This is a genomic window from Clostridia bacterium (genome assembly GCA_026414765.1).
In the GTDB taxonomy this organism is placed as follows: Bacteria; Bacillota; Clostridia; order Acetivibrionales; family DSM-27016; genus SKW86.
Genome location: JAOAIJ010000033.1, coordinates 1 through 49,954 on the forward strand (window position 1 = coordinate 1; position 49,954 = coordinate 49,954).

Consider the following 49,954-nt stretch of genomic DNA (forward strand, 5'->3'; position numbering starts at 1 on the left):
AAGTCATACCATTAAACGGGACTTTTGCTTACGAAACGGTATTTTAGTTTTCAAAACGGGACTTTCGCTTACAAAATGAGAAACTCGTTTTCAAAACGGGATTCTTGTTCTACAAACGGGAAGTTCGCGTTACAATTCACCTTTATAAAAGAATACTAACATAAAAATTATCGATATGCAATATATATTTAAAATAAAACATAAAATATTTTATTTTAAAAATAAATAATCATGGGTTTTTTAGTGTGGATAATATGGCAATAGGATGATAAAATGGTAATAATCAGGTACTTTGGAATTATAGTTTCTGGCATATATTACATTAATCATCGAAAAAATTACTAAAATTATTGAGACTGGTACAGCAAACTGTTTTATAATTTTGAGGCACGCGGAATGAGAGGAGCTGGATTTTTGGATAAGGAAATTATTAAAAAGGATTTTGATAAAATAGCAAAACTTGAAGAAAGCAAATGGAACCATAATCATCATTACCATGAATATCTTTTACGTCATTTACCACCCGGGTGTAAAACTGTTCTTGATATAGGATGTGGGTCAGGGGAGTTTACAAGAGCACTTGCAGGTAGGGCTGATGAAGTTGTTGGGATAGATTTTTCTACAGAAATGATAAGCAAGGCTAGAAGCCTTTCAAGAGAATATAAAAATATTACATATATAAATGGTGATGTATTGGAATATAACTTTACCGGGAATAAGTTTGATTCAATAGTTTCTATAGCAACAGTGCACCATCTGCCGTTGAAGTGGGTACTGGAAACATCCAGGAATGTATTGAATACAGGAGGGACACTGATAATTCTTGACTTGTACAAACAGGTGTCTATACCGGAATTTTTACTCTCTGGGTTGGCAATTCCTTTTAATCTTTTGTTTATGTTGACTAAAAGAGGTAGTATAAGGGTATCGGAAGAGGAAAGAAAAGCATGGGAAGAACATGGGAAACACGAAGATTATATGTCAATAGAGGAGATTAGAAACACCTGTAAAGAAATAATGCCTGACGCTGTTGTTAAAAGACATCTTTTTTGGCGATATTCACTTATATGGAAGAATGGAGAGAGAAAAGTATAAGACTAATGTTGAAAAGGAGTAATGAAGATGCAAGGTGAAAGGTTGGAAAAGCAAATCAAATTTATTATCGAGATTGATAAGCTGAAACAAATTTATAGAAAAACAAAATTAATGGATGGTTCCAGAAGGGAAAATGATGCGGAACACTCATGGCATCTGGCCGTTATGGCAATACTGCTTTCAGAACATTCAAATGATAATGGAATTGATATACTGCGAGTAATAAAAATGGTTCTAGTACACGACCTTGTTGAAATTGATGCAGGGGATACATACTGTTATGACGAAAAAGGCAATATTGGGAAATATGAAAGGGAATGCAGCGCAGCAGACAGACTATTCGGTATGCTACCTGAAGATCAGACAAAGGAATTCCGTGATCTATGGGAGGAGTTTGAGAAGGGCCACACACCTGAGTCCAGATTTGCCAATGCACTTGATCGTTTCCAGCCTATGCTTCACAACTATATCACCAAAGGTGAGATATGGAGAGAAAACGGCATAACCAGTGAAAAAGTATTAATAAGAAATGAACCTGTTAGAAGGGGATCACCGATACTTTGGGAATATGCGGTAAAATTCATAAATGAGTCGATTGAAAAAGGATATCTGAAGAAATAATGCTCGCTCAGCGGGCTTTTTTCTTATTAGAATTCATTATTTGCAAATGAGATAAACAAACTGTAAAATAGATAATATTAAACTTGTATGTCCTGTGTTACATTATTTATTATGATTATCTACAATGAGTATATATAGGTGATTAAATGCTAGAAGATAACATGCGGTCTAAAGAAAAAGTCTGGATCAATCATGGCATAGGGGAAGAGGAAATCGGAAGAATTGCAAGGGAGTCAGGCATATCGGATTTCCTAGCTAAAATACTGTTAAGCCGTGGAATGGACAATGCTGATAAAATAAAAAAATTCATTAAGCCATCAATATCCGACATATATGACCCTTTCCTGCTGGAGGATATGGAAATAGCTGTTAAAAGGATAAAGCGTGCAATCAGTGACAATGAAAAAACTGTAGTATATGGTGATTATGACGTAGATGGAATAACCAGTACGTCGGTGTTGATAAACTTTCTTTCAAGATTTTTTCCGAATGTTGATTATTATATCCCTGATAGGATACATGAGGGTTATGGGCTTTCTTTCGGAGCAATTGATAAAATCAGGCAGACAGGGGCAAGTCTTATTATATCTGTAGATTGTGGAATTACTGCTATTGAAGAAGTCAAATATATAAATGAATGTGGAATTGACATAATCATAACCGACCATCACGAATGCAAAGATGTTTTACCTGACGCATATGCTGTCATAAGTCCCTGCAGGCCTGATACCGCCTACCCTTATAAGGAGCTTGCCGGGGTGGGAGTGGTATATAAACTGGTTACTGCATTGTGTATGGAGATGGGGCTTGGTGAAACATACAATGAATATCTGGATTTAGTTACACTTGGTACTATAGCAGACGTTGTGCCTTTGTTGGATGAAAACAGGGCTATAGTAAAGTATGGTTTGCCTTATGTGGAAAAAACTCACAATATAGGTCTTAGAGTGCTTATGGAGAACTGTGGGCTGAAGGACAAGGTCATTACTTCTTGGGTGGTAAGCTTTGTATTGGCACCAAGGATAAATGCTGCGGGAAGGGTGGGAAATGCAGGAAGGGCAGTACAGCTGCTTACAACTTCAGATAGGGATAAAGCCTTGGAAATAGTAACACAACTAAGTGAAGATAACAGATTCAGGCAGGAAACAGAACAGGAAATATTTCAGCAGGCTGTCAACATAATCGAAAATAAACCAGATATGATTAAAGACAAGGTTCTGGTGATAGAAGGACAAGGCTGGCACCAGGGTGTAATCGGGATTGTGGCTTCCAGAATCACAGAGAGGTATTACAGGCCGTGTATTCTGATTTCCTATCAAGATGGTATGGGCAAGGGTTCCGGCAGAAGCGTAGAAGGCTTTGACCTTTTTAAAGCACTTAACCATTGCGGGGACTTGCTGGACAAGTATGGGGGGCATGAGCTTGCAGCAGGTCTGTCATTGGCTATGGATAAGGCTGCTTTATTCAAAGAAAGAATCAACAGCTATGCCGAATCTGTATTGGGTGGGCAGGATTTGCTGCCAAAGATTAAGATTGATGTGCATATAAATAAGGATGATATATCTATGTCAAATATTAAGGAGCTTGAAATGCTGGCTCCATTTGGGGCAGCTAATCCGGGACCGGTGTTTGAATACGACTGCCTCAGGATTAATGATATCAGAAATGTAGGTGACGGAAAACATATTAAGCTGCTGCTGGAGGATAATGGTCTGTATGTCGATGCCATAGGATTCGGTATGGGTTGCATGCTGGACTGCTATAACAAAAGTGAATTTATTGATGTGGCTTGCACGTTGGAAATCAATTCTTGGAATTCAATTGAGAAGATACAACTGAACCTCAAGGATATGAGACACAACCGCGAAATGGTTATGGAAGATGTCTTTTTTTATAGTTTGGATAAATGTTTGAAGCGTGATTTTTTGTATAACCTATTAAACCATAAGCATGTCAAATATACAAAGAATGAAGTCTTTGATGAAGATATAATGATACATGAGATTTTGACAGAGGCTGAAAGTGGAAAAAGAATCGCAGTACTTGTAAATTCTTTGGATGGTGCAAAGAATATTGAAAAAAAACTGAGAAAATACACAACAGGTATTAAAAAACCTTATATAATCTGCTATACTAGTTTTAAGCATATTGATGGGCAAAAAGACAATCATAAATATGGAGAGAATATTTTTGTAGTAATAAATCCGAATACTGATGAGATAGAATTGTCTGCATTAGACAGAGTAATATTTTATGGAGACTGGATAAATCCGCTGTATCTAAACAGCTTGCTGAATAAAGCTGAAAGAAGTAAGATTCTTTTCATTGAAAGCAAGAAGGACAAAGTCATAGAATACGGTAATATTGTTCCGGACAGGAAAGATCTTGTTGCAGTATATCAGTATATTAAAGCAAACTGCAAAGACAGGACAATGGAAGATAATATTTTTAAGCTGGCAAAAAAAATTTCCGGCAGTTATAAGATAAATATGAACTATTTCAAACTGAAAAAATGTATAGAAATATTCGAAGAATTAATGCTTCTAAAAAAAACATACATCAATGAAAGTAACATAGTGGTTGAAGTTAAAGAAACAGGCAGGGAAAAGACCAATATTGAAAAATCATTACTATATAGGAGTTTGCAGGCTTTAAAAGTAATCTGAAAAAGCATAAGAGCATTAGCTGAAATTCATATAAAATTAACTTTTTCAATTACATTATTTAGGGGGGACTAAGAATGAATTTAAAATCTAAACTAAGGCACGTAGTGGATTTTCCTAAGGAAGGTATCGATTTTGTTGATATTACGACTGTACTTCAAGATGCTGAAGCATTTAAACAATCCTTGGATGAAATGGCAAAAAGGATAGAAGGTTTTGGGGACTTCGATATTATAATAGGTCCTGAGTCAAGAGGCTTTGTTTTTGGCTCGCCTCTGGCATATATGCTGGGTAAGGGCTTTGTTCCGATCAGGAAAAAAGGTAAGCTGCCATACAAGACTATAAGGGTTGAATATCAGCTGGAGTATGGGACTGATGTGCTGGAAATGCATGAAGATGCTGTTAAGCCCGGACAAAGAGTAGTTATAGTTGATGACTTGCTGGCAACGGGTGGAACTACTGAAGCCAATATAAAACTGGTAGAAAAGCTTGGGGGAGTTGTAGCTGGTCTGGTGTTCTTCATAGAACTTGATTTTCTAAAAGGAAGAGACAGACTAAAAGGTTTTAATATAGAATCAATTGTAAATTTCTAATTACCATAATAAGTCTTGATAGAGACAGGTTGAGGCCAGACCTAGGGAAAGCATTCCATGTCAGCCTTAACCTTAATTATATCCGCAGAGATATTTGCATAGATTTTGGAGGAAAACTGATGCCAGATGGTTATAGCCGGCTGATTGAAAAAATAAAAAAATATAATCCAAACTGCGATTTTACTTTGGTAGAAAAAGCCTATAACGTCTCAAAAAAGGCTCATGACGGGCAGCAGAGGGTTTCGGGAGACCCCTATATAATACATCCGATAGAGGTTGCATGTATTTTAGCAGAACTTGAGCTGGACTGTACGTCTATAGTCGCGGCTATTTTACATGATACTATAGAGGATACGACGTGTACATGTGAACAGCTGAAGGAGGGCTTCGGTGAAGAGATAGCTACTCTCGTAGACGGCGTAACCAAACTGGGACAAATTCCATATACCACTAAGGAAGAGCAGCAGGTGGAAAATTTGCGTAAAATGTTTCTGGCTATGGCAAAGGATATCAGGGTAATAATGATAAAGCTTGCCGACAGACTGCACAATATGCGTACTCTTAAGTATATGGCACCGGATAAGCAGGTTGAAAAGGCAAAGGAAACACTGGAGATTTATGCTCCTCTTGCACATAGACTTGGTATATCGAAAATAAAATGGGAACTTGAGGATATATGTTTAAGATATATCGATCCTAAAGGTTATTATGACCTTGTTGACAAGATCGCAAAAAAGAGGAAGGAAAGAGAAGCGTATATCAGTCAAATAATGGAGACGCTTAAGATCAAGACACGGGAACTAAAAATTGAAGAACCTCATATAGATGGACGACCTAAGCATTTTTACAGCATATACAAAAAAATGAATGATCAGAATAAGACACTGGAGCAAATATATGACTTGTTTGCAGTGAGGGTGATAGTAAATTCCGTAAAGGATTGCTACGCTGTTCTCGGTCTTGTACACGAGCTATTCAAGCCTATGCCCGGAAGGTTTAAGGACTATATTGCCATGCCGAAACCGAATTTGTATCAGTCTCTACACACAACTCTTATCGGTCCTGAAGGATTGCCTTTTGAAGTACAGATAAGAACCTGGGATATGCACAGGATTGCAGAAGTCGGTATTGCTGCACATTGGAAGTATAAAGAAGGACATTCGGGAAGTAGTGACGCTGATAATAAATTATCCTGGCTGAGACAACTACTTGAGTGGCAGAAAGACATGCGGGATGCAAAAGAGTTTATGGAAACTCTCAAGATAGATCTTTTTACCGATGAGGTTTTTGTTTTTACTCCCAAAGGTGATGTCCAAAGTTTGCCTGTGGGCTCCACGCCAATTGATTTTGCATATTCCATACACAGTGCGATTGGCAATAAAATGATGGGAGCAAAAATAAACGGCAGGATGGTTCAGCTTGATTACGAGTTAAAGAATGGAGATATTATAGAAATACTTACATCGCCAAATGTACATGGACCGAGTCGTGACTGGCTTAAGAAAGTTAAGAGTTCTCAGGCAAGAAACAAGATAAATCAATGGTTTAAAAAAGAAAACAGAGAAGAGAATACTACAAGGGGTAAGGAAATTGTTGAAAAAGAACTCAAAAAACAAGGATTTACCTATAACCAGTTATTTAAAACTGAGTGGGTAGAAACAGTTCTGAAAAAATATAATTTCAATACCCTTGACGATATGTATGCCGGTGTAGGTTATGGTGCGCTTACTGCGAATAAAATCATTACAAGGCTCAAGGAAGAGTATAGAAAAACCCTTAAGCCGGAAGAACTGGAAGAGATGGCACTCGAGCAGCTGACACAGCAAAGAGGGGAAAAGGACAGAAAGAAAAAGACGATTCCGGAAAGCGGTATTGTAGTAAAAGGTATAGATAACTGTCTTGTGAGGCTTTCAAGGTGCTGCAATCCTGTTCCAGGAGACCAGATAGTAGGATATATTACCAGAGGCAGGGGGGTTTCTGTCCATAGGAAAGACTGTACCAATGTTAATGACAATATAGATGGTGATAACCGTTTGATTGAGGTAAGCTGGTATTCGGCCAACAACAACATTGCGTATAAAGTTGACATAACAATTATGGCCAATGACAGGACTGCATTACTGATGGAGGTAACAAACGTCATCGGGGAATCAAAAATACCGCTGAAAGCAATAAATGCAAGGACTACAAAGGAACAGATAGCTGTTATGAATCTTACTCTTGAGATTACTGATACGGAACAGCTGGAGAAGATAATTAAGAAGCTGAAGAAAATAGATAGTGTATTTGAAGTAACAAGAAATAAACAATAAAGTATACGGATCAGGAGTGAATTGTTTGAGAGCTGTAGTACAGAGAGTCACCCACTCTAAAGTCACCGTTGACGGATATGTGACAGGAGAGATAAATAACGGACTTGCTGTCTTGCTGGGTGTGGGACAGCAGGATACGGAAAAGGATATCCAATACCTGGCAGAGAAAATTGTTAACTTAAGGATATTTGAGGATGAAAATGGTAAAATGAATCTATCGCTTCTGGATACCGGCGGGTCACTTATGATAGTATCACAGTTTACTTTATACGGAGACTGCAGGAAAGGAAAGAGACCCGGATACGATAAAGCTGCAAGGCCGGAAGTGGCGGAGGAAATCTACAATAGATTTGTTGATTACTGCAGGAATATGGAAATAAGGGTAGAAACGGGAAAGTTTCAGGCAATGATGATGGTGGAGATACATAATAACGGCCCTGTTACTTTACTGCTAGACAGCAAGAAAGAGTTCTGAAGTTCTTCAATGTACGACAAGTAAATTGATTAACCGGTACAACATGTGAATAGATTTTCATAACAAGATGGTGGAGGAACTTATGGTTATTAAATGTTTACCGACCGGGATGTTCGGTTCAAATTGCTATATTATTGGTGACAAGGGTGAATGTGCCTTGATAGATGCAGGTGTGGAAAGCTCTGAGGTGCAAACGGCTGTAGCAGAACTTGGTTTAAAAATCAAGTACATAATACTGACACACGTACACATAGATCATATATGTTTTGCCGATAAGATAAAGGAGAGTACTGATGCCGGGCTGTTAGCTCACCAGGATGATGCTCCCGCATTAACAGATCCTGTTTTTAACGGATCTGCAATGTTTGGCAGAGCAAAATCCTTCGGTAATGCAGACATGCTTTTAAAAGATGGGGACATAATAGAAATAGGCAGCCTGCAGCTTGAGGTTATACATACTCCGGGCCATACACCGGGAGGCATATGCATAAAAGCAGGAAACTGCTTGTTTACAGGAGATACTTTGTTTAAAACCTCCATAGGAAGGACAGATTTCAGAAACGGTAGTATGGAAGATATAATGAAGTCCATTAAGGACAAGCTTATGAAGCTTGGGGATGAAATCATAGTTTATCCCGGTCATGGTGAAGCAACCAGTATAGGGTTTGAAAGAAAATATAATCCGTTTTTAAGAATTTGATTGAGGGAGAAATGATATACGTTAAGCTTGAAGGACACAACTACAGATATGAAATAGAAAACATAATAAGAATTTTTTACAACAATGAAGATATAACATTTGTAGAACAAACATTGCAACCTCCGGAAAACAACGGGGGGATTTTTCTGTTCAGTGGTATTGTTAGGAAAGAAATGCACGAAGTATTAAAAAGTTATATATATGCAGGTAGTGATTATAAAGCTGCTGAGATGAGTGTGACTGAATGTATCGGAGCAGTTCCGGATCTGAGTCCGGAAAAAGCAATAAAAAAAGGGCTTCAACGTCAGTTGTTTATCCTGTTACAGGAAAAAACCAGGATGGTGCCGCCGTGGGGAATGCTTACAGGGATAAGACCGGCTAAGCTGGTCCACGAGATGCTGGAAAGGAATCTGGATAACGCTTCGATAATGAAAAGACTTCAGCAGTATTATATGGTATCCCCGGAAAAATCTGCGTTATTGTACAGTGTGACACAAGCAGAAAAGAGTATACTTGAAAAATCAAGAAAAAACAGTATAGGTATTTACATAGGTATGCCATTTTGTCCTTCAAGATGCCTCTATTGCTCTTTTACGTCAAACCCTATAAGCAGATACAAAAAAAGTGTAGAGGCATATATTGACGCTCTGAAGGTGGAAATTGACGGTGTAAGCAAAATAATCAAGGATAGGGATTTTGAAATTGAAAGTGTTTATTTTGGTGGAGGTACTCCTACATCGATTGACAGTAATTCTCTTAAATTATTATTGGAGTATATCGATAACAGCTTCGATCTGAGTAATATTAGAGAATACACAATCGAGGCAGGTCGTCCTGATTCGATAAACAGTGAGAAACTTGAAATCATAAAAAACAGTAGAGCAGACAGGATAAGTATTAACCCGCAGACGATGAATGATGAAACCTTGAGATCGATAGGACGGAACCATACGGCTGAAGACATTGTCAGTGCTTTCAACCTGGCACGGAATATAGGGTTCTGCAATATAAATATGGATATTATCATAGGTTTACCCGGTGAAAATGAAAAGATGTTTGAAAACACGCTTGAGAGGTTGGAAATACTAGGACCGGAAAGTCTTACGGTCCATACGATGGCTGTCAAGAGGGCATCCAGGTTAAAGGAAGAAAATCGTCAGTATAGTTTGACAAATGGCAATGTAGCTGCTGAGATGGTTGGAATGGCACAGAAATACTCTGAGAGAATGGGGATGCATCCATATTATCTGTACAGACAGAAGAATATGCTGGGGAATCTTGAAAATGTAGGTTATTGCAAGCCAGGATACGAAAGCCTTTATAATGTTCAGATAATGGAGGAAAAGCAGACTATAATCGCTTTAGGCGCCGGAGCAATAACAAAAGTTGTTTATAGTAATGAAAACAGGCTTGAACGGGCCTTTAATGTAAAAAGTGTAGAGGAATATGTAAACAGGGTGGATGAGATGCTTGAAAGGAAGAGAACACTTCTGTATTAATAAATAACTCCAGCTGGCAAAGGATACCGATATAAGTATTTTGTATCAAAGGAGATGTGTGGAATAATTATGAATATTGAACATGTTGCATTGTGGACCAATGATCTCGAAAGAAGCAAAATCTTCTATGAAACTTATTTCAAAGGGAAAGCAGGAGAAAAGTATATCTCAAAAAGAGAGTCTTTTGAATCTTATTTTATAACCTTTGATTCAGGTTCCAGATTAGAGTTAATGAAGATGCCGGGGATTTCTGACAACAGAGAAACAAAAATTGTAACCGGATATGTTCATATAGCTTTTTCTGTCGGCTCCCGCGAGAAGGTAGATTATCTGACAACTGTCATGAAACAGGATGGATATATGGTAGTAAGCGATCCTCGCACGACCGGGGATGGGTATTATGAGAGTTGCGTTCTGGATCCAGATGGCAATAGAGTGGAAATCACTGAATAAAAGAGAGAAATCTTTTATACTGTTCAAAACTTTATATTGACAATATTATAGGGCATAATTAAAATATATATAATTGATTAATTTGTGAAATTACATTGAAAGGGAAAAGTAACCAATACTGCCTGCAGGGAGAAAGTACCGTGACTGGAAGTGCTTTCAGGATAAGGCTGGTGAAAGAACACCCTGGAGTTGACCAAATAAAAGTTGGTCCGCATATCCGGCGTTATTGGAACTAAAGTGGGTCATGCTGCTATAGCTGACCTATTAGGGTGGCACCACGGGAGCTCAAGCTTCTCGTCCCTTGCGGGGATGAGAAGCTTTTTCTATTTTATTTGAAATGGAGGAAAAGTTTTGGGCAAAAACATTACTACACCATCGATACTTCCCGGTTTTATGGAATTATTACCGGCAGACCAGATATTATTCAATAAAATGCTTGATACCATAAGGAATACATATGAGAGATATGGTTTTATTCCTATAGATACGCCTACTATTGAGAAGTCTGAAATCCTTTTGGCTAAAAGCGGAGGAGAAACGGAAAAGCAAATCTATCGTTTTAATAAAGGCGATAATGACTTGTCCCTCAGATTCGACCTTACAGTACCACTAGCCAGGTATGTGGCGCAGCATTTTAATGAGCTTACATTTCCTTTCAGGCGGTATCACATTGGTAAGGTTTTTAGGGGTGAAAGACCTCAGAAGGGGCGCTTCAGGGAGTTTTACCAATGCGATATAGACATAATAGGTAGTGACAGCTTAAGTTTAATAAACGAAGCCGAAATATTGAGTGTTATTTACTCTACATTTAAGGCACTGGGTTTTGATGATTTTACTATCAGGATAAATAACAGAAAAGTACTAAACGGATTTTTTGAGTTTTTGGATGTTGCCGACAAGGCTGAAGTGCTTAGAGTAATCGATAAAATTGATAAAATCGGTGACGAAAAAACTATTAAGGAGCTTCAGGATATAGGATTAAGCATTGAAAAGATAGAGAGAATCATGTATTTCATAAAGCTAAAAGGCTCTGATAAAGAAATCATAGACAGCCTTAAAGTGATGAATATTCAAAATGAACTGTTTTTATCGGGCATAGAAGAACTTGAAAAGGTAAGTGAATATATAAGATACTTCAATATACCCGACAAAAACCATTCGATAGACCTTACGATTGCAAGAGGTTTGGATTACTATACAGGAACAGTATATGAGACAATACTTGATAACTACTCTTCCATAGGAAGTGTATGTTCAGGCGGAAGATATGATAGCCTTGCCCAGAGTTATACTGATAAGAAGCTTCCGGGCGTAGGGATTTCAATAGGGCTTACAAGGCTTTTTTATCAACTCAGGGAGGCCGGTATAGTAGAAAACAGCAAAAAGGCCACCCCTACGATGCTACTGATAATACCCATGCAGGATACAATGAACTATGCTCTGGAATTCTCTGCAAAAGTCAGGGAAGCAGGAGTATCCGCGGAAGTTTACTTTAATGAAGGGAAGATCGGTAAAAAATTCACTTATGCAGATAAGCTGGGAATTCCATATGTTGTTGTTATAGGGGAAGATGAGGTCCAAAGTGGTATCTATAAGCTGAAAAACATGAAGACAGGTGTACAGGATGAAATGGCTATAAATGAAATAATAACCGAACTAAAAGGCTAGGACTGGTATAGTCTATTCATGGAAGCAAATGTGAGATTAGATTGACTAAATTCTGATTATTAATAATATTTATGTGGAGGAGAAAAAATGAGCGAATCAATTTACGGTTTAAAAAGAACCCATAAATGCTCTGAACTGGGTATTGAAAACGTTGGACAGCAGGTTACTGTAATGGGGTGGTCTCACAAAAGAAGAGATTTGGGCGGAGTTATATTTGTGGACTTAAGAGATAGAAGCGGTGTTTTGCAGGTGGTTTTCAATACCGCCTCAGGACAGGACTTGTTTGAGAAAGCAGAAACTATCAGAAATGAATACGTTATTGCAGTGATCGGCGAGGTTGTAAGAAGATCACCTGAAACTGTAAATACAAAGATAAAGACCGGTGAAATAGAGGTAGTAGCCAAAGAATTGAGAATTCTCAGTAAGGCGGAAACTCCTCCGGTTTATATTGAAGAAGACACAGATGTCAATGAAAATGTAAGACTTAAATACAGGTATTTAGATTTAAGAAGGCCGGATATGCAGAGAAACCTTATTCTGAGACATAGAGTCGCAAAAATCGCAAGAGATTACTACGATGAAAACGGTTTCCTTGAAATAGAGACTCCAATGCTTACAAAGAGTACTCCGGAAGGGGCGAGGGAATATATTGTTCCAAGTAGGATTCAGCCGGGCAAATTCTATACCCTGCCACAATCTCCACAGTTGTTCAAGCAGTTGTTGATGGTATCCGGATTTGATAGGTATTTCCAGATAGTGAAGTGCTTCAGGGATGAGGATTTAAGAGCTGACAGACAACCTGAATTCACACAGATAGATATTGAAATGTCTTTTGTAAATGTTGAAGATGTTCTTACAGTAAATGAAGGGTTTGTAAAGAAAGCATTCAAAGAGGCTCTTGGAATAGATCTCGAAACACCGTTTGTCAGAATGCCATACCAGGAGGCAATGGACAGATTTGGATCCGATAAGCCTGACATAAGGTTTGGACTTGAGCTTGTAAACATCTCTGATCTTGTAGAAAATTGTGGCTTTAAAGTGTTTGCTGATGCAGTGAAGAATGGCGGAAGTGTAAGAGCAGTAAATGCAAAAGGCTGCGGGGCCAAATTCTCAAGACGTGAGATCGACAGTCTGGTTGAATTTGTAAAGATATATAAAGCAAAGGGAATGGCATGGATAGTTGTTGAAGAAAATGAACTAAAATCTGCAATAACAAAGTTTCTGTCAGAGGATGAAACTAAAGCGATATTGGACAGGGTAAAGGCAGAACCTGGAGACCTGATATGCTTCATAGCCGATAAAAATTCAGTTGTTTATGATGCTCTCGGACAGTTAAGGCTTGAGCTTGCTAAAAGGCTTGAACTGCTTGACAGGAATGAATATAAATTCCTGTGGGTGACGGAATTCCCTCTTTTCGAATATGATGAAGAAGAAAACCGTTGGGCTGCAAAGCACCATCCGTTTACTTCACCAATGGATGAAGACCTGCAATATCTTGATTCTGATCCTGGAAAAGTACGTGCGAAAGCTTATGATATAGTACTCAACGGTGTTGAAATCGGTGGAGGAAGTATCAGAATACACAGCCAGGAATTGCAGGCCAAAATGTTTAAAATGCTCGGCCTGACAGAACAGCAGACTCAAGACAGATTCGGATTCCTGCTTGAAGCGTTCAAATACGGTACGCCGCCGCATGGGGGAATGGCATACGGACTTGACAGGCTGATAATGCTTATGGCTGGAAGAAGCAGCATCAGAGATGTGATAGCGTTCCCAAAAGTACAGAACGCTTCTGATCCGATGTCGAATGCACCTGACATAATAGAAGCTAAACAATTGAAAGAACTTCATATAAAAACTGATGCCTAAAAACTATTTTAGGCTTATTACAAGAGAGTTGATAAAACTCCGTAAATATAATCCATATCATTAAATGCTGAAGCCTAGAGGGGGAGACCATAGTGTTTACCCCTTTTTGTTTTATTCTTTTAGTCTATCCCCTTGTTTATTTTTTTAGATAGTGCTATAATCTTGAAATCAAATCAATAAAACTGGAAGAAAAACAGGGGGTATTTTACTGTGAAGAATCCTGTTATTAAGGAAACACTGAGTTGGGTGATCCATATTGCCATAGCGGTAGCTATTGGCTTGATAATAGTTAATTTTGTTATCCAAAGGACTATCGTTGACGGCCAATCCATGGAGCCGACACTTCAAAATGCAGATAACCTGTGGGTTGAAAAGCTCACTCCTAAATTCGGTAAACTGAAATATGGTGATATAGTGACCATAGACGTTCCGGAAAAGGTTGGGGAAGAAAGAAGTCCGCTCATAAAGAGGGTGATAGGTGTCGAGGGGGATAGTATAGAAATAAGGAATGGTAAGGTTTATTTGAACAACAAGGAACTAAATGAGAATTACATCGGGGATAATATTACTGCACCTGATTATGAGAAGATTACAGTACCAAAGGACTGTGTTTATGTACTGGGGGATAACAGAGAGAACAGCAGGGATAGTAGGGAAATAGGACCCGTTGAAATAAAGAAAATCTCTGGAAAAGCTATATTCAGATTTTTACCGTTGAATAAATTTGGTCCGATTAAGAGTAAATAAATTTTAAGATTTGAATTTATTTAAAGCGGAGTGAAGATGAGCATTAACACACTCCGTTTTTATATTTCTTTTAAACACGGAAAGTGTGTATTGAAAATACTCTTAATAAATAAAAAATAGTACAATTCATAAAAATGCGCAAGAATAATTTGCAGTCTTTATAATTGTACAAAACTGTGGTAATATAGTAGTGCAAAATAGGCAAAGAGTGTAGTTAATTGTCAATACTGCTTTATGGGTTGGTTTGAGGTAAAATGTATTTTAAGGGGGGCGTAATATAACCCGCGAAATCTGAAAGTAGGATTCCAAATTCTGTTCAGAAGATACCGGGTTGTGTTTATTATGAATAAACTATTGCATTTAGGTCTTGATGTAGGTTCAACTACGGTTAAGCTCGTTGTTCTGGATAAGGATGACAATGTTATATACAGCAGATATCAGAGACATTTTTCCGATATCAGAAAAACCATATTCAACATTGTCAGCGAAGCATATGAGAGCTTTAAGGATGAAAAAATTACAGTCACACTTACCGGCTCCGGGGGTATATCCGTATCCCAGTGGCTTAATTTGCCTTTCATCCAGGAAGTAATCGCAGGAACCAAATCGATTGAAAAGTTTATACCTCATACGGATGTAGTAATAGAACTTGGTGGCGAGGATGCAAAGATAACCTATTTTGACAATGGCATAGAACAAAGAATGAACGGTACATGCGCTGGAGGGACCGGCGCTTTTATAGATCAGATGGCTGCACTGCTGCAGACGGATGCATCAGGCTTGAACGAGCTTGCAAAGGGATATAAGATGATTTACCCTATAGCTGCAAGATGCGGAGTTTTTGCCAAAACCGATATTCAGCCTCTCCTAAATGAAGGTGCTGCAAAAGAGGATATAGCAGCTTCTGTTTTCCAGTCTGTTGTAAACCAGACAATAAGCGGCCTTGCATGTGGCAAGCCTATCAGGGGAAATGTTGCATTTTTAGGTGGTCCTCTGAATTATTTGTCAGAGCTCAGGAAACGCTTTATTGAGACACTTAATCTAAAAGAAGAACAGATAGTTTTTCCGGAGAATTCACAGTTGTTTGTAGCTATCGGAGCGGCACTGGAGTCAAAAAACCAATTACCGATAGCCTTCAAGGCGCTTAATGCCAGCTTGCCTGTCCTAAATAGTGTTACAGCTCATGAAGTTGAAAGATTACGGCCCTTATTTCTTGATTCAAGTGAATTAGAGGAATTCCGAAAAAGACATGATAAAGATGTAGCGGTAAGAAAGGATATAGGAAGTTTTGAGGGAGACTGCTTCTTAGGTATAGATGCAGGATCGACTACAACAAAAGTAGCATTGATCGACAAAGATGGTGCGCTCCTTTACTCATATTATGGAAGTAATGAAGGAAGTCCTTTAAACTCTACTATCAAAGTATTGAAAGAGCTTTACAGCTTACTTCCTACAAAAGCCAGAATAGTAAATTCAACTGTTACAGGCTATGGGGAAAGTTTGCTGAAAACTGCATTGTACATTGATATTGGGGAAATTGAGACAATTGCTCATTACAAAGCTGCCGATTTTTTCCTTCCCGGAGTTGATTTTATTCTGGATATCGGCGGGCAGGATATGAAGTGTCTAAAGGTAAGAAATGGTGTCATAGACAGCATAATGCTAAATGAAGCATGCTCTTCGGGATGTGGTTCTTTTATAGAGACCTTTGCACATTCCTTGAATTTGTCTGCTGCAGAGTTTGCAAAAGAGGCTTTACTTGCGGAAAACCCAGTAGACTTGGGTTCAAGGTGTACTGTGTTTATGAATTCGAGAGTAAAGCAGGCTCAAAAGGAAGGCGCAACAGTTGGGGATATTTCTGCAGGCCTTTCATATTCTGTAATCAAAAATGCCCTGTTTAAAGTAATAAAGATACGGAACCCCAAGGAGCTTGGAGAAAAGATAATAGTTCAAGGGGGGACTTTTTATAATGATGCAGTTTTGAGAAGTTTTGAGCTTATTTCCGAAAGGGAAGCTATAAGGCCGGATATTGCGGGTCTTATGGGAGCTTTCGGTGCAGCAATAATTGCAAAAGAAAGATACACTATGGGCTATCAGAGTACTCTGCTAAAGGCTGGTCAGCTTGACAGTTTCAGCTACGAAACAGGCATGAGAAGGTGTGAACACTGTGGCAACAGCTGTCTACTTACAATAAATAAATTTAAGGATGACAGATCTTTTGTATCTGGTAACAGATGTGAGAGAGGTGCAGGAATGGAAAAAAGAAAAGACCACATTCCGAACCTTTATGACTATAAATACAGGAGATTATTCGGGTATATTACTCTGAGCAGGGAAGAGGCCGTAAGAGGAACAGTAGGTATACCCAGGGTACTTAATCTATATGAAAACTATCCGTTTTGGTTTACATTTTTTAACGAGTTGAAGTTCAGGGTAGAGATTTCGCCAAGATCTTCAAAGAAGATATATGAACTGGGTATAGAGACTATGCCTTCGGAATCCGTATGTTATCCGGCAAAACTTGTACATGGTCACATAATGAGTCTGGTCAACAAGGGTGTCGATTTCATATTCTATCCCTGTATACCATATGAGAAGAAAGAAATGGCAGAGGCTGATAATCATTACAATTGTCCTATTGTTACGTCTTATTCGGAGGTTATTAAGAACAATATGGATATTTTGAATGAGAAAAATATTAAGTTTATGAATCCATTTCTACCTTACGATGATAAAAAGAGACTGACTGAAAGACTTTTCGAGGAGTTTAAAGATTTTGGAATATCTAAGAAGGAAATAGTCGAAGCAGTTGATAAAGCTTGGAAAGAAGATATCAGATTCAAGGAAGATGTGAGGAAAAAAGGGGAAGAAGTTTTAAAATATCTCGGTGAGACCGGGAAAAAAGGTGTTGTACTTGCGAGTAGACCTTATCATGTTGACCCGGAAATAAATCATGGGATACCTAATATAATTACAGGTCTTGGTATGGCAGTACTTACTGAAGATTCGATAGCACATCTGGGTATGATAGAAAGGCCTGTAAGGGTAGTCGACCAGTGGATGTATCACTCAAGGCTTTATGCTGCGGCAAGCTTTGTAAAAGAACAGGATAATCTGGAACTCATCCAGCTTAATTCATTTGGGTGTGGATTGGATGCTGTAACAACGGATCAGGTTCAGGAAATACTGAATAGTTATGAAAAAATTTACACTGTTTTGAAAATTGACGAGGGCAATAATCTTGGTGCTGCCAGGATACGTATGCGTTCGCTGAAAGCGGCAATGGAAGAGCGGGATAATAACGGCTTTAAACCCGAGAAAATAAGTTGCACACAGGAAAAGGTTATTTTTACCGAGGAAATGAAATATAAGCATACTATACTAGCACCTGAAATGTCTCCAATACACTTCCAATTTGTTCAGGAAGCCTTTAAGGCATCAGGCTACAAAATGGAGGTATTGCCGTCGGTAGATAAAAAAGCAGTAGATGAAGGCTTGAAATATGTAAATAATGATGCATGCTATCCTTCCATTATTGTTATTGGACAGCTCATCGAAGCACTAAAATCAGGTAAATACGATTTAAAAAACACTTCGGTAATGATTTCACAGACTGGAGGAGGGTGCAGGGCTACAAACTATATAGGCTTTTTAAGGAAAGCGTTAATAGATGCGGGTTTCTCTAGTATACCGGTAATATCACTGAACGCTGTCGGTATGGAAAAGAATCCGGGATTTAAGCTCAGTACAGGTTTGATTAATAAAAGTATGATTGCACTTGTATATGGTGATTTGCTGATGAGAGTGCTGTACCGTGTGAGGCCTTATGAAAAAGTACCTGGCTCGGCAAACAAACTTTATGAGTACTGGGTAGAAAAATGCAAGAAGTCTGTCACAAGTGGAAATCATAACCTTTTTAAAAAGAATATAAAGAAAATAGTCCAGGATTTTGACAACTTAGAAATAAGCAATATAAGAAAACCCAAGGTGGGTTTGGTTGGGGAGATACTTGTAAAATTCCATCCGACTGCAAATAACAGTGTTGTAGACATAATAGAAAGGGAAGGTGCAGAGGCGGTCATGCCCGACCTGACTGATTTCCTTCTCTACTGTGCTTATGATGCAAACTTTAAATATAAGCAGCTTTCCGGCAGCTGGAGAAAACTCGTTATTAATAATGCTGCAATTTCAGGAATAGAATACTACAGAAGAGCTATGAAAAAGGCTTTGAAGAAGAGTAAGCGCTTTGAGCCGCCATGCAGCATATATGAGTTGGCGGAGGGAGCTTCAGAGATACTTTCCCTGGGCAATCAGACTGGCGAAGGTTGGTTTTTAACGGCTGAAATGATTGAATTGATAAAAAGCGGAGCAAAGAACATCGTTTGTATGCAGCCTTTTGCATGTTTACCGAACCACGTTACCGGAAAAGGTATGATAAAGGAGCTAAGAAGGCAGTATCCTGATTCAAATATTGTTGCAGTAGATTATGATCCTGGAGCCAGTGAAGTTAACCAATTGAACAGAATAAAACTTATGCTTTCCGTTGCGTTCAAAAACCTGTTCAAGGATGGAACTGGCTATGAAGGAAAGGAAGAATATGAGAGTAATAAAGTAGCTGAAAAGAATGAGAAAAGTATAAATGTCAGTTTCTAAATAGAATAAAAAAGAAATCACTTCACAGTGATTTCTTTTTTATCTGCCTGGTTTTTTTGCTTCAGACATATATTTCATTTTACCCTTTTTCCCTTTGGTTTTTGGACGAGCATCATATTTTTTGATAGACCTGTGCATCATGAAACCCAAGCCAACAAAGGTTAGTAACGTTACAATAATAATAATTACATTCGAACTACCCATAAAAATCTCCCTGTCATACATATCGTTTGATTTCAAAACTCTACCATGTTTCCACAAGGAAATATTATATAGGTTACTTCAGTTTAAATCAATAACATTTTTTTCTGTCCGGTTTTACAATATTTCCAAAAGATTATCAAAGCTATAGGTATACATATACGGATCACTTTTTTCCACCTTACTGAATTCTAAACCTGTAAGCAGGTTTTCGTGCCCGCAGCACTCGCAAAGAAAAGTCAGACCGCTAAGCTTGTAAACTTCTTCTGCAGGCAGGTTGAGGATAACAGAGGAACAGTTAAAGCAACTCAAGGTTTTAAAACTATACATAAAAAACCTCCTTTGAAATTGTAGCTTGATAAATACAGTTTATGGCGTGTACTACCAGGATTATGCTTTGAGTTTGTTCCTATAAATCTGTTCTAAGTCGAAATTAATATGAAACCTAAGAAAAAAGATAACTAACAGAAATACTAATTCAAAATATGAAAATTCTCGATAGAGAATCTAATGATAAAAAAGTGAATAAATATATTCTATAATAAAAAGTCATATACTTAAAGTGGTCGACAAAAAAAGACATAAATCGACAAAAAAATCATTTATATTTTCTTTTAGATTAAATCCGCTAATCTCACCCGAGGCATTCTGTTTAAAATGTCTGCTAGATTTAAATTGTCATAATAAATGATCAAAAAGAATATTTATTAAAAAGACCATAATTTAAGCATGTTTAGTATTTTGGTTGGGATTAGGGATTATACCTGTAATAGCCACGACTTTATACAAAACTTGTGCTTTATACACACCGGAGGAAAAGATGGACAAAAAGTACAAAAAAAACAAAAGCAGTTTCATATTTGGAATACTTAAGATTGTTTTTTTTATTATACTATCGGTATCAGCAATAATTGTTGGTATATTCAGCGGTGATGTCATTTCAAAATCCGATATTAAAATAGTAGAAGGCATAGATGTAGAGAACTTCAAGCTTACTCTTAACAAATCAATACCACTCATAGATACAATTTACAATAGCGGAAATACAAGTATTTCTATTTCTAATGAAATAAGAGGGATGATAAAGGCTATATTTGAACTTGACTTGAGCAATCCAATAACTATTTTGAATGCGCAGTCTCCCTTTTTATATAAATACTATAATAATGAATATCAGGCTTTGCTCAAACAGAAGGAGAAGGATATTGAAAGAGCTGATATTGAAAATGAGGGAAAAGATGAGACGGGTATTCCGGAAAACATTAGTGAAGATGAAAATATACCTGAGTATTTGGAAGATGAAAGCAGCATAACTTATGAGGGCGAAGACGAAAACAAAGAAGACAAAGTGATATCAGGTGAAAAAATTGCAATACATAATGAATCGAAAATGAAAATAGATATGAAACTAATAAGCAGTCTGCTAAAGGAGCGCTTGAAAATAAGTTTTAACAGGAAAGGACCCCAAATACTCATATACCATACGCATACAACTGAGGGATATTTAAAAAATCCCAAGGATGTAAACAAAAAAGGAATATCAAACAGAACCAGCGATACACGGTATAATGTTGTAAGAGTCGGCCAGGCTTTATATGAATCATTGCACAAGAAATATGATTTTAATGTAATACACAACGGCACAGTAAATGACTATGATTTTAACAGTGCATACAACACGGCATATAAAACTGTAAACAATATTTTAAGGGGTAATAAATCCATAAGGATTGTTTTTGACATACACCGGGATGGATTGAATGCAGAAAGGCCGAAGTTGCGCGTAACTTCCAGGATTAATGGAAAAACTGTTGCTAAAGTCATGTTTGTAGTAGGAACATCGAGCAGATTGAAACACCCGGAATGGAAGGAGAATTTTAAATTAGCACTCAAGATTCAGGAAAAGCTCAATACTTATTACCCTGGATTGGCAAGGCCTATTAACGTAAGCAGCAACAGGTATAACCAGCATGTTACCAATGGCGCCCTTATTATTGAAATAGGCGGAGACGGAAATACTGTTGAGGAATGTGTAGAAAGTACCAAATATCTATCAAGAGCAATCAGTGAGGTTTTAAGAAAGGATTAGAAGACAAGATTTAGCTCAAATTTACGAAGTTAGCCGGACAGAATAATTTACTATAAAGCTGTTAGTTACTCATTTCTATGGAGATAATAAATCATAGCATACTTATGTGCTGTGATTTATTTATTTGGGGTGTTATTGAGATGAATAGGGTAGAAAGGTTCAAAGTCGAAAGAAAATTCAGATTGAAGTGCACGCTGCTGATAGTGCTATTTCTCATATTGATACTGACCGGTATATGTGTTTCTGACTATTCAATAAATACACTTATGAAAAATGAAAAGAAAATATCGTTAATAACCGTGAAGCAAGAGGGGAGCTTCAATATGTCTGTAAGCATTATGAATATTGCTATACACCTGGATACTTCGTACTTTAGTAAGGACTTGAAAAAAATAAAAGAAAAGCTGAAGGAAATTCGTTAGGTGCCGCACTTCACCTTCTTAATCATATTGCAGCTCATGCCGTGCCATGTTATAATGTTATAGATTATGTTGAGGTGTAGCAAATCCCCAATAATCCTGATTTTCTAAAATAATACTTAAATATTACAAATATATTTAGTAAAGTAAGAGGTATGAATTGATGTCAAGCGAAAGACAAAAAAAAATACGTAATTTCTGTATAATTGCACATATTGACCATGGTAAGTCCACTCTGGCAGACAGGCTCCTTGAAAGAACCGGTGTATTGACTGAAAGGGAGATGGAAGAACAGGTGCTTGATAACATGGACATTGAGCGTGAACGTGGTATCACAATAAAATCCCAGCCTGTCCGAATGGTATACAAGTCGAATGACGGAGAAGAGTATATTTATAATCTTATAGATACTCCGGGACATGTTGACTTTAACTATGAGGTATCCCGAAGCATAGCTGCATGTGAGGGGGCAATACTGGTAGTGGATGCTGCTCAGGGTATTGAGGCTCAGACGTTGGCAAATGTATATCTCGCTTTGGAACATGATCTCGAGATTATGCCTGTAATTAACAAAATCGATTTGCCAAGTGCTCAGCCCGATCATGTAAAGAAGGAAATTGAGGATGTCATAGGTCTGGATGCAAGTGATGCGCCTGCTATCTCTGCAAAAAACGGAATAAACATAGAGGAAGTACTTGAAAAGGTAATAAATAAGGTGCCATGCCCAAACGGTGATGAGAACGCACCACTAAAAGCTTTAATATTTGATTCCTACTATGACAGCTATAAGGGTGTAATTGTTTATATCAGAGTAAAAGAGGGCAGTGTCAGGGTAGGCGACAACATAAAAATGATGTATACAGGTAAGGAATTTATTGTTACCGAAATAGGATACTTCAGACCCGGAACCCTTTCTCCCAGTGGAGAGCTTAAAGCCGGTGAAGTAGGTTATATTGCTGCCAGTATAAAAAACGTAAGGGATACCAGGGTAGGGGATACTGTCACTATCGCTGATAACCCTGCAAAAGAGCCACTGCCTGGATATAAGAAAGTAAACTCTATGGTTTTCTGTGGTATATACCCGGCAGATGGTGCGAAGTATGGGGATCTTAGAGATGCTCTGGAAAAGCTTCAGCTGAATGATGCGTCACTGACTTTTGAACCTGAGTCTTCTGTTGCTCTTGGTTTTGGTTTCAGATGCGGTTTTCTCGGATTACTTCATATGGAAATAATACAGGAACGTCTGGAGCGGGAATACAATCTTGACCTTGTGACAACTGCTCCCAGTGTTATTTATAAAATCACCAGAACTGATGGTGAAGTCCTGAATATAGATAACCCTACAAATCTGCCTCCACTGACAGAAGTTGAAATGATGGAGGAGCCTGTGGTAAAAGCTACCATTATGTCACCGACAGAGTATGTGGGGAATATAATGGAACTTTCACAAGAACGCCGTGGGATATACAAGGATATGTCCTATATAGATGAGGGAAGGGTAATTTTGACATATGAAATGCCTCTTAATGAAATTATCTATGATTTCTTTGATGCTCTCAAATCAAGGACGAAAGGGTATGCATCCTTAGATTATGAACTTTTAGGATATAAGGAATCCGACCTGGTAAAGTTGGATATTCTTCTGAATAATGAGATAGTTGATGCTCTTTCATTCATAGTCCATAAGGATAAAGCTTATACAAGAGGAAGGAAAATGGCTGAAAAGCTTAAAGAGTCAATACCGAGGCAGATGTTCGAAATACCTATACAAGCATGTATCGGTGGAAAGATAATCGCGAGGGAGACAGTAAAAGCATTTAGAAAAGACGTGCTTGCAAAGTGTTATGGAGGAGACATTACCAGAAAGAAGAAGCTTCTTGAGAAGCAAAAAGAAGGTAAAAAGCGTATGCGCCAGGTCGGAAGTGTAGAGGTTCCGCAGGAAGCATTCATGAGTGTTTTAAAACTTGATACGTAACTGATACAATTAACATAAAAATACAGGAACGATTCCTAATGTATTAATAAAAACTCGGATGTTTTTGAAGTATAAATGAGGACATAGATAAGGTTTTGCATAAATCTGTCTATGTTCTCTTTATATAAGTCTCTTTTAGATATATTTTAAATTTGGAGATAGCTATGAAGAATGTGATTGGTTTATATATTCATATACCATTTTGTATGTCTAAGTGCCATTATTGCGATTTTAACTCCTTTTCGGGAATGGAGGGAAGTATCCCTGGTTATTTTGACGCATTGAAAAAAGAGATTTGCTTATATGAGGATATGCTGAAGGATTATGAAATAAAGACCGTTTTTATTGGTGGAGGTACACCTTCTTATGTACATGAATCGTATATTGTGGAAGTAATGAACTTATGCAATGAAAAACTTAACATATGTGAAAATGGAGAAATAAGTATAGAGTCCAATCCTGGAACACTTGATCCCCACAAGCTATCCGCTTATCGGAAAGCAGGGGTTAACAGGCTTAGTATAGGCCTTCAGGCGCGTCAGGATCACATTCTGAAAAGAATAGGAAGAATCCACTGCTCCGGAGATTTTGACATTAGTTTTTATAATGCAAGGGAAGCAGGTTTCAAAAATATAAATACAGATCTGATATTTGGATTACCCGGACAGAAGTTGAGTGACTGGAAAGAGACTATAGAATCGATAGTTGGGCTGGGAGTTGAGCATGTATCATGTTACAGCCTTAAAATTGAAGAAGGCACCGTGTTTGGAAATATGCTTGATATTGGGGAAATAAGCTATATCGATGATGAACTGGACAGAGAGATGTACTCTAGGGCTGTGGAATATCTTACGTCAAACGGATACAGGCATTATGAAATATCAAACTTTGCAAAGCCGGGGTTTGAATGCAGACACAATCTTGTATACTGGAATGCAGAACCTTATATTGGAGTAGGTGCTGGTGCACATTCTTATTTTCAGGGTAAACGGACAAACAACATCAATTCAGTAGAAGAGTACGTAAAAAGTATCGGAAAGGGTGAAATCCCTGGTGAAAATACTGGATATATTAATAAGGATGACGAGATTTCAGAGTATATGATACTTGGGCTAAGGCTCATAGAAGGTGTCAGCGCAAAGAAGTTTTTTAAAAGATTTGATACGGATATATTCGATAAATACGGAAAACGCTTAGATAAGCTGGTTAAGGATGGACTTCTGGATGTTGAGGAGGATAAAATCAGACTTACAACAAAAGGACTGGACCTTGCAAACAGGGTATTCGTTGAATTTATATAAACGGCGGAAGAGTGTATGCGCTGGCATTTCCTCAAATTGACTTACTTGTATATTTGACTTTCAAAATACAAATAATATCCATAAAAACTACTTGACAAAAAAAATATCAGATGGTATTTTTAAATTAGAATTAGCACTCGTTAATAGTGAGTGCTAACAAAGGGGTGTAAAAGATGTTTTTAGATGATAGGAAAATGAGCATACTTAAGGCTATTATCGACGACTACATCGACACTGCAGAGCCTATCGGATCAAGAACCATTGCAAGGAAACACGAGCTAGGATTGAGTTCGGCCACCATAAGGAATGAAATGGCTGACTTAGAAGAAATGGGCTATCTTGCTCAGCCGCATACTTCCGCAGGAAGGATTCCGTCCGATAAAGGATATAGGTTATATGTCGACCAATTGATGAAAGCAAGAGAATTAAGTTCTGAAGAAATCGATAACATAAGAAGAGCTATGGAAGTAAAAATCAATGAGCTGAATCAATTGATGAAGCAAGCTTCCAGTGTTATGTCGAAGATAACCAAGTATACTTCGATGGCAATAACTCCCCAGATGAAAACGAGTATTCTGAAAGCAATTCAGGTTGTACCCATTGAGACAGGAAAAGCACTTGTTATTGTTGTAACCAATACGGGAGTAGTAAGAAACGGATTGATAAAGGTAGCGGACAATATTTCACCTGACTTCCTTATCAAGGTATCCAACATACTCAATAATAAACTTGCAGGACTTACTATAGAGCAGATTAACCTGCCTATTATAAAGGAAATTGAATACGAAATGGGGACATATAAGGAAATACTTATACCTATTTTGGATAGTGTAGCAGATTGCATAACCCAGATAGATGAACTGGAAGTATACCTTGACGGAGCTACCAACATTTTCAATTATCCCGAATTCAGGGATGTAATGAAAGCCAGAGAGTTTCTGAACGTACTGGATGAGAAAGAAATTCTATGCAGGCTGCTGAAAAGCAACAACTTCAACAATAAAGGAATAACAATACAGATAGGTACTGAAAACGATCTGCAGGAAATAAAGGAATGCAGCCTTGTAACAACGACGTACAGTCTGGGGGATCTGATTATCGGTTCCATAGGAATAATAGGGCCTACAAGAATGGAATACGGCAGAGTGATTTCTGCAATGAATTATATCAGGGAAAAGATAAATCAGGAGATTAACAGATTGGTTTGTGGAGATTTAAATGATGTATAGATACTTTTAGTTATCAACTTTATACAGGAGGGTGAAGGACAGCGTAATGAAAAATCAGAACAAAAAAGAAGATAAGGCTAATAACCTTAATGAGCAGACGACAAATCCGGAAAATGTAAGTATGGATAATAATGTATGTGAAGAAAATAACGGTAATAGTGAAGAATGTACCTTTAATGAAAATCAGGATTTTGCAGCAATGAAGATACAACTTAAAGAAAAAACAAAGAAGTGTGAAGAATATATGGGTATGGCCCAAAGGATGGCTGCAGAATTTGATAATTACAAAAAAAGGACTGCTAAGGAAAAGGAGGCGTTGTATTCAGATACTGTAGGGGAGGTTATTTCAGCATTACTGCCTGTAGTAGATAATTTTGAAAGAGCTATTCTTGCAGCGGGTAAGGAAGATGATCCGAATAAAGCTGACGTGATGGCATTAAAAAATGGGATAGACATGGTATTCAGGCAGATGAAAGATGTTATGAAAAATCTGGGTGTTGAAGAGATTAAGTGTGTCGGTGAGCAGTTTGATCCTCAGCTGCATAACGCTGTTATGCATGTGGAAGATGAGACCCAAGGCGAAAATGTAGTAGTGGAAGAATTTCAAAAAGGCTATATGATAAAGGAAAAAGTTATAAGACATAGTATGGTGAAAGTAGCAAACTAGAAGAAAAATTGCCTATAGTTGATGGTTAAGTATTATAAGTTTGCATACTCGCTTACTGCATACCGTTTTCTATAAGCATAAACTATAAAATCTAATGAACAGAGTAAAATGTAGGAGGTATATAAAAGATGGCAAAGGTAATTGGTATAGATTTAGGTACAACTAACTCTTGTGTAGCGGTAATGGAAGGTGGAGAACCTGTAGTAATACCTAATGCGGAAGGAAATAGAACAACTCCGTCTGTAGTTGCATTTTCGAAAACGGGTGAAAGGCTTGTAGGTCAGGTCGCAAAAAGACAGGCAATTACAAACCCTGAAAGAACAGTAATATCAATCAAAAGAGACATGGGTACTGACAGAAAAGTAAAAATTGACGATAAGCAGTTTACTCCACAGGAGATTTCTGCAATGATATTACAGAAACTAAAAGCTGACGCGGAAGCTTATCTCGGTGAAACTGTAACACAGGCTGTAATAACAGTACCTGCTTACTTCAGTGATTCACAAAGACAAGCTACAAAGGATGCAGGTAAAATTGCAGGACTCGAAGTGCTCAGAATAGTGAATGAACCTACAGCTGCTGCACTTGCATACGGCCTTGACAAAGAAACTGATCAGAAGATAATGGTTTATGACCTGGGTGGAGGAACGTTTGACGTTTCAATTCTTGAAATAGGTGACGGTGTATTTGAGGTTCTCGCAACAAATGGTAATAACAGACTTGGTGGAGACGATTTTGACGAAAGAGTAATGGAGTACCTGGTAGACACATTTAAGAAAGAAAACGGAATAGATCTGAAAAATGACAAGATGGCCATGCAGAGGTTGAAGGAAGCTGCAGAAAAGGCTAAGATTGAGCTTTCGGGAGTAACAACTACAAATGTAAACCTTCCTTTTATAACAGCCGATGCAACAGGCCCAAAACATCTTGATGTTACATTGACAAAAGCTAAATTTGATGAGTTGACTGCAGACCTTGTAGAAAAAACTATGGGACCTACCAGACAGGCAATGCAGGATGCAGGACTGACTCCTGAAAAAATAGATAAGATACTCCTGGTTGGTGGTTCTACTAGAATACCTGCTGTACAGGAAGCAGTAAAAAAATATCTTGGAAAAGAACCTTTCAAAGGAATAAACCCTGATGAGTGTGTTGCTATAGGTGCTGCAATCCAGGCAGGGGTACTTACCGGAGAAGTTAAGGATTTATTGCTGCTGGATGTTACTCCGCTGTCACTTGGAATCGAGACTCTTGGAGGAGTATTTACGAAACTTATTGAGAGAAATACTACAATACCTTCAAAGAAGAGCCAGATTTTCTCGACTGCGGCTGATGGACAAACAAGCGTTGAGATTCATGTGCTGCAGGGCGAAAGAGAAATGGCTGCTTACAACAAAACTCTTGGAAGATTCCAGCTTACAGGCATACCACCGGCACCAAGGGGTGTTCCACAGATAGAAGTTACCTTTGACATAGATGCAAACGGTATCGCGCACGTATCTGCAAAAGATCTGGGAACAGGAAATGAGCAGAAAGTAACTATTACAGCATCAACAAATCTTTCAGATTCAGAAATAGATAAAGCTGTCAAAGAAGCAGAAAAATTTGCAGCTGATGATAAGAAAAGAAAAGAAGAGATAGAAATAAGAAATAATGCAGATTCAATGGTTTATCAGTCAGAAAAAACTATTAAGGATTTGGGTGACAAATTAGGTGCTGATGATAAGACAAAGATTGAATCTGAAGTTAACAATGTAAAAGAAGCCCTGAAAGGAACTGATACAGAAGTTATTAAAAAGGCTACAGAAGCTTTGACACAAGCGTTCTATGACATATCTGCAAAGATATACCAGCAGAATCCGGGTGCACACGGTAACCCAGGAGCAGGATTTGATCCTAATGCCGGAGCTAACCCTGGAGCAGGATTCAACCCGGGAGCAGGCGCAGGTGGAGCTGAAAATGTTTATGATGCTGATTATAAGGTTGTAGACGACGATAAGAAATAACTAAAAACGTGACACATCGGACTACGCACGATGCAGACAGTACAATGTTTTAAGGCTTATTGAAGTGCTTACTAAATAGCCAATAGCAGGCCAAAGTCATGTAAATGGCTTTGGCTTGTTTGATGGTTATAATGTACTATGGGGTTAACAATATAAGAATATAGTAGTATAATGTATAATGGTGTGTCAGAAAGCATTGTTTTTTAGAGATTTCTGACGAGGTTTTAATTATTTTATGAGGGCATTCCAATGATTTGATATATGGTATATGTTTACGGTGTGTTCCTCAATACTAAAGGAGTTGATTGGATGGCAAACAAAAGGGATTATTATGAAGTCCTTGGTGTTGAAAAAAATGCATCCGATAGTGATATAAAGAAGGCTTATAGAAAGCTTGCCAAGCAGTATCATCCTGATGTCAATCCTGATGATAAAGTGGCTGAAGCAAAATTCAAAGAAGTTAATGAAGCCTATCAGATTTTAAGCGACTCACAAAAAAGAGCTCAGTATGACCAGTTCGGACACGCAGGTACCGATCCAAACGGCTTCGGAGGATACGGCGGTGGATTCGGTGATTTTGACTTCGGTGGTATAGGCGATATATTTGAGACTTTCTTTGGGGGTTCAGGCTTCGGAGGTAGATCTGCCAAAAATAAAAATGGTCCTCAAAAGGGTGCAGATTTAAAATATGGAATGGAGATTGCTTTTGAAGAAGCTGCTTTTGGAGTAGAAAGAGAAATCACTATCAATAGGATGGAAAACTGTACGTCTTGCTCAGGTTCAGGCTCGAAGCCAGGGACCTCACCGACTACCTGTAAGCATTGTAATGGAACGGGCCAGGTTCAATACAAACAAAGTACACCTTTTGGACAGTTTGTAAACATAAAGGCATGTGATGTTTGCCGTGGTGAAGGAAAGGTAATAACTGATCCATGTAATACATGTAATGGTAAGGGTAAGATCAGGAAAAGTGTAAAAATAAAGATTAATGTTCCTGCCGGAATAGATGACGGGCAAACCATATCACTTAGAGGAGAAGGCGAACCGGGATCAAAAGGCGGTCCTTCGGGAGATCTGTTCATAACAATAAGGGTTAAGGCGCACTCATTGTTCCAACGTCAGGGAAACGACGTTGTATGCGATATTCCTATCACCTTCGTCCAAGCAGCACTGGGAGCAGAGCTTGAAGTACCTACTCTTGACGGCAAAGTAAAATATTCAATACCTGAGGGGACACAGACAGGGTCTGTATTCCGTCTGAGGAGTAAGGGAATTCCTTTTCTCAGAGGAAATGGCCGAGGCGACCAGTATGTAAAAGTTAATGTTGAAGTTCCAAAGAAACTTAACGAAAGACAGAAAGAAATATTAAAGGAGTTTGCTGAAATAAGTGGTGATGATCACCATGAGCAAAGGAAAAGCTTTTTTAATAAAATGAAAGATGCGTTAGGAATGTAGGCGCTTTTAGCGTGAGTAATAAGCCATGGGCTATGGGAGATATGACATAACTCATGGCAAAATTTTATTTATAGGTTAAGTTTGGCATTACATTAGTGAGAATCTTAATTTTACATGCTCACATAATCCTGTGCCTGTAGCCGACAAACTGATGTTTGATGGAGGAAACAAATGAAGTGGCTTGAAATTAGAATAATAACTACTGAAGAAGCAAGCGATGCAATTTCGGAAATGCTGACCTCAATTGGAGCAGGTGGTGTTGCAATAGAAGACCCAAATGAAATCAGAAGAGAAATATCAAAACCAAACTCTCTTGATTATGCAGATGAGGAATTTATGAACAGTCTTGGGGTAGATGTAATTATTAAATCATATTTTCCGGGAAATCTGAATATAACGGAGTTGGTTGAGCTTATTAAGGAGAAAATAAGTTTCATATCCGCTTTTCTAGAGACAGGGCATGGTTATGACGGGTATACAGAAGTGGATGATGAAGACTGGTCTACTGCATGGAAAAAGTATTACAAACCGGTACACATATCTGAAAGTGTTGTAATAAAACCTTCTTGGGAAAGCTATACTGCAAAGGAAGGAGAAATAACAGTTGAGCTGGATCCCGGTATGGCCTTTGGTACGGGAACACATGAAACAACAATGATGTGCGCGCAGCTTCTCGAAGAGTACATAAAACAAGGTGATAAGGTACTTGATATAGGCTGTGGTACGGGCATACTTGCAATAATTGCATCCAAGCTTGGAGCTGAGGGGATAACTGCAGTGGATATAGATGAAGTTGCAGTCAAGGTGACAAAGGAAAACTGTCAGCTTAACGATGTATACAATGTAAATGTATTTAGGGGTGTTTTGGATGACATCGAGAGACAAAAGGCGGATATTGTAGTAGCAAATATAATAGCAAATGTTATAATTGACATTTCAAAAACAATACCGTATTATGTAAAGGCAAATGCCTATTTTATTACTTCAGGTATAATCAGAGAAAGAAAACAGGAAGTAATGGACAGTTATTTACAACTAGGTTTTAGCTGCGAAAAGACTCTGGAAATCGGTGAATGGGTGGCGATGGTGTTCAAATGCCAAAATTCTTTATAGAAAAAGAGAATATCTCCGGTAACTATATATACATATACGGAGATGATGTTAATCATATAAGGCGAGTATTAAGGCTAAAATGCGGTGATAATATAATAGTATGTGATGGAAATGGGTACGATTATGATGTTAGGATCGAGTGTTTTGAACAGGAAGCTGTAAAAACGAGTATCGTAAGTACTAGTGCCAATATTTCCGAACCCCCGGTGGATGTTACCCTTTTTCAGGGTATACCCAAATCAGACAAAATGGACTTTATTATTCAAAAAAGTGTGGAATTGGGAGTAAACCGAATTATTCCGGTTAGCACAGAAAGAACCGTAGTTAGAATCGACAGTAAAAAGGATGCAGAAAGTAAAGTATCGAGATGGCAAAGGATAGCACTGGAAGCAGCTAAACAATGCAATAGGGGTGCAATACCCCAAATCAGCTTTCCCATATCGTATCTGGAAAGCCTTGATTTGGCAAAGCAGGCTGATTTGGCGATAATACCATATGAAAAAGAAACAGGAAACGGTTTAAGGGTGTTGATCAAAGAAAAAAACATAAAAAAACTTTCTATATTGATTGGCCCAGAAGGAGGCTTTTCCGAAAAGGAAATAGAAAATGCCATAAGATACGGAATTAATCCTGTAACTCTGGGGCCAAGAATATTAAGGACTGAGACTGCCGGGATTGCCGTGATTTCAATACTGATGTATGAACTGGGGGATATTGGGAAATGAAAAACCTCACATTTGTAATAGTTGATGACGCAATATTTATGCGTACATTATTAAAAAAGATGATAGAGGAAGTTGAAACATACAAAGTCGTAGGAGAAGGATCCAATGGTTATGAAGCTATTCAGCAGGCAAAAAGTCTGAAGCCCGATATTATGACACTGGATATTACTATGCCTGAAATGGATGGTATTAAAGCTGTACAGGAGGTGCTTAAAGTCAGTCCGGAAACCAAGATTCTGATGGTTTCAGCTATGGGACAGCAATCCATGGTAATAGAGGCAATAAAACTGGGAGCCAGGGATTTTGTAGTAAAGCCGTTTGAGAAATCAAGGGTTTTGCAAGCTATAAAGAATATAATTTCTACATAATTAAAAACTACAGGGATTTTTCATTTATTCCTGTAGTTTTATTATTTATTCTTAACAATACAAAAAATAGAGTAAATCAAAGAAAATAAGTAAAAATTATATAAAATTTAAAAAAATGGCCTTTAAATTATTCAAAGTTGTGTTATAATAGTAAATGCTTAGCTAGGGAAATTTTGTAACCTGATTTGGCAAGGATCCCGGAAAAAAGAAAAATAACTTGCTGATAAGGCCAGCTTATAAATTTGTAAATGATAAGTGGCCTTGTTTATTATAAAATTCCTAAAAAAGGATGATTACATTATATGATAAAGAGTATGACCGGTTTTGGAAGAGGCGAATATCAGGAAGAAGGTAAGGAATTCCTTGTAGAGATAAAAACAGTAAATCACAGGTATAGTGATATTTTTGTTAAGATGCCAAGACAGATATCCTTCCTTGAAGATAAAGTACGCGAAATAGTTGGAAAGAGTATTTCTAGGGGCAAGGTTGATGTTTATATTTCATATGAGGATTACAGTGATGATTCAAAGAATGTATTATTTGATGAACCTTTGGCAAAAACTTATATTAAAGCTTTGGAAACACTGAGAGAAAAATATAATTTGAAAGATGACATAACAGTTTCTTTAGTTGCCAGATTCCCTGATGTCCTAAGAGTTGAAAAGAACGAGGAGGATGGAGAGAAGATATGGCTTCTATTGAAAAAGGCACTTGAAAAGGCTGTTGAGTCCCTTCTTGTTATGCGTCAGAATGAGGGGAAGGAGCTAAAGAATAATTTGCTTGAAAGAGCAAATTATATTGAAGAAATATTGAAGAAAATTACCGAGCGTTCCCCGAATGTTGTAAAGGAATATAGGATCAAGTTGGAAAACAGGTTAAAGGAGCTGCTGGAGCAGCAAACTGTAGATGAAAGCAGGATGGCAACTGAAGTTGCGATTTTTGCCGATAGATGCAGTATCGACGAGGAGATTGTAAGGCTCGGAAGTCATATAAGCCAGCTTAGAGAAGCTTTGAATATGGAGCAGCCTGTAGGTAGAAAACTTGATTTCTTAATACAGGAAATGAACAGAGAAATAAACACTATTGGTTCAAAAGCCAATGATTTGGTTATAACAAAACATGTGGTTGAAATAAAAAGTGAACTTGAAAAAGTAAGAGAGCAAATCCAGAATATTGAATAGTATTTGAGTAATTATTAACACTTACAAGAAAAGCAATTTAAGGAGGAAAGACAAATGAAACTGATAAATATAGGATTTGGCAATATAGTCTCAGCAAACAGGCTTGTAGCTATAGTCAGTCCCGAGTCGGCACCTATAAAAAGAATAATTCAGGAAGCAAGGGACCGTGGCATGCTTATAGACGCTACTTATGGAAGAAGAACAAGAGCTGTAATAATTACAGACAGTGACCATATTATTTTGTCTGCGGTACAGCCTGAGACAGTTGCACATAGGTTGAATGTAAAAGATACGGATACGGAACCTGACGTTGAAGAAGATGAAGATACTAATGAATAGGGGAATTAGAAATGTGTCATGAGGGTTTGCTTGTTGTCTTTTGTGGCCCTTCAGGTGTAGGAAAGGGTTCTGTTCTTAAGATAGCTAAGGAAGGAAATGCCAATATCAAATACTCGGTTTCCGCTACTACAAGGAATCCCAGGCAAGGTGAAACAGATGGGGAAAGCTATTATTTCAAGACAATACCTGAGTTTAAAGAGATGATAGCAAATGATGAACTGGTTGAATGGGTCGAATACTGCGGCAATTTCTATGGTACTCCTAAAAAGTGTATTGATGATGCTTTGAGGGAAGGATACAATATTATTTTAGAAATTGAAGTGGAAGGGGCTGTAAATATTAAAAACAAATACCCTGACGCAGTTACTGTTTTTGTTTTACCACCGTCTTTTGAAGAACTTCAGAAGCGTCTTGAAGGAAGAGGGACAGAAAAGCCCGATGTAATAGAAAAACGGCTTTGCAGAGCAAAGGAAGAAATGTCTTTTATCAATAAGTTTGACTATATAATAATTAATGATGATATTAACAATGCGGTAAGTGACTTTAACAATATATTGGCAGCAGAAAAGCTGCGGTATAAGAGGAATACGGATATTTTATCACGGATAGGGGTTATAAATGACCCAAAGTGAACTTACTGACTTTAGACTATCTATGTTATTAAACTGATATTAAATATATTTCTATTAACAGGAGGTTTACGCGAATGATTGATCCGTCAATTGGTTCATTGATGAATAAGGTTGACAGCAGGTATACCTTGGTTGTAGCAGCAGCAAAAAGAGCACGTCAGCTAGCTGATGGCGCACACAAACTTACAAAATGCAACTCTGAAAAAGCTGTTACAATAGCTATAAATGAGATCAATGAAGACAAGATTACTTATGTACGTACAAAGAGTGGCATAAAATAATTAACTACTATTTGAAAATTTTAAATGGACAATTATTTACGGTATAATCAGACCTATACAGTGAGATTATCTGGTTACATGTATCTGAACGCAAATATTTTTATCGGTCCTAAAATCATAGTGGGCAATAGACGATTTGCTTATTAATTGTCGATTGTCCATTATTAATTATCAAGCGATGGATTGGGGGTGGAGAATTGCTAAAGGGTAAAACTGTAGTGATCGGTGTGTGTGGAGGTATTGCCGCCTATAAGGTTGTAGAAGTGGTCAGCCGGCTGCGCAGGGAGAATGCAGAAGTTCATGTTATTATGACGGAAAATGCTGCAAAGTTTGTAACACCTTTGACTTTTCAATCACTGTCACATAACCTGGTAATTACCGATATGTTTGATGAACCAAAGAAGTGGGATGTCGAACATATTTCGCTTGCAAGAAAAGCAGATATGTTTGTTGTTGCACCAGCAACGGCAAATATCATCGGTAAGGTTGCAAATGGTATAGCCGACGATATGCTGACTACTACCATTATGGCTACCAGGGCTCCTGTACTTTTTGTACCGGCCATGAACAGTGCAATGTATGAAAATCCTATTGTGCAAAGCAATATTTCTAAACTTGCATCATACGGATATTTATTTATGGAGCCTGGCACAGGGGTGATGGCAGCGGAGGGTGAATACGGAAAGGGTAGATTACCTGAGCCTGAAGCAATTGTAGCGTGGATAGAAAAGATATTGAATCCTGAAAGGGATTTGGAGGGTAAAAGGATACTTATTACTGCCGGACCTACCAGGGAAGCGATTGATCCTGTAAGATTCATTTCTAATCACTCCTCGGGGAAAATGGGATATGCAATGGCAGAAGCTGCGGTAAAAAGGGGTGCTGAAGTAATATTGGTTTCGGGGCCTGTAAATATAAAAAAACCTGATAATCTGAAATTTATTGATGTTATTAGTGCAGAAGAAATGTATGATGCTGTTATGAAAAATTACGAACAGTGCCAGGCGATGATAATGGTTGCAGCAGTTGCAGATTACAAATGTGCTCAGATTTCCGATAAGAAAATCAAAAAGAAAAGTGATCAAATGACTATAGAACTTAAAAGGAATCATGATATCACTAAGGAATTGGGTAAAATAAAGGGTAATAGAATACTTGTGGGTACATGCGCAGAAACTAATGACTTAATTGAGAACGCAAAGTCCAAATTGAAGTCGAAGAATTTGGATATGATAATGGCAAATGACGTGACTCTTGAAGGCGCAGGCTTTGGAGTGGATACAAATATAGTAAAGATATTATTGAAAAGCGGTGAAATAAAAGAACTGCCTTTAATGAGTAAATTAGAGGTTGCAGAGGAAGTTTTGGATGAGATAGTCCATATGTTCAATTCATAATATTTTTCGGGCTGGTGTAATAAGCTAAACGAATTCTCAAATTATTTAGTATTAACATATATCTTAAGGAGGAATATATAATGGCTGTAGAAAAAACTATGGAAAAGATAGTTGCATTAGCAAAAAATAGAGGTTTTGTATATCCCGGTTCAGATATCTACGGTGGTCTTGCAAATGCATGGGATTACGGCCCGTTGGGTGTAGAGCTCAAAAATAATGTAAAAAAGGCATGGTGGAAAAAATTCGTACAGGAAAGCCCCTACAATGTAGGTGTAGACTGTGCGATACTTATGAACCCTCAGGTTTGGGTAGCTTCAGGACACGTTGGAGGTTTCAGTGATCCTTTGATAGACTGCAAGGATTGTAAAACACGTCACAGAGCTGACAAGCTTATTGAAGAGTGGAATAAGGAAAATGGTATTGATGTGGCTGTTGACGGCTGGACCAATGACCAGTTGATCGGATATATAAAAGAAAAAGGTGTGAAATGTCCGGATTGTGGCTCAATTAATTTTACTGATATAAGAAAATTCAATCTTATGTTCAAAACCTTTCAGGGAGTTACGGAGGATTCAAAAGCTGAAATCTTCTTAAGGCCTGAAACTGCACAGGGTATATTTGTGAACTTTAAGAATGTACAACGTACTACAAGAAAAAAGATACCTTTTGGTATCGGCCAGATAGGTAAGTCTTTTAGAAATGAAATTACTCCAGGTAATTTTACATTCAGGACACGTGAGTTTGAGCAAATGGAATTGGAATTCTTCTGTGAGCCCGGTAAGGATCTTGAATGGTTTTCGTACTGGAAGGACTATTGCTATAACTGGCTATTAAATCTGGGTATGAAGGCTGAAAGCCTTAAGTTGCGTGACCACAGTCCCGAGGAATTATCTCACTATAGTAATGCTACTACTGATATTGAATTTAAGTTCCCATTTGGGTGGGGTGAACTTTGGGGCATTGCCGATAGGACCGATTTTGATCTTAAGCAGCATATGGAGCATTCAAAAGATGATCTTTCATATTTTGATCCTACAACCAACGAAAAATATGTTCCATATTGTATAGAACCATCACTTGGGGCTGACAGAGTTGCGCTTGCATTCCTCTGTGACGCTTATGATGAAGAAGAAGTTACTGAAGGGGATATCAGAACAGTGATGAGATTCCACCCTGTAATTGCTCCTGTGAAGGTAGCAATACTGCCTCTTTCAAAGAAGCTTGGTGACGATGCGTACAAAGTATACGAAATGCTTTCCAAGAAGTATGTGTGCGAATATGATGAAACAGGAAGCATAGGTAAAAGATACAGGAGGCAGGACGAGATAGGCACGCCGTTTTGTATTACCTTTGATTTCGATTCGCTAAATGACCGCAGTGTAACTATCAGAGAGCGGGATTCCATGCAGCAGGTAAGAATGGGAATAGATGAGCTCGACAAATATCTGGAAGAAAAATTCACTTTTTAGTTCTAAATAATATGAATTTGTATATTATAAAGGCGGGGATAATATCCCCGCCTTTTGAGTTGTTGGCAAAGAAATAACCGGAATAGAGCTATTTGTTTCATGCAGGTATAAAAAATTCAGAGTTTGGCTATTTTATTATTAGATACCATAGGAGATTGATATAAAATTAACATAAAATTTTACAAAAAATTAATGAAATATTTTGGTAATATGATATAATATTGTGCTGTAATGAATTAATAACATTTACCATATTTTTAGAAATATATGTTCAAAACATGCAACTTTCAATATAAAATTCTTAAAGCACAAATCTAAACAATAGAGTTAGTAATTTTCCTGTGGTGTATTGCCCGGAAACCAGATTAGGTTTCACACATGTTGATTAAGTGCTGAAACAGCAATGTTTCATAAGCATATAAAGATTGGAGACTCTGGATATTACACAAGGTTTTGGAGTTTCTTATCTGCAACTAGTCCCACTATATAAAATACATAGGAGGTTTACTTAATGGCAAAGTATGTTTATCTATTCAGTGAAGGTAATGCTTCAATGAAAAATCTACTAGGGGGTAAAGGTGCCAATCTGGCTGAAATGACAGGCTTGGGGCTTCCGGTTCCTAGAGGTTTTACTGTTACTACTGAAGCATGTACAAAGTATTATAAAGATGGGAAAGTTATTGCGAAGGAAATCGAAGAAGAAATCTATTCGATGATGGCAAAAACAGAAGAAATAGTTGGAAAGAAATTTGGAGATCCCAATAACCCCTTTCTTGTTTCCGTACGTTCCGGTGCAAGAGCTTCAATGCCTGGTATGATGGATACAATATTAAACCTCGGACTAAATGATATCGTTGTAGAGGGTTTGGCAAAGCTTACTAATAATGAAAGATTTGCATATGATAGCTACAGAAGATTCATACAGATGTTCAGTGACGTTGTTATGGAAGTTGACAAGCCTAAATTTGAAAAAATTCTCGAAGCGGTAAAAGAAGAAAATAACGCTCACTTTGACACAGATCTGACTGCCGATAACTTGAAGGAGGTTGTCAGAAGATATAAGGAATTGTTCAAAAAAGAAAAAGGTTTTGAATTTCCACAGGAGCCTAAAGCTCAGTTAATGGAAGCTGTAAAGGCAGTATTCCGTTCATGGGATAACCCAAGAGCTATAATATACAGAAGATTGAATGATATTCCAGGAGACTGGGGTACTGCTGTTAACGTTCAGGAAATGGTATATGGCAATATGGGTAATGATTCAGGAACTGGCGTTGCATTTACAAGAAACCCATCAACAGGAGAAAACAAACTATACGGTGAATTCCTGATGAACGCACAGGGGGAAGATGTTGTTGCCGGTATCAGAACACCACAGTCAATAGACCAGTTAAAGGAAATAAATCCCGAAGCATACAATCAGTTTACAAATATTGCTCAAACTCTTGAAAAGCACTACAGAGATATGCAGGACATGGAGTTTACCATAGAAAAAGGAAAGTTATTCATGCTCCAAACCAGAAATGGTAAGAGAACAGCTGCCGCGGCACTAAAAATAGCTGTTGACCTTGTAAGTGAAGGGATGGTTACCAAGGAAGAAGCTATAATGAAGGTTGATCCGAAACAGTTGGATGCACTTTTACATCCTAATTTTGAACCCAAAGCATTAAAAGCAGCTTCTCCTATCGCGAAAGGGTTACCGGCATCGCCGGGAGCAGCCACAGGCAAGATTTATTTTGAAGCAGATGATGCGGTAGAAGCTTCAAAGGGCGGAGAAAAGAATGTAATACTTGTTAGGCTGGAAACTTCACCTGAAGATATTGAAGGTATGCACGTAGCTCAAGGTATACTTACAGGTCGTGGCGGTATGACTTCACATGCTGCTGTTGTTGCACGCGGAATGGGTACATGTTGTGTTGCAGGTTGCAGCGAAGTTAAGATAAATGAAGAAGAAAAATATTTTATTGATAAAAACGGAAAGAAATATGTTGAAGGAGATTGGATTTCTCTCGATGGATCGACAGGAAATGTTTACGGTAACCAATTACCTACAGTTCAGCCTGAAATGACAGGTGATTTCGCAGTACTGATGGGGTGGGCGGACGAAATCAGAACATTAAAGGTCAGAACAAATGCTGATACTCCTGCTGATGCTGCTCAGGCAATGAAATTTGGTGCAGAAGGTATAGGCCTGTGCCGTACTGAGCATATGTTCTTTGAATCTGACAGATTACCTGCAATGAGGGAAATGATAGTTTCAAGAACTGAAGAACAGAGAAGGAAAGCTCTTGACAAGCTGCTTCCAATGCAAAGAGGCGACTTTGAAGGATTGTTCAAGGAAATGAAGGGTTATCCTGTAACAATCAGATTCCTTGATCCACCGCTTCATGAATTCCTTCCGCAAGAAGATGAAGATATAGCTTCGCTTGCAAAAGAAATGGGTATGACCTTTGATGAACTAAAAGGAATAGTTGCAGATCTTCATGAATTTAACCCAATGATGGGGCATAGAGGCTGCCGTCTTGCAGTTACTTACCCTGAAATTGCTGAAATGCAGACCAGAGCTGTTATAGAAGCGGCTATAAACGTAAATAAAGCAGGAATGAATGTTATTCCTGAAATAATGATTCCATTAGTAGGAGAAATAAAAGAACTAAAATATGTTAAAGATGTAGTAGTCAAAACTGCAGATGAAGTTATAGCAAAAGCTGGGGTCAAGCTTGAGTACAAAGTCGGTACAATGATTGAAATACCAAGAGCTGCTTTGACTGCTGATGAAATAGCAAAAGAAGCGGAATTTTTCTCCTTTGGTACAAACGACCTTACTCAGATGACTTTTGGTTTCAGCCGTGACGATGCAGGCAAATTCCTTGAAGAGTATTACAACAAGAAGATTTACGAATCTGATCCATTTGCAAGACTTGACCAGACAGGCGTAGGAAAACTTGTTCAGATGTCAGCTGATCTTGGCAGAAAAACAAGACCTGATATCAAACTCGGTATATGTGGAGAACATGGGGGAGATCCTTCATCTGTTGAATTCTGCCATAAGGTAGGATTAAACTATGTATCCTGTTCACCTTTCCGTGTGCCTATAGCAAGACTGGCTGCAGCGCAGGCTGCTGTGAGAAAAGAAGGGGATTTGGGACAGAAATAATTCTATAGCAAAAGAGCAGGGTGAAATTATCACCTTGCTTTTTTTTTGCTTTTCTTACTAATACTGCAAATATGTTAAGCTGACTGTATTTCAATTTACTCAGACTGGCTACCGTATGTATATACTATGTCTTACAGGAAATTTTCTATCGAAAAGAATCGGAACGCTTGTGCCATGTAACCAATCTTCTTTAGAGGCTTGTATATGCAGGTGTGGTGTACTGGAATGACCTGAATTGCCAACTTGTCCGATTAACTGCCCCTCCTTGACCTGTTCACCGACTTTGACAGTGATACTGTTTTGTTTTAAGTGCCACATCATAACATAGATATTATTATGCTTAATAACTATTCCATTGCCTGTATCACTATAATGTTTTTTTGTAGATGCAGGCATGTCCTTGTACCCGTCATCTACATGGTATACTTCTCCACTACATGGACTATAGACTTTTTCACCGAATATACTATACTCATCCAAGTTTTCTGGTATAAAATGTTTGTTTTTCAGACGTAATGAATTAATTGAAAACCCAAACTTATTTAGCTTTACAATATCATTAGCGTACCTCATGGAGCCGTTATATCTCCAGAAAATATTCGCCGCATCTAGGTAATGATAATTCATGATGGAACTTTTTTCTCCATCACCTCCTTGGTTTATAAGATATATACCATTTTTAAAAGGAAATACAAGTTTTATAGCTTCTCCTTGATAAAAACAAGCCCTATATGCATTTATGTTTAGATATAAACACACGAGAATTGAAACTGTTCCAAGAAAATACCCGATCCATCCGATTAGCTTCTTTTGGTTGAAGAAGGTAAGCTCTTTTGTTTTTATTAATGAGATAATCATTGAGATAAGAAAGAGAATAATCAGAAAGTAATTGGTATAATATCCAACAGAAATATCACTTGCTGCTGCATAATGAAGTACGAGAACATAACTGCCGGTTACTGATACTTTTATAAACCAATCGAGTTTGCACTTGTTTTTAGATATTAATATCCATAATATTAGTATGAAAGGAATAATTAAGTATTGTATAAAATAGGGTATTATACCGAAAATATCCAATAGATAACTGATTAGTTCTGTAAACATAGAAAATCCTCCTGTTTTATACTTTGGTTAATAGGAAAGCATTTAGAGATCCTTCAATCTTTCCGGGTTTATATGAACATTGTTAAGAGTTTCTTTCAGAAATAATTTTAACTCATTAATTCCTGCTTTTTCGGTTTCTCTAGCCTGCTTAAAATATTCAACTAATTGTGGAATATACTTTTTGTCTTTATCGAACATCATAGAAAGTGGAAGTTTCAAGATATTTTGATATATTTCCTTCAATTTCAGATATTTATTTGCTGCACCACTTATCTCGGGAAGTTCTTTTATGACTTCGGATAAATACTCATAGATTTCGCATTTGGACATACTATATAAAGGCAGTATATAATATGCACCTGCTTCGTTTAAATCCTGATTTTCTAAAGCACTTATCAGATACTCATATGCCATTCTACCCGAACCATATGAACTGTCAAGCTTATATTGGTTTTCCCATTCTTGTACTGCTATAAGCAAAGAGTCTCTGTATATATCTCGGATGTCCTTATCAATTTTTTTGCCAAAGATTTGATAATACCAGCTTCCCTCAGTAATAATTCCAAAATTCTTATATAGCATAATATTATCTTCTACATCCCCAGGATTCTTAAAGTAGAATACCTGATCTCTATCATCATAACCATATATAACTCCGAACTGGGAACTGGACATTCCCCATGCTATCACTCCGAACCCATTGTCAATTGATGTCCTTATTTTTTCTATAGCAGCGTCCTGATAAAGAACAAATGCCGGGTTATTAAGCTTTCCCTCGTAGTACTCTGAATATATGCCTAAAGTATTTACATGTTTCCAGTTCTCCCAACCCCAATTATATGCATCCACTGAACTTGGAAGTAAACGCTTGTGTATAACAAACCTAAATGCAAGCCCAGTCTTTCCGGAAAGCATATATTTAGGACCTTCAAATAGTTTGGAAGATGTAAGCACGGCATGAAGACAGTCAATGTAAGACTTAGAGTTTTTAGTAATATTGAACGATTTCAGTATTTTCAGAATGATACCTCCAATTCATTCAAACACCGATCAATGTCATTTTCCTTAATTGGCTGGGTAAATGCGCAAAGCATCTCTAAATGCTTGAATATTTTTTATTATAAAATAATTATAAAATCAGTGATATGACATAAAGTGTCATACCACTGATTTAGCAGGATATCAGCTAAAATTTATTAAAGCTTATCCAACACTCTGTTGCAATGATTTTTCAGCTTCTCGATCAACCAATTGGGAGAATGTATTTTTGTCCAATGACTATCCGACAATAACAGGAGAATAAACTCTTGGACATCAGAGAATTCTATATCATAAATATGATCTGTAATATGTTTAATATCTACATATTTACTAAGGAAACTTTCGGGATTATTGTCAAACTCAATCCGGGCAACATAGCACTCAAGGCAGTATTCTGAGGTGTATTTTCTTGTACTGAATTTAGGGTCTTTTTTATAGTGTTCACCGCATTTTGACTTAATAGATTTAATTCTATCCAATCTGTAAACAGCTTCATCCATATTTTCTTCACAAAACGCAGCCAGGTAATCCATGTTATACTTACGAAAAATTTTATATGGATGTACGGTTAGTTGTAGATTCCCTTTTAGTGGATCCGCATACAGAAATCCCAGTTTCATATTTTGTGCTATTGCAGTTAAGATGACATTAATAGTTTCAATCTTATGCTTATCAATATCGAATACCGGTGCATTAACCTCTGCTTTATGTTGTCCTGTGAGTTTACTAAACAATTTTGATATATGAAGTGTATTGGGAGTATCGTCATAGTTGCTGTATTTATAGGCTAAATAGTATAGGATGTTCTTCTCTTCTTCGGTAATATATATATTGGGTAAGACAAATGCTTCATCTTCATATTCAAAACCACGCATTTTGGCAACATATCTTAGAGGTGCATTTAGTGAATTTTTTAAATATTCAATGTCTCTCGCTGCTTGGCGGACAGAGATTTCAAATTTGTTTGAAATCTGAATGCTATTAGGATATTTTTTCCCTCTAACTTCCTGATCAAACCATATGATTCTGTGTATATTACTCATATTATCGTTCCTCTTGGTAAAAATCCGGGATGACATATATGTAATGAATGCCTTAACATAATAATATAAAATTTACCTGCGAACATCAATAAATTTTACTACTTTAAACTGAAGATGCAAAGATATATAAAGACTTCAAAGTGGTGGATTTTATTATTTCTATACCAGAAATAATTACACCTAAAAACCAAAAAAAATCTACTATAAAGATTAATTAACTTGTGATAGTATGTGTATGATATTATGCAAGAGAGGTGTGTTTTATATGAATAAAAAGCTATTTTTAATTCCTTTGATTATACTTATGTGTCTGCTAATAATAAGTGGATGCACGAATAACACTGAAACAAGCACTAATGGGGAAAAAACCGCGGCAGAAACGAGTACCGGAAAGTATATTGACGGAGTCTATGAGGGGAAGTCAGAACTTACAGCAGAGCTATACTACGGCAAAGCGAAGATAACAATTGAAAATGGTAGTATTAAAGATATAGATTTCAAAATTTATGACCAGGGAACATTCAAGAAATTTCTTACAGGCGATAAGATAAAAGGCGTGGAAGAGATGCTGCTGGATGAGACATACAGCAAAGAGGTTTATGCTAATATACAGGTATACCAGGAGCAGTGTACCAATGAATTTGCCGGTATAAAGAAATATAAGGAAAAACTGATAAGTGAACAGAATATTGATAAAGTAGACGTTATTTCGGGAGCTACATGGTCAAATCAGCTGTTCAAGGAAACAGTTGAGAATACTCTCCAAAAGGCTGTTAAGAAATAAAGCAACAGGTAATTTTAAACAAAAATATGTAGGTATAAGCCCCTTTAGAAAGAATTCCTTCTGAAGGGGCTGTTCTTATGCCGGTAAAATTGATAGGTTGTCTACTTACGGGCATTCTGTGCCTGGGTTTTTAGTGAAGCTTTTACCTTCCTTTATCCTGGAACTTATAGAACCTTTTTCGATAATCTGGTTTATAATAAAACTCCTTATTGCGGGAATTTCTTCATCCAGACTGAAGTACATCTTAATGTTTCCCAATTTGACGGTATTTTCTATATCTACAATATCAACACTTAGTGAACGTGTATCGTCAGAAAGGACAAAAGAGCCTCCAAAATTATATTCATCCTCTGTTATAGTCAGGTTTGAAACAAGTAATTTTGAGACTTGCATTGATATTCCCCCTTTACGTTGTATAAATAGTATATTTGTTATATTTTTGACTAGAACATTAAATTTAGCTAATACCAGAGATATATGCATATTGAGGATAAGACTGAAATCCTTTTCTGCTTATGTATATTAACGTAGAAATTTGAGCATTATAAAATACTAGATAAACAAAGCATAAAAGAAAAAATTTACTGAACAAAACTATTGCAATAAATATAAAAGGATGCTATAATAACTTTTGTCAAAAACGTTGTGGGATTGTGTAAGGGTAGCACAAATGACTCTGACTCATTTTGTCTGGGTTCGAATCCTAGTCCCACAGCCATCAATATCCAATACAAAATTGACCTTTGCCTTATCCGGGTAGAGGTCAATTTTTTTTATATACCTCTGCACTATGCGTTTCTGATTTTCTTCATCCTTTGCAGAAGGATACGTATCTTTTTCAATATATTTTTTAACCATAGCACGGTTAATGGAATTTTTTGATTTATTGAGCTCTGCATCAACAAGAGCAATTTTTATTTCTGATTTTCTTGCTTCCAGTATATCCAGTTTTTCCTTCATACTCTGATGGAACATTCCTTGAGCAATAGCATTTAGCATGTTGTCGATTTTAGCTTTGCACTTCCTTCATTTCCTTTGCTAGGGTTTCAACATGTAAAAAAACTTCCTTCAGGTTATTTTCTGCATACTCTAAAACCATTTCAGTCAACATGTCTATAGATTCATTAGATAGTATTTCCTTCTCAAGTTTCTCAAGCACCTGCGCTTCTATCTTTTCCTTAGTAATACTTTTCGCCTTGCAATCATGCTTTCTCTTCCGGCCGCCGCATTCATAGCTGGCATATACCTTATCAGCTCTTGTCCTACGATTTCCTACCATAGCAGAGCCGCATTCACCACAGAATAGGAGTCCGGTGAGAAGATAGTTGACTTTAGCTTTATTTTTAGCTTTTTGTGATGCTTGTACCTTCATACGCAGCTTCACCCTTTCAAAAGTTTTATTATCAATAATTGCCGGGATGCCACCAGGTATCCTGATGACTTCAGCCTCATCCTTTAGTTTCCTTTTTGACTTTTTGACTGCCTTGTTAAAAACGTATACACCAGTATACCTTTCATTTGTCAGAATATCATGTAGACAGTTTTTTGAAAATAATTTCCCGATGTGTGTACGGTACCCGTCTGAGTTAAGTCTATTGCACAGATCTTGATAACTATATCCATCTGCATACATATTAAATATCTTTTGAACGATTATTGCTTCTAAAGGATTAATTTCATACCTACCTTCATCAGTTATGCTATAGCCTAAAGGCCATCTGCCGCCGTTAAATTTACATTGATGAGCATTTTCCTTAAGCCCCTTCATCGTTTCTCTGGCAAGATTAGCACTATAATACTCAGCCATACCTTCAACTAATGATTCCAAAAGGATAGATTCAGGGCTGTCATCAAACCTCTCAAGGACTGATATAAACTTTATACCATTGTCCTTTAGCTTTTTCTTGTATATTGCACTGTCATACCTATTTCTAGCAAAGCGATCCTGCTTATGTACATTAACAACATTAAATGTCCTCTTGATGCTGTCCTCGATCATCCTTTGGAATTGTTCTCGATTATCACTGGTACCGGACCTGGTTTCATCAGAATGGAACCTTATACAAGAAGATTCAACTATTGAACATTAATGAGAATGGCCAGTACACAAAGGTTTCAATTGTTGATTACTTAGGTGACGGGATAACAGAAAAGTCGACTATTGTAACAGATATTCCTCTAGGCGAGAATCAGTAATAGATTTTTTTGTAGCGCTGCTATACAGGTAGTTCTTTTTGATTTTGCCCTTCTCTATAATGACTGAGTAGCAAGACTATCTGGTCTTATTGATTCCAGCATATATATTAGACTTATACTGGGGAATTTAAATTCTTCATTTGCTTTTATGGGTATAAATGGTAGAATATGCTTATAAGTACATACGTAGTATTGTATACTTAACTGGACTAATAAGGAGAAATGGGATGAAAAAAATTGTAAGTTTTGGAAACTTAAATCTAAATGAGTTGATTAGCAGGCTGTTTTGGTGTGGAAATATTCCTATAGCTATATGTTCATATATTTTTATGAAGCACTTTTTACCAATTAATACGGTTGATAAAACTATGATACAGTCAAATAATGAATATTCATATGCCTCACAATACCTTATATTAGAAGCTAACCCTAAAGCAGCTATGTTTTTACTAATAATTTGTTTTGTTTCATCTGTAGTCATTTGGAAAGTAATATGTGAGATTATATATATTATAGTAATGTATTACAAAAGCAACACAAAACATAGCATTAATGAATAGAATAATTTAGTTCTTAATATTAGTACATTTGATGATTAATCCTTTCAAATGTACTTTTTTTTGGTTGCACATTGGAATTATTGTGTGTAACATGGGCTTCCTTGAATGGTGGCTCTTTTTATATACCTATCTACTAAAGAGGGGGCAAATGAGATGGAAAACGTACTCGAAAAGGTGTGTGATGAAAAGCATAAGTCAATAAATGACCGGGATAAGGTAGTCGATACCAGGCTGAACAGTCACTCAGGCAGACTTGATTCTGTTGAGGATGCTGTGGTAAAACTTACTGCCATGGTTGAAGAAATCCGGAAGAAGTATTTTTTTGATAAAATCCTAATATTGTGCGTATTTATAATGGTTATTGTGGTTGCATCCATAGAATTAGGTCCTGAATTGACTGGAAAAATGATAGGGGGAATGAAGTAGTATGACAAGGGACTTAAACAAGCTGCATCCGTATGTAAAATACCTGTGCGAAAGGCTTATTACGGAGTGTAAGAAGCAAGGGATTTCTATAGTTGTTACCGGTACGCTAAGGACCAAAGAGGAGCAGGATGCACTATATGCCCAGGGAAGGACCAAGCCAGGGCCGAGAGTGACTAATGCAAAAGGAGGACAGTCTATACATAATTTTGGATTGGCGTTTGACATTGCTGTTCTGAACAAAGATGGAAAAACCATAAACTGGTCAAGTGCTGCCGACACCGACAAGGATGGTAAGAAGGATTATTATGAAGTTGGAGCGATAGGGAAGTCTATAGGTCTTACCTGGGGAGGAGATTTTAGGACAATTAAGGATTTACTACATTTTGAGTGGAATGGTGGACTAACACTTAAGGATCTTCAGGCTGGAAAGGTTCCTGCTAATCCATTACTAAATAAGAAAGGATCTGGTGAAAAATGATGGTGATAATATCAATATTGTGGGAATGGCGGTTTGTCATAACAGTGGCAGCCGCCTTTGTTTTGTTCTGCCTCTTGGAGTGGCAGAAGGCAAAAACAGTTTTGTATGCACTTATGCTGCAGGCAAAAAGGCTGGCCAAGGATGCGGTTTTGAATTCTGGTAAACAGCAGGAGGAATGGGTTATGGAGAAGGCTTGCCAGTTTATACCGGGTATAAAGTTTGTTCCTGAATCCTGGCTCCGACAGGGTATATATTTGCTATTCCACAAGGCAAAGGATTATTTGGATAACGGGAAAATAGATAATTCAATTTAGTTGGCTGTACGATCAAAAGTTTTCGTAGTTAGTTTTGTTGATAATTCACTGCTTATATTTTGTTATTAGGTTTCCTCTGTAATTATTGAGAATAAAGATTATGAGAATTTACTAAAAATTTATGACAAGCCAAAATCGATTTCTTTTCTTGATCCGCCCTACTATGGTACAGAAAAATATTATCAAGCACTTTTTACTAAAAATGATCATATTAATTTAAGAAATGTTTTAGGAAGAATTAGTGGCAAATTTATACTTACCTATAATGACTGTGAGTATATAAGAGAGCTATACTGGAATTTCAAGACGGAGGAGATACAGAGAAATCACAACCTCGTAAATAGGCATGAATACAAGAGAAAAATATAGGGAGCTAATTATAAGAATTTATTGAGGCTTCGCCCCTGGTTCCGGTCAGGGGTAAGTTTCTATAGTAAAACAAAAAGCCTCAATCTTGAGGCTTTTATCCATTTTATATTTATTTAGGATACTATTTTCAATTTGGGTAACTAAATAGAGACTGTAGGAAATTACGTGTAAAAACGTAAATTCCTACAGTCTCTTTGTTTGGGTAATGAAGAACCTGTAGGATTTATGGCAACTATTAATAATAGATCTTACAGGAGGAATAACAAGTATGAATGAACCGGCAATCA

44 protein-coding genes, 1 tRNA gene and 1 other annotated feature are annotated in these 49,954 nt (G+C 37.3%); of the genes, 38 read left to right on the top strand and 7 right to left on the bottom strand.

What is annotated here, in order from left to right:
* Window positions 1-414 precede the first annotated feature (414 nt).
* The 13 genes from N3I35_12900 (at window position 415) to N3I35_12960 (ending at window position 19,348) form a co-directional block, all read left to right on the top strand.
* The gene (locus N3I35_12900; protein MCX8130982.1) at window positions 415-1,095 is read left to right on the top strand and encodes a class I SAM-dependent methyltransferase; all 681 of its coding nucleotides are present in this window, start codon (window positions 415-417) and stop codon (window positions 1,093-1,095) included.
* A gap of 27 nt (window positions 1,096-1,122) precedes the next feature.
* Complete coding sequence (locus N3I35_12905; GenBank protein ID MCX8130983.1) at window positions 1,123-1,716, top strand: HD domain-containing protein; 594 nt, start codon at window positions 1,123-1,125, stop codon at window positions 1,714-1,716.
* Between the two features lie 146 nt (window positions 1,717-1,862).
* Entirely contained in the window at window positions 1,863-4,382 is a 2,520-nt protein-coding gene (gene recJ, locus N3I35_12910; GenBank protein MCX8130984.1) for a single-stranded-DNA-specific exonuclease RecJ, read from the top strand.
* A 74-nt stretch (window positions 4,383-4,456) separates the two neighbouring features.
* Window positions 4,457-4,972: an adenine phosphoribosyltransferase gene (locus N3I35_12915; protein ID MCX8130985.1), complete on the top strand. Its 516-nt coding sequence runs from the start codon at window positions 4,457-4,459 to the stop codon at window positions 4,970-4,972.
* A 119-nt stretch (window positions 4,973-5,091) separates the two neighbouring features.
* Entirely contained in the window at window positions 5,092-7,284 is a 2,193-nt protein-coding gene (locus tag N3I35_12920; protein ID MCX8130986.1) for a bifunctional (p)ppGpp synthetase/guanosine-3',5'-bis(diphosphate) 3'-pyrophosphohydrolase, read from the top strand.
* 25 nt (window positions 7,285-7,309) lie between these two features.
* A complete protein-coding gene (gene dtd / locus N3I35_12925; GenBank protein MCX8130987.1) occupies window positions 7,310-7,759 on the top strand; it encodes a D-aminoacyl-tRNA deacylase in 450 nt (149 codons plus the stop codon).
* A gap of 82 nt (window positions 7,760-7,841) precedes the next feature.
* Complete coding sequence (locus tag N3I35_12930; protein ID MCX8130988.1) at window positions 7,842-8,459, top strand: MBL fold metallo-hydrolase; 618 nt, start codon at window positions 7,842-7,844, stop codon at window positions 8,457-8,459.
* 11 nt (window positions 8,460-8,470) lie between these two features.
* On the top strand, window positions 8,471-9,958 hold the full coding sequence (gene hemZ, locus N3I35_12935; GenBank protein ID MCX8130989.1) for a coproporphyrinogen dehydrogenase HemZ: 1,488 nt from the start codon (window positions 8,471-8,473) through the stop codon (window positions 9,956-9,958).
* Window positions 9,959-10,027: 69 nt separating this feature from the next.
* A complete protein-coding gene (locus N3I35_12940; GenBank protein ID MCX8130990.1) occupies window positions 10,028-10,411 on the top strand; it encodes a VOC family protein in 384 nt (127 codons plus the stop codon).
* An 86-nt stretch (window positions 10,412-10,497) separates the two neighbouring features.
* Window positions 10,498-10,716: a binding site (T-box leader), on the top strand.
* Between the two features lie 46 nt (window positions 10,717-10,762).
* Window positions 10,763-12,079, top strand: coding sequence for a histidine--tRNA ligase (gene hisS / locus N3I35_12945; protein MCX8130991.1), 1,317 nt, complete (start codon window positions 10,763-10,765; stop codon window positions 12,077-12,079).
* Between the two features lie 87 nt (window positions 12,080-12,166).
* A complete protein-coding gene (gene aspS / locus N3I35_12950; GenBank protein ID MCX8130992.1) occupies window positions 12,167-13,948 on the top strand; it encodes an aspartate--tRNA ligase in 1,782 nt (593 codons plus the stop codon).
* 210 nt (window positions 13,949-14,158) lie between these two features.
* Window positions 14,159-14,695, top strand: coding sequence for a signal peptidase I (gene lepB, locus N3I35_12955; protein MCX8130993.1), 537 nt, complete (start codon window positions 14,159-14,161; stop codon window positions 14,693-14,695).
* Window positions 14,696-15,037: 342 nt separating this feature from the next.
* Window positions 15,038-19,348, top strand: coding sequence for a 2-hydroxyacyl-CoA dehydratase (locus N3I35_12960; protein MCX8130994.1), 4,311 nt, complete (start codon window positions 15,038-15,040; stop codon window positions 19,346-19,348).
* A 39-nt stretch (window positions 19,349-19,387) separates the two neighbouring features.
* On the opposite strand, the gene N3I35_12965 is transcribed toward N3I35_12960, so the two are convergent.
* On the bottom strand, window positions 19,388-19,552 hold the full coding sequence (locus tag N3I35_12965) for a hypothetical protein (protein ID MCX8130995.1): 165 nt from the start codon (window positions 19,550-19,552) through the stop codon (window positions 19,388-19,390).
* A gap of 114 nt (window positions 19,553-19,666) precedes the next feature.
* Window positions 19,667-19,879 (bottom strand): hypothetical protein, encoded by a 213-nt coding sequence (locus N3I35_12970; protein MCX8130996.1) that lies wholly within the window; start codon window positions 19,877-19,879, stop codon window positions 19,667-19,669.
* Window positions 19,880-20,369: 490 nt separating this feature from the next.
* Between N3I35_12970 and N3I35_12975 the strand changes: the two genes are divergently transcribed.
* The 18 genes from N3I35_12975 to ppdK all read left to right on the top strand — a co-directional run bounded on the left by N3I35_12975 (window position 20,370) and on the right by ppdK (window position 41,349).
* Window positions 20,370-21,638: a stage II sporulation protein P gene (locus N3I35_12975; GenBank protein ID MCX8130997.1), complete on the top strand. Its 1,269-nt coding sequence runs from the start codon at window positions 20,370-20,372 to the stop codon at window positions 21,636-21,638.
* Window positions 21,639-21,778: 140 nt separating this feature from the next.
* Entirely contained in the window at window positions 21,779-22,060 is a 282-nt protein-coding gene (locus N3I35_12980; protein ID MCX8130998.1) for a hypothetical protein, read from the top strand.
* 160 nt (window positions 22,061-22,220) lie between these two features.
* Entirely contained in the window at window positions 22,221-24,032 is a 1,812-nt protein-coding gene (gene lepA / locus N3I35_12985) for a translation elongation factor 4 (protein ID MCX8130999.1), read from the top strand.
* 164 nt (window positions 24,033-24,196) lie between these two features.
* A complete protein-coding gene (gene hemW / locus N3I35_12990) occupies window positions 24,197-25,333 on the top strand; it encodes a radical SAM family heme chaperone HemW (GenBank protein MCX8131000.1) in 1,137 nt (378 codons plus the stop codon).
* A 173-nt stretch (window positions 25,334-25,506) separates the two neighbouring features.
* Window positions 25,507-26,562 (top strand): heat-inducible transcriptional repressor HrcA, encoded by a 1,056-nt coding sequence (gene hrcA, locus N3I35_12995; protein MCX8131001.1) that lies wholly within the window; start codon window positions 25,507-25,509, stop codon window positions 26,560-26,562.
* 46 nt (window positions 26,563-26,608) lie between these two features.
* Window positions 26,609-27,229 carry a nucleotide exchange factor GrpE gene (gene grpE, locus N3I35_13000; protein ID MCX8131002.1) on the top strand — a complete coding sequence of 207 codons (621 nt, stop codon included), beginning with the start codon at window positions 26,609-26,611 and terminating at the stop codon, window positions 27,227-27,229.
* A gap of 128 nt (window positions 27,230-27,357) precedes the next feature.
* Window positions 27,358-29,235 carry a molecular chaperone DnaK gene (gene dnaK / locus N3I35_13005; protein MCX8131003.1) on the top strand — a complete coding sequence of 626 codons (1,878 nt, stop codon included), beginning with the start codon at window positions 27,358-27,360 and terminating at the stop codon, window positions 29,233-29,235.
* Between the two features lie 309 nt (window positions 29,236-29,544).
* A complete protein-coding gene (gene dnaJ / locus N3I35_13010) occupies window positions 29,545-30,690 on the top strand; it encodes a molecular chaperone DnaJ (GenBank protein ID MCX8131004.1) in 1,146 nt (381 codons plus the stop codon).
* 171 nt (window positions 30,691-30,861) lie between these two features.
* Complete coding sequence (gene prmA, locus N3I35_13015) at window positions 30,862-31,803, top strand: 50S ribosomal protein L11 methyltransferase (GenBank protein MCX8131005.1); 942 nt, start codon at window positions 30,862-30,864, stop codon at window positions 31,801-31,803.
* Window positions 31,785-32,528: a 16S rRNA (uracil(1498)-N(3))-methyltransferase gene (locus N3I35_13020; GenBank protein ID MCX8131006.1), complete on the top strand. Its 744-nt coding sequence runs from the start codon at window positions 31,785-31,787 to the stop codon at window positions 32,526-32,528. Before prmA ends, N3I35_13020 begins: the two co-directional genes overlap by 19 nt.
* On the top strand, window positions 32,525-32,896 hold the full coding sequence (locus N3I35_13025) for a response regulator (GenBank protein MCX8131007.1): 372 nt from the start codon (window positions 32,525-32,527) through the stop codon (window positions 32,894-32,896). The genes N3I35_13020 and N3I35_13025 overlap by 4 nt, the downstream gene beginning before the upstream one ends.
* A gap of 302 nt (window positions 32,897-33,198) precedes the next feature.
* Window positions 33,199-34,077, top strand: coding sequence for a YicC family protein (locus N3I35_13030; GenBank protein MCX8131008.1), 879 nt, complete (start codon window positions 33,199-33,201; stop codon window positions 34,075-34,077).
* A 54-nt stretch (window positions 34,078-34,131) separates the two neighbouring features.
* Window positions 34,132-34,416 carry a DUF370 domain-containing protein gene (locus N3I35_13035; GenBank protein MCX8131009.1) on the top strand — a complete coding sequence of 95 codons (285 nt, stop codon included), beginning with the start codon at window positions 34,132-34,134 and terminating at the stop codon, window positions 34,414-34,416.
* An 11-nt stretch (window positions 34,417-34,427) separates the two neighbouring features.
* Complete coding sequence (gene gmk / locus N3I35_13040) at window positions 34,428-35,048, top strand: guanylate kinase (GenBank protein MCX8131010.1); 621 nt, start codon at window positions 34,428-34,430, stop codon at window positions 35,046-35,048.
* Window positions 35,049-35,122: 74 nt separating this feature from the next.
* Window positions 35,123-35,329, top strand: coding sequence for a DNA-directed RNA polymerase subunit omega (rpoZ, locus tag N3I35_13045; GenBank protein ID MCX8131011.1), 207 nt, complete (start codon window positions 35,123-35,125; stop codon window positions 35,327-35,329).
* 197 nt (window positions 35,330-35,526) lie between these two features.
* Entirely contained in the window at window positions 35,527-36,726 is a 1,200-nt protein-coding gene (coaBC, locus tag N3I35_13050) for a bifunctional phosphopantothenoylcysteine decarboxylase/phosphopantothenate--cysteine ligase CoaBC (GenBank protein ID MCX8131012.1), read from the top strand.
* Between the two features lie 80 nt (window positions 36,727-36,806).
* Entirely contained in the window at window positions 36,807-38,195 is a 1,389-nt protein-coding gene (locus N3I35_13055; GenBank protein MCX8131013.1) for a glycine--tRNA ligase, read from the top strand.
* 511 nt (window positions 38,196-38,706) lie between these two features.
* The gene (gene ppdK / locus N3I35_13060) at window positions 38,707-41,349 is read left to right on the top strand and encodes a pyruvate, phosphate dikinase (GenBank protein ID MCX8131014.1); all 2,643 of its coding nucleotides are present in this window, start codon (window positions 38,707-38,709) and stop codon (window positions 41,347-41,349) included.
* 108 nt (window positions 41,350-41,457) lie between these two features.
* Here the strand turns inward: ppdK and N3I35_13065 are convergent, their stop codons facing one another.
* The 3 genes from N3I35_13065 to N3I35_13075 form a co-directional block, all read right to left on the bottom strand.
* A complete protein-coding gene (locus N3I35_13065; protein ID MCX8131015.1) occupies window positions 41,458-41,922 on the bottom strand; it encodes a M23 family metallopeptidase in 465 nt (154 codons plus the stop codon).
* Window positions 41,923-42,498: 576 nt separating this feature from the next.
* Window positions 42,499-43,371: a hypothetical protein gene (locus tag N3I35_13070; GenBank protein ID MCX8131016.1), complete on the bottom strand. Its 873-nt coding sequence runs from the start codon at window positions 43,369-43,371 to the stop codon at window positions 42,499-42,501.
* A 281-nt stretch (window positions 43,372-43,652) separates the two neighbouring features.
* A complete protein-coding gene (locus tag N3I35_13075) occupies window positions 43,653-44,540 on the bottom strand; it encodes a WYL domain-containing protein (GenBank protein MCX8131017.1) in 888 nt (295 codons plus the stop codon).
* Window positions 44,541-44,805: 265 nt separating this feature from the next.
* On the opposite strand from N3I35_13075, the gene N3I35_13080 reads away from it, so the two are divergent.
* Window positions 44,806-45,324, top strand: coding sequence for an FMN-binding protein (locus N3I35_13080; protein ID MCX8131018.1), 519 nt, complete (start codon window positions 44,806-44,808; stop codon window positions 45,322-45,324).
* Window positions 45,325-45,429: 105 nt separating this feature from the next.
* On the opposite strand, the gene N3I35_13085 is transcribed toward N3I35_13080, so the two are convergent.
* The gene (locus tag N3I35_13085) at window positions 45,430-45,717 is read right to left on the bottom strand and encodes a hypothetical protein (protein ID MCX8131019.1); all 288 of its coding nucleotides are present in this window, start codon (window positions 45,715-45,717) and stop codon (window positions 45,430-45,432) included.
* Window positions 45,718-45,968: 251 nt separating this feature from the next.
* Here N3I35_13085 and N3I35_13090 point away from each other — a divergent pair.
* Window positions 45,969-46,042: transfer RNA gene (locus N3I35_13090), tRNA-Gln, on the top strand.
* A gap of 291 nt (window positions 46,043-46,333) precedes the next feature.
* Here the strand turns inward: N3I35_13090 and N3I35_13095 are convergent.
* On the bottom strand, window positions 46,334-47,386 hold the full coding sequence (locus tag N3I35_13095) for a recombinase family protein (GenBank protein ID MCX8131020.1): 1,053 nt from the start codon (window positions 47,384-47,386) through the stop codon (window positions 46,334-46,336).
* Between the two features lie 361 nt (window positions 47,387-47,747).
* Between N3I35_13095 and N3I35_13100 the strand changes: the two genes are divergently transcribed.
* The 5 genes from N3I35_13100 to N3I35_13120 all read left to right on the top strand — a co-directional run bounded on the left by N3I35_13100 (window position 47,748) and on the right by N3I35_13120 (window position 49,667).
* Window positions 47,748-48,080, top strand: a complete 333-nt coding sequence (locus N3I35_13100; protein MCX8131021.1) for a hypothetical protein — start codon at window positions 47,748-47,750, stop codon at window positions 48,078-48,080.
* A 153-nt stretch (window positions 48,081-48,233) separates the two neighbouring features.
* The gene (locus N3I35_13105; GenBank protein MCX8131022.1) at window positions 48,234-48,506 is read left to right on the top strand and encodes a hypothetical protein; all 273 of its coding nucleotides are present in this window, start codon (window positions 48,234-48,236) and stop codon (window positions 48,504-48,506) included.
* Between the two features lies 1 nt (window position 48,507).
* Window positions 48,508-48,984 carry a M15 family metallopeptidase gene (locus N3I35_13110; GenBank protein ID MCX8131023.1) on the top strand — a complete coding sequence of 159 codons (477 nt, stop codon included), beginning with the start codon at window positions 48,508-48,510 and terminating at the stop codon, window positions 48,982-48,984.
* Entirely contained in the window at window positions 48,981-49,298 is a 318-nt protein-coding gene (locus tag N3I35_13115) for a hypothetical protein (protein ID MCX8131024.1), read from the top strand. The genes N3I35_13110 and N3I35_13115 overlap by 4 nt, the downstream gene beginning before the upstream one ends.
* A gap of 138 nt (window positions 49,299-49,436) precedes the next feature.
* Window positions 49,437-49,667, top strand: a complete 231-nt coding sequence (locus tag N3I35_13120; protein MCX8131025.1) for a DNA adenine methylase — start codon at window positions 49,437-49,439, stop codon at window positions 49,665-49,667.
* Window positions 49,668-49,954: the final 287 nt, after the last annotated feature.

Excerpts from the sequence above, each read along its gene's own strand:
- N3I35_12905 (MCX8130983.1), top strand. The coding sequence starts at position 1,123 with ATGCAAGGTGAAAGGTTGGAAAAGCAAATCAAATTTATTATCGAGATT.
- recJ (MCX8130984.1), top strand. The coding sequence starts at position 1,863 with ATGCTAGAAGATAACATGCGGTCTAAAGAAAAAGTCTGGATCAATCAT.
- N3I35_12915 (MCX8130985.1), top strand. The coding sequence starts at position 4,457 with ATGAATTTAAAATCTAAACTAAGGCACGTAGTGGATTTTCCTAAGGAA.
- N3I35_12920 (MCX8130986.1), top strand. The coding sequence starts at position 5,092 with ATGCCAGATGGTTATAGCCGGCTGATTGAAAAAATAAAAAAATATAAT.
- N3I35_12930 (MCX8130988.1), top strand. The coding sequence starts at position 7,842 with ATGGTTATTAAATGTTTACCGACCGGGATGTTCGGTTCAAATTGCTAT.
- hemZ (MCX8130989.1), top strand. The coding sequence starts at position 8,471 with ATGATATACGTTAAGCTTGAAGGACACAACTACAGATATGAAATAGAA.
- N3I35_12940 (MCX8130990.1), top strand. The coding sequence starts at position 10,028 with ATGAATATTGAACATGTTGCATTGTGGACCAATGATCTCGAAAGAAGC.
- aspS (MCX8130992.1), top strand. The coding sequence starts at position 12,167 with ATGAGCGAATCAATTTACGGTTTAAAAAGAACCCATAAATGCTCTGAA.
- N3I35_12960 (MCX8130994.1), top strand. The coding sequence starts at position 15,038 with ATGAATAAACTATTGCATTTAGGTCTTGATGTAGGTTCAACTACGGTT.
- N3I35_12965 (MCX8130995.1), bottom strand. The coding sequence starts at position 19,552 with ATGGGTAGTTCGAATGTAATTATTATTATTGTAACGTTACTAACCTTT.
- N3I35_12970 (MCX8130996.1), bottom strand. The coding sequence starts at position 19,879 with ATGTATAGTTTTAAAACCTTGAGTTGCTTTAACTGTTCCTCTGTTATC.
- N3I35_12975 (MCX8130997.1), top strand. The coding sequence starts at position 20,370 with ATGGACAAAAAGTACAAAAAAAACAAAAGCAGTTTCATATTTGGAATA.
- N3I35_12980 (MCX8130998.1), top strand. The coding sequence starts at position 21,779 with ATGAATAGGGTAGAAAGGTTCAAAGTCGAAAGAAAATTCAGATTGAAG.
- lepA (MCX8130999.1), top strand. The coding sequence starts at position 22,221 with ATGTCAAGCGAAAGACAAAAAAAAATACGTAATTTCTGTATAATTGCA.
- hemW (MCX8131000.1), top strand. The coding sequence starts at position 24,197 with ATGAAGAATGTGATTGGTTTATATATTCATATACCATTTTGTATGTCT.
- hrcA (MCX8131001.1), top strand. The coding sequence starts at position 25,507 with ATGTTTTTAGATGATAGGAAAATGAGCATACTTAAGGCTATTATCGAC.
- grpE (MCX8131002.1), top strand. The coding sequence starts at position 26,609 with ATGAAAAATCAGAACAAAAAAGAAGATAAGGCTAATAACCTTAATGAG.
- dnaK (MCX8131003.1), top strand. The coding sequence starts at position 27,358 with ATGGCAAAGGTAATTGGTATAGATTTAGGTACAACTAACTCTTGTGTA.
- dnaJ (MCX8131004.1), top strand. The coding sequence starts at position 29,545 with ATGGCAAACAAAAGGGATTATTATGAAGTCCTTGGTGTTGAAAAAAAT.
- prmA (MCX8131005.1), top strand. The coding sequence starts at position 30,862 with ATGAAGTGGCTTGAAATTAGAATAATAACTACTGAAGAAGCAAGCGAT.
- N3I35_13020 (MCX8131006.1), top strand. The coding sequence starts at position 31,785 with ATGCCAAAATTCTTTATAGAAAAAGAGAATATCTCCGGTAACTATATA.
- N3I35_13025 (MCX8131007.1), top strand. The coding sequence starts at position 32,525 with ATGAAAAACCTCACATTTGTAATAGTTGATGACGCAATATTTATGCGT.
- N3I35_13030 (MCX8131008.1), top strand. The coding sequence starts at position 33,199 with ATGATAAAGAGTATGACCGGTTTTGGAAGAGGCGAATATCAGGAAGAA.
- N3I35_13035 (MCX8131009.1), top strand. The coding sequence starts at position 34,132 with ATGAAACTGATAAATATAGGATTTGGCAATATAGTCTCAGCAAACAGG.
- gmk (MCX8131010.1), top strand. The coding sequence starts at position 34,428 with ATGTGTCATGAGGGTTTGCTTGTTGTCTTTTGTGGCCCTTCAGGTGTA.
- rpoZ (MCX8131011.1), top strand. The coding sequence starts at position 35,123 with ATGATTGATCCGTCAATTGGTTCATTGATGAATAAGGTTGACAGCAGG.
- N3I35_13055 (MCX8131013.1), top strand. The coding sequence starts at position 36,807 with ATGGCTGTAGAAAAAACTATGGAAAAGATAGTTGCATTAGCAAAAAAT.
- ppdK (MCX8131014.1), top strand. The coding sequence starts at position 38,707 with ATGGCAAAGTATGTTTATCTATTCAGTGAAGGTAATGCTTCAATGAAA.
- N3I35_13065 (MCX8131015.1), bottom strand. The coding sequence starts at position 41,922 with ATGAGGTACGCTAATGATATTGTAAAGCTAAATAAGTTTGGGTTTTCA.
- N3I35_13070 (MCX8131016.1), bottom strand. The coding sequence starts at position 43,371 with ATGCTTTCCGGAAAGACTGGGCTTGCATTTAGGTTTGTTATACACAAG.
- N3I35_13075 (MCX8131017.1), bottom strand. The coding sequence starts at position 44,540 with ATGAGTAATATACACAGAATCATATGGTTTGATCAGGAAGTTAGAGGG.
- N3I35_13080 (MCX8131018.1), top strand. The coding sequence starts at position 44,806 with ATGAATAAAAAGCTATTTTTAATTCCTTTGATTATACTTATGTGTCTG.
- N3I35_13085 (MCX8131019.1), bottom strand. The coding sequence starts at position 45,717 with ATGCAAGTCTCAAAATTACTTGTTTCAAACCTGACTATAACAGAGGAT.
- N3I35_13100 (MCX8131021.1), top strand. The coding sequence starts at position 47,748 with ATGAAAAAAATTGTAAGTTTTGGAAACTTAAATCTAAATGAGTTGATT.
- N3I35_13105 (MCX8131022.1), top strand. The coding sequence starts at position 48,234 with ATGGAAAACGTACTCGAAAAGGTGTGTGATGAAAAGCATAAGTCAATA.
- N3I35_13110 (MCX8131023.1), top strand. The coding sequence starts at position 48,508 with ATGACAAGGGACTTAAACAAGCTGCATCCGTATGTAAAATACCTGTGC.
- N3I35_13115 (MCX8131024.1), top strand. The coding sequence starts at position 48,981 with ATGATGGTGATAATATCAATATTGTGGGAATGGCGGTTTGTCATAACA.